The organism is Flavobacterium xueshanense (assembly GCF_900112975.1).
GTDB lineage: Bacteria > Bacteroidota > Bacteroidia > Flavobacteriales > Flavobacteriaceae > Flavobacterium > Flavobacterium xueshanense.
Window position 1 is genome coordinate 1 of the sequence record NZ_FONQ01000003.1, and the last position, 57671, is coordinate 57671.

A 57671-nucleotide genomic window follows, 5' to 3' on the forward strand; every position below is an offset into this window, starting at 1 on the left:
ACTTTTTCTTTTTCCTTAGAAAGTAGTGATTCTAGCTCTTTTATTCGTTGTTCTGGAGTATTCTTTTGTGACATAGATGGTAATTCTTTCCAATCTAAGATACTATGTTTTCGCATCCAAACCAAAACAGTGCTTCTACCTTGAATTCCATACTTTTTTTGAGCTTGTTTATAGGTTAACTCGCCTTTTTCTACTTCGGCAACTACTTGTAATTTAAAAGCTAGGCTGTAATCTCGTTGACTACGTTTTTGTCTTTGCGGGGATTGTGATTCCATAAATTAAGTTGTTTGAGTGACAACCTATTTCAGGACGGGACAGTAAAATAACATAAGCCTCAATCAAGAGGCTTATGTTGTTTTTTATATGATGTAGAAATTATTCTTTTCTCCATTTTTTAGTTTCCTCAAAAACATGTTCTAGAATTGCCGCTTCTCTTTCATCAAAATCTACGTTTCGGCGGCTCATCACCAACCGAGCAGTTTCGAACGCTTTTTTTGTGATATAAGTCGTGAATCCTGAAGCACCGCCCCAAGAAAAACTTGGCACAAAATTACGTGGAAATCCACTGCCAAAAATATTTGCGCTCACTCCCACTACTGTTCCTGTATTGAACATCGTGTTAATGCCGCATTTGCTGTGGTCACCCATCATCAAACCGCAAAACTGAAGACCTGTTTTAGCAAAACCTTCCGATTCATAACTCCACAATTTTACTTCTTCGTAATTGTTTTTTAGATTCGAATTGTTACTGTCGGCTCCAATATTACACCATTCACCAAGAACAGAATTCCCTAAAAATCCATCATGTCCTTTATTAGAATAACCAAATAAAACGGAATTATTGACTTCACCTCCAATTCTTGAATACGGACCTACAGTTGTTGCTCCGTAGACTTTCGCAGCCATTTTTACAGTTGCATTTTCGCACAAGGCAAAAGGACCTCTGATTACCGAACCTTCCATTATTTCTGAATCTTTACCTATGTATATTGGACCTGTAGAAGCATTTAAAGTAACGAACTCTAATTTTGCACCTTCTTCTATAAATATATTTTCGGGAGCGATGACGTTGACACTTTTGGGAATAGGATGCGATCTTCTGTCTTCAGTCAAGTATTCAAAATCTTCTCGTATTGCCGCATCATTTTTAGAAAAAATGTCCCAAGTATTATGTACCGTCAAACATTCCTCGTTGTACTCTAAAATTTCATAGGAATCAAAATCTACTTCTTCCTGTTCTTCCGAAGTGTAAAAAGCAATCACTTCATCGCCTTTAAAAATTGCCTGATTGGGTTCCAGATTACTAACCATCTCCGCTAATACATCATTAGGTAGAAACGAAGCATTTATCATTACATTTACCTCTAACTCTACCATTGGAAATTTCTCTGATAAATATTCCTCTGTCAATGTGGTGGTGGTAGAACCCAGACGCATTTCCCATTTTTGACGAATCGTCATGATACCAATAAGAATATCTGCAACAGGACGTGTGAAAGTAAAAGGCAATAAGGCATTTCTAGCAGGTCCGTCGAAAAGTATGTAATTCATAAAATTGTTTATTTGTTGATTCCGTTATTTGTTGATTAGAAATTAGTTCAAACAACTTCCTTTTTATTATATCGTCTTCAAAGTTACAAAGTTTTAAAATAAATAAAATAAAAAAAGCCTTCCGAAAAGAAAGGCTTTACTATAATTATGAACAAGTTAAAATTATCTAACGTGTTTAGCGTATTTAGTTTTGAATTTATCAATACGTCCTGCAGTATCAATAAGTTTAGATTTACCTGTGTAAAAAGGGTGAGAAGTTCTAGAGATCTCCATTTTTACAACTGGGTATTCAACACCATCAACTGTTAATGTTTCTCTTGTATCTGCAGTAGATTTAGTAATAAAAACTTCGTCATTTGACATGTCTTTAAATGCAACTAATCTGTAATTTTCTGGGTGAATTCCTTTTTTCATCTTGTTAATCTTTTTTATTTGTTAATTATAATTTGTCTTGAAGCTTTTCTTCTAACAGAAAAGGTATAAACCCCTTATAACTTTTTGTTTTACAATATTATTTTGAGTTTGCAAATTTACAATTATTTTCCAATAAACAAATCTTTGTCTCACTTTTTTTATATAATCGTAAAAAGTGATTTTTAGCTCCGAATATATTGGGAATTGCTATATTTGTGGATTAATTCTAAAACCACAATAATGATAAATGAAATTATTAAAAAGAATGGAATAACCTTTGGAGTAACAATTGGAATTGTTTCTGCATTAATTACTTCAACAATTTACGCTATTGATTTAAATTTGTTTACTTCTTGGTGGATTGGAGTCCTAAGTATTTTGGTTTATCTTACATTGGGAATTGTTTTACTTTCGAAAACAAAAAAAGAGCTGAACAATATTTTCTCTTTTAAGGATGCTTTTACGACTTACTTCATAGCTACACTAATAGGTATTTTAATTTCAACTCTTTTTAATGTTCTTTTATTCAATTTCATTGATCCTTCTGCCAAAGAGACTTTAAGTGAATTAATGATTAAATACACTGTCAATATGATGCAAAAATTTGGCACACCGGCATCAGCCATTAATGAAGCTATTGCAAAATTAAAAGAAAATAATCCTTATTCTACATTAGAATTACTAAAAGGATCTGTTTTTAGTATTGTTTTTAGTTCAATTTTCGGATTAATTTTGGCAGCATTCTTTAAAAGCAAAACTACACAAGAATAAAAATTAATGAATTTATCACTACTTATACCGCTTCTTAACGAAGAGGAATCACTTAATGAACTCTATGATTGGATCATCAAAGTGATGCATTCTCATAATTATACGTACGAAATCATTTTTCTGGATGATGGAAGTACCGATAGTTCATGGTCTATTATAGAAGGATTTGCCCAAGAAAACCCTCATGTAAAAGGCGTTCGTTTCATGAAAAATTTTGGAAAATCACAAGCGTTGCATGCTGGTTTTGCAAAAGCGCAGGGTGATGTTATAATTACAATGGATGCTGACTTGCAAGACAGCCCAGAGGAAATTCCGGGATTGTATGATATGATTACCAATGGGAAATATGATTTAGTTTCCGGATGGAAAAAGAAACGCTACGACTCCGTAGTGGCGAAAAACTTGCCTTCTAAATTATTCAATTGGGCGGCGAGAAAAACATCGGGAGTGGAATTGAATGATTTTAACTGTGGACTGAAAGCCTACAAAAATATTGTGGTAAAAAACATTGAAGTTTCGGGCGAAATGCACCGATACATTCCGGTTTTGGCAAAAAATGCTGGTTTTGGAAAAATTGGCGAAAAAGTGGTGCAGCACCAAGCCAGAAAATATGGTGAAACTAAATTTGGGATGGAACGTTTTATCAATGGTTTCCTAGATTTAATTACTATTTGGTTTCTTTCAAGATTTGGAAAAAGACCGATGCATTTATTCGGCGCCATGGGATCATTAATGTTTATTATTGGGGTTATGCTTGCCGGATATATTGGTATTTCAAAACTATACCACATGTATAATGACATGCGCTACAGTCTGGTAACGAACAATCCTTGGTTTTATATCGCGCTTACCACAATGGTATTGGGAACACAATTATTTTTGGCTGGATTTCTTGGCGAAATAATTTTGCGAACAAAAAACAATGAAGAGCGTTATAAAGTGTCGAGCGAGGTTAATTTTCTGTAGTTTAAACTAAGACTAAATGTAAAGATAATAGTTCTCGTTTGCACAATGCCTAGCCCTGATAATAGCGGCATCCTTTTTCTTTTTTTTTCTTTAAAAAAAGAAAAAGATATAGCGGATAGCAGGATATTGCTCCTAAAAACAAAACAACTGGATTTAAATTTTAATTACAAATTTAGAAACTAAAAAACTATAGCATGGAGATCAAACAAAATATATTGGACGCAGTAAATGAGTGGCTTACGCCAATATTTGACACCGCTACACAGGAAGAGATTAAAGAATTGATGACTACCTCGCCTACAGAACTGGAAGAGCGTTTTTATAAAAATCTTGAATTTGGAACTGGTGGAATGCGAGGAGTTATGGGTGTAGGAAACAATCGCATCAATAAATATACGCTAGGAAAAACTACGCAAGGACTTTCGGATTACTTGCACACTGCATTTCCTAACCAGCCTTTGAAAGCAGTTATTGCTTACGATTGCCGCTACAATAGCGATACGTTGGCCAAAGTAGTGGCAGATGTTTTCTCGGCTAACGGAATTAAAGTGTATTTGTTTTCGGAATTGAGACCTACTCCAGAATTGTCATTTGCAGTGAAACATTTAGGTTGTCAATGCGGAATAGTTCTAACTGCCTCTCACAACCCACCAGAATACAACGGATACAAAGTGTACTGGCAAGATGGTGGACAAATTGTGCCACCAGAAGATGAGGGAATCATCTCTGTTATCGAGAATTTAAATTACAATCAAATCAAGTTTACTGCCAATGAAGATTTGATACATTATATTGATACCGAAGTTGATGAAGCTTTTATCAAATCGACTATCGAGAATGCCAGCTTTGGAACTTCGGCTGACGCCAAAGAAAATCTGAATATTGTTTTCACCTCTTTACATGGGACTTCCATAACCTTAGTGCCTGATACCTTATCGCAAGCGGGTTATCCTAACGTGAATATTGTTGAAGAACAAAGAGTGCCGAATGGTGATTTCCCAACTGTAAAATCTCCAAATCCAGAGGAGCCAGAAGCACTGACAATGGCATTGGCTTTGGCGGACAAAACGAATTCGGATATTGTTATTGGGACTGATCCTGACTGTGACCGTTTAGGAGTTGCCGTTAGAAACAACGAAGGCAAAATGACGTTACTTAATGGAAATCAAACCATGATTTTGATGACTGCATTTTTATTGGAACAATGGAAAAAAGCAGGGAAAATTAATGGAAAACAATTTGTAGGTTCTACAATCGTTTCTACTCCTATGATGATGGAATTAGCAACAAACTACGATGTAGAGTGCAAAGTGGGTTTGACTGGTTTCAAATGGATTGCCAAGATGATTAAAGATTTTCCTGAGTTGGAATTCATAGGTGGCGGTGAAGAAAGTTTTGGTTACATGGTAGGCGATGCCGTACGCGATAAAGATGCTGTTGCGTCTACTTTATTGATTTGCGAACTTGCGGCTCAAGCCAAAGCCAAAGGAAGTACGGTTTACAAAGAATTACTACAACTATATGTTGATAACGGTTTTTATAAAGAATACTTAGTTTCATTGACTAAAAAAGGAATGGATGGTTTGCAGGAAATCAATCAGATGATGATTGACATGAGAGAAAATCCATTGAAAGAAATCAACGGACAACGAGTGATTATGCTGGAAGATTACCAATCATTGATAGCGAAAAATTTGCTTACGGATGAGGAAACCAAAATGGATATTCCAAAATCGAACGTATTGATTTATTATACGGAAGACGGATCAAAAATATGTGCCAGACCAAGCGGAACGGAACCTAAAATAAAATTTTATATTAGTGTAAACACAGAATTGGAATCAGTTGAAGATTTTAACGATGTAGAAAGCATTTTAAACGAAAAGATTAAAAATATTATTATTGCAATGCAATTGAACTAATGGACAGAAATTTAATAAAATTAATTCCTTTTACTAAACCGTATAAAACCCATATTATCTGGAATGTGATATACAACGTTCTTTATGCGTTGTTCAGCACTATTTCTATGTTGACGCTGCTTCCGGTACTTCAAGTACTTTTTGGAAAAATCAAAACAATTGAAAAAGAGCCAATATATACCGGAATTGGAAATATAAAAGATTACGGAACTGATCTTTTGTATTTTAAAATAACCGAATTAACAAAAGATAACAGTCCTCAGTTTGCCCTTTTACTTGTCGTTTCTTTGGTAATCATCACTTTTTTATTCAAAAATTTGTTCAATTATCTTGCTTCTCATCACATCATGCATCTCAAAAATGGCGTTTTACGGGATTTGCGAAAATCAATGTATGACAAAATAATTGAATTACCGATATCCTACTATTCAGAGAAAAGAAAAGGAGATATTATGGCGCGAATGCTGGGTGATGTCAACGAGGTTCAAAATTCCTTTTTTTCGATACTGGAACTGATTGTAAAGGAACCATTAACGATTGTATTTGCAATAGTCTCCATGTTTTTTATAAGTGTAGAACTTACGTTTTTTGTTTTAGTTTTTATTCCAATTTCGGGATTTATCATTTCAAAAATCGCTAAAAATTTGAGAGCACAATCTTTACAGGCACAAAAAGAAAGTGGATTTCTGATTTCAATAGTAGATGAAAGTTTGGGCGGTTTGAAAGTAATTAAAAGCTACAACGCAGAACCTAATTTTAAAAACAGATTCAACGGTTCAGTAACCCGACTGTTGCATTTATCAAATAGCATTGGAGACAAAAATAATTTGGCAACGCCATTAAGTGAATTTTTAGGAATCACAACAATAGCTGCCTTGTTATGGTATGGAGGAAACTTAGTGTTAATTGATAAAACTCTTGAAGGCGCCGCTTTTATTGTTTTTCTTACGTTGGCCTTCAATATTCTAACTCCCGCCAAAGCCATTTCAAAAGCATCTTATGCCGTGAAAAATGGTTTAGCTGCCGCAGAACGGGTTTTTGAAGTTTTAGAAGTCGAAAATGAAATCACTTCAAAAGAAAATGCTATTGAAAAAAACACTTTCGATTCGAACATAACCCTCAAAAACATTAACTTCAAATACGAAAAAGAAAATGTTTTAAAAGACTTTACGCTTGAAGTTAAAAAGGGACAAACGGTGGCTCTTGTCGGGCAATCCGGCAGCGGAAAAAGTACCATTGCTAATTTGCTCACCCGTTTTTATGACACCAGTGAAGGGGAAATCACGATTGATGGGACCAACATAAAAGATTTTAGTTTAAAATCACTTCGAGGGTTGATGGGACTGGTTACACAAGACAGTATTTTATTTAATGATACAATCAAAGCTAATGTCGCATTGGGAAAAATAGACGCTACAGATGAAGAAATTATTGAAGCATTAAAAATTGCCAATGCCTATGAATTTGTCAAAGATTTACCGTCAGGTATTCACACAAACATAGGAGACAGCGGAAACAAACTTTCGGGTGGTCAAAAACAACGCTTATCGATTGCCAGAGCCGTTTTGAAAAACCCTCCGATTATGATTCTTGATGAAGCCACATCAGCATTGGATACCGAAAGCGAAAAATTTGTTCAAGTAGCTTTGGAGAACATGATGCAAAACCGAACTTCAATTGTTATTGCGCACCGTCTTTCCACAATTCAAAAAGCAGATTTGATTGTGGTGATGCAAAAAGGAAAAATAGTGGAACAAGGAAAACACGACGAACTAATTGCATTGAATGGCATGTATAATAAATTAGTGTCTATGCAATCTTTTGAATAACGATGAAGAACACCGTTTTTCGTGACCATTAAAATCTTTAAAGTATATTATTTTAAATCTTTAAGTCTGAAAAATGTACATCACCAATCCAAACATAAAACTTCCTGAAGATCCAAACACGGTTGTTTGGAAGTACCTAGATTTATCGAAATTCTTAGACTTGTTGATGTCAGAAAAGCTATTTATGTCCCGATCCGATAAGTTTGAAGATCAATATGAAGGTACTTTCAGCGAGCCTACTTTTGAGGAAATAAAAAAGCTTTCGATTGACAACCCTGACTTTTTAGATTATTATAAAACACATCGGGAAAAAGTAGCCATCAGCAGCTGGCACATCAATGAATATGAATCGTTCGCCATGTGGCAAATTTTCACACAAAACAGTGAAGGCTTGGCAATTCAATCTACAATTGGGCGTTTGCAGGAATCGCTTATTCCTGAAATAAATTTGAAACAATATATTGGGGAAGTAAATTATATCGATTACAAAAAAGAACACATTCCGTTTGATGACATGTTTTTTCCTTTTTTGTTCAAGCGAAAAAGTTTTCAATATGAAGGCGAAGTACGTATTATCACTGACATTGGCGAAAGCGATATAAAAATAAATGATGGATTAAAAATTAATGTAGACATCAATCAGTTAATCGAAAAAATTTACATTCATCCCAAATCCGAAAACTGGTATAAAAACCTGGTCATTCGACTAGTTAAGCAACTTGGTTTTGATTTCACGATTGAAAAATCAGACTTGGAAAGTGATATTTTGATTTAAAATCAGCAGTCCTAAACCGGCTCATACCCAATTGTTTTCCATTCCTTTTTTGACAAATCGATGTAATAGTAATTCACAACATCTGTCTTGTCAAATTGTCCGTTTTTATTAGTGTCTTCAACCGTTCTATAATACAGACGATTATTAGACCCAATCAATTTCCAGTCGATTAATTCCTGAAAATCAGAAGATATTTTAGTAAATTTCTCGCCGCTTATTTCGCTTAAATACAATGCTTTAATATCACTTGTATCTAATTTTCCATCTTTATTTGTATCCATATCAACCATCGTGTATACCATAATTTGATTATTAGTATTATCCGCAACCGACTTTAAATATGTAGCTGTTTGAATCAAAACAGGTTTTTCAGTCAATTTTCTGATGGAATCCGAATCAACTTTTTGGAATTTCAAATTCTGCAGGAAACCAGTAATTTCAAATTCGCCATAATTCGATATGGTAAAACTCAAATCATTCACACTCGAAGAACCATATCTCGATTTTATCCCTTTTTCACGAATGCTTAAATCAGCAACAGGATGAATCAAATAATCCGTTCCGTCCATTTGAAGTGGTAAATCGGCAATTTGTATCTGGGTTGAATCAGCTTTGGCAAGTTCTTTTGCTCTATTTGTTCCATCGTAAGTAACTTTTGGTTTTTCAACCTCCTCTTTACAACTCGTTAAAAGCAAAATTGCGATTCCTATTAATGTAATATGTAGTTTTTTCATAATCCTGTACTTTAAAATTCAAATGTAATCATTTTTAAAAATGGTAACGGCATTCAATACTTGATTTAACGAATTAAAACTCGGTTTAACTTTACAAATTCTTTAGGGTTATAACTTCGCAGTCAATTTCACATTAAAAACTCTGGTGGTCATATAATTAGGAATTGCATATTGATTTTTAGAATATACATCGCGAACCCAAGTATTTGTGATGGCATTTTGATTGTCAAAAAGATTAAAAATCTCTAAACCTATCGCCAACTCTTTAAAGTCCTTAAACCAACCCGTATTCTTTTTTACGGTTGTATTATCGATAAAAACTTTAGAGAAGCCTACATCCACACGGCGGTAATCATTCAACCTATTTTGGTACAGATAAGCATCTGCATACGATGGCGAACCACCAGGCAATCCAGTATTGTAAATTAAATTCAGGTACAATTTTAAGCTTGGAATATTAGGCATGTAATCTTGAAACAAAAGCCCAAATTTCAACCTTTGATCTGTAGGTCGGGCAATATATCCTCTATCATTACTGTTTTCTTCTGTTTTCAAATAACCAAAACTAAACCACGATTCTGTCCCGGGTACAAACTCTCCGTTCAATCGAATATCCAATCCTTGCGCGTACGCTGTAGCATTATTGTTGGCAGCGTAACGAATGCGAACATTGTCAATCGTATAGGTATTTACATCCGTTAGCGATTTATAATACAACTCCGAAACCAATTTAAAAGGACGTTCCCACATTTTGAAACTATAATCGTTCCCAAAAACAACATGAACAGATTGTTGCGCCTTCGTATTGGGTTGCACGATTCCCTCAGCATCCCTCAATTCCCTGTAAAATGGAGGCTGATGGTATAATCCTCCCGAAAGTCTAAAAACCATATCTTTCTCCCAATCTGGTTTTATGGCAAATTGACCTCTGGGGCTAAAAGTAATTTGGGATTTTCCTGCTGTAGTAGAGCATGTAACTTCCCAATTGTGCAAACGCACGCCAGCATTATACCAAACTTCACTCGAACCAATATTCAATTTTAAACTCCATTGACCATAACCCGAAAATCTATTGATGTCGTTCAAATTAGTCGCCCGGATATTTTGATACGGAACAAGCGGTCCAGTGTAAGGCGAATACGGTTGATCATTTTTAGCCAAATCAATAATTGGTGGATTCAATGAAAAACCAGCCGAATCAATTACCTCCCACTCTATTATTCTGTCACGAATGGATTCTCGTGTATATTTAATTCCCCATTCAAATTGGTTTTCTTTCCAATCGTGAAATCCTTTTATCTCTGTATTTACAATTAAGGCATCCAAATCATTTCTGGCATGACTCAACTGAGAATTAATTCCTCTTGTAAAAGCAACTTCTCCAAACGTTTCTGATCCAATACTGGAATCCACTTCGCCTAAACGATATTGGGCGAAAATATCAAAATATTCTTGTTCTAAAGTCTGAAAAACTGAACCAATAAATTTCAAAGTAAAGTTATCCGAAAGATTAAAAGTTGTCTTTAAAGCTCCAAAATAAGTATCGTATTTATCTTTTTCCTGACCTTCATAGAAAACAGTCAGTGTCATAGGATTGTTTATCGTTCCAAAATTAGTCTGTCTCGTCAATGGCTGATATTGGTATTTATTTTGAGAAATATTTCCCAGAAAACTCCATTGCCATTTGGCCGACGGCTGATAGTTTATATTGGTTTGAATATCCGCAAAGGATGGCGTAAAATTCGTTTGCGTTTCTTGACTATTTACTAAAAGGCTGTTGTTTCGGTATCGAACTCCCGTTACCGCAGCCCACTTTTTATTTTTGGAAACCGCATCAACCGAAAGGCTTCCGCCAAGAAAACTCGCTTCAACGCTTGCGCCAAATCTAATCGGCTTCCTGTAAGTAATGTCTAAAACAGACGATAATTTATCTCCAAACTTCGCCTGAAAACCACCAGCCGAGAAATCAACATTTTGAACTAAATCCGTATTGATAAAACTCAATCCTTCTTGTTGTCCCGAACGAATTAGAAACGGGCGATAGACTTCAATTTCATTAACATAAACCAAATTCTCATCATAATTTCCACCACGCACGGCATATTGCGTACTCAATTCGTTATTAGAATTTACTCCAGGTAGGGTTTTCAAAATGTTTTCGATACCAGCATTAGCGCCCGGAATTTTTCGGATCATTTCAGGCTCAATTGTAAAGACACCCTGAATTAACTTTCTGTTCTTCGATGTCACAATCACTTCCCCCATTTGTTCTTCCCGATCACTCATCACTGGGTTAAACTCTTTTTGTTCATTGGAATCCAAAGAAAAAATTACCGTTATTTTTTTTAACGAGACATGCGTAAAAACTAGCGTTACTTTTTGGTTCGCAGGGACTTTTATATCGTAAAATCCATTTTTATTGGATTGAGTGCCAATACTGGAATACGAAACATTTACGTTTTCTACCGGTTGATTGTTTTTGTCTAAAATAACTCCTTTTATTCTAGCCGTTTGGGCCAAAAAAGGTAGGCTTGCGAAGCAAAAAAAGAAAACAAAAATTAATTTATTAGTGCTCAAGTTATTTGGTTTTTATTTTTTTAGGCTTATAAAAAAACGCGTTTCGTAGGTTGTCGAATTTCCTACATTATCCATCACCACAACTTTTAAATCATTGGCACCGTCAGCAACAATTCCATCACTGAAATAATGAGTTAATTTTCTGGTTTTATTATCGTATTCGAATAATACCCATTTTCCGTTTAAAAAGCCATTGTATGATTTTATACCTGACAATTCATCGTAAATGGAAAGCTGAATTGTTTTTTGCTCGCTAATCCATTTTCCTTGTACGGGAACGGCCATGCTTATTTTTGGTGCAACCATATCCGAAACCAATGCATATTTACCTAAAATTTTAACCTTCGTATTGAAAACGTTGTCCTTTCTATAGGTGGGATTGTAATTTATTTTTTTTCCTTCGATTCTGCCGATAAATATTTTTTCTCTTTGAGCTTCAGTAGATTTTGTGTCTTCAATTGAAACTGTAAAATTCGTATGCGCAGGAACAGTATCATCATGTAAAAATAATGTGTCATTTTTTACATCAAAATTCAAATCAAAATCTTCATAAAAAGTTCCAGCAGGGAAGAAAACCGACATATTTGCTAAAGTGAAATTGCTGTCTTTGTTTGCTCTTACAAAATAATTTGATTGCAATGACTCCTTAAGGATTACGGTAGGCAGAACATCATATTTGATGGGAATTGCTATTATTTTTTTGTTTCCAAAGAAATCCGAAACTTCAATGCGATATTGAGATGCTAAATTAGGACTTACTTGTAAAATCCCTTTATTTTCATCGGCTTGAATGAAACTCAAATTATATGGGTTTTTCATGAATAATTTCTGAACCCGTTGCTTCATTTTCTTGTATCGTGAATAATCAATTAGCGCGTTGATGTAACGCATGTCATCAAATGAATAGGTATTAAATTCATATCCATAATTTGCTTTTCCATTATAAAAAGACTGTACTTTATACACTCCGTTATAATTAAACGAAACGTCGTCTGTGTCATAACCCGAAATGCCAAAACCTATTGAACCATTTGCAATTACTTTATCTGAAATATATGTGCCGTCTTTTTGCAACGAAACATTCAGTAATAAAGGTCGTTTCGATTGATTAACAGTCGTTTTCGAATCTAAAGGATATACATAAACTCCGGAAACAACTGGTTTCTTTGTATCCTTTAAAAATTTATTGAACCCAAAAAGCATCGGATTGATTATGAATTCTGTCTTAGAATCACGAAATTCAAAATGCAAATGCGGTCCTTCTGAAGCTCCTGTATTTCCAGAAAAAGCAATAATTTCTCCTTTTTTTACCACCATTTCATCTGGCTTAAAAAACATTTCGATTTCAAATGATTGTTCTTTGTAATGCGTTTTATTGATGTAGTTTTCTATTTCACCATTGGCCATTTTTAAATGTCCATAAACCGAAGTATATCCATTAAGATGGTTGATGTAAATTGTTTTTCCGTTTCCAAAAGTAGATATCTTTATTCTTGACACATAGCCATCAGCCACTGCGTACACTTTTAATCCTTCTTTTTGTTGTGTTCTTAAATCAAAACCTGCATGAAAATGATTGGGTCTTAACTCGCCAAAATTCCCGGATAATTGCATCGGAATATCTAAAGGTGATCTGAAATAATCTTTTGGATAGTCAACTTGTGCAAAAACAGCAGTACAGAAAAATAAAAAATATACAGAAAATCTCATGGTTTACATTTTTGCTAAGATAAAAAAAGTATTCAAATCATCACTAAAAAAAACAGTTCGTAACCATTTGTACAACTGATATTTAATTAATTTAATGCAAAAAAAATAATAAAATATTGCAAAATTAAAAAGGAATACTAACTTTGTATGATTATGTAATGAATAAGATATATAATGAGTGCGATTGCAGAAATTATTGATACTCTTGAAAATAAAGTCGAAAAACTTTTCAATAAAATGAAAGTTTTAGAGAAAAATAATCAAGATTTGAAAAACGAATTAATAAAAACTGCATCCATAATACAAAGTCAGTCACAAGAGATTGAAGCGCTGAAAACGCAGTATGAAACTCTAAAAGTAGCAAATACATTACTAGGCAGTGACGACAATAAAAGAGATACGAAGCTTAAAATAAATTCATTAATTCGCGAAATTGATTACTGTATAGCGCAGCTATCAGATTAATAAAAGATATGGACGAAAAGCTTAAAATTAAAATATCAATCGCAGATAGAGTTTACCCGTTAACGGTTGATTTCTCGCAGGAAGAAGGTCTTAGAAGCGCTTCGAAAAAGATTGATAAAATGATTAAGCAATTTGAAGAAAATTACGCTGTTCGTGACAAACAAGATGTTTTGGCAATGTGTGCCTTACAATTTGCCTCACAAACAGAACAAAAACAAATTGATAATGCCATTGACGGAGAAGCTACCATTGAAAGAATAAAAAAAATCAATGCGGTTTTAGATCAATATCTCGACAAATAAACGTTCTTTACAAAAACTAAGATACTGCCTACATTAGTTCATATTTGGTAAACTCAACACTAACAATTTAGAATGAGCAAATCATCACTACTAAAGCATGCCACGCTCCGGCGAGGAAACTTGAACAGTGAGTTAGCTCAAAACTTGTCTTTTCGAGTTTATTCAATCACTCTAATGTAGGCTTTTTTATACATAAATTTTAACAAACATGGACAACATATTAACGATTATTATTTCAGGAATTATAGGTATTGCGGGAGGTTTTGCTATCGCCAAATTGATAGAAAAAAGCAATATTTCAAACTTAATTAAAAATTCAAAAAAAGAGGCTGCATCCATTTTGAAAGATGCTAATCTGGAAGCTGAAAACATTAAAAAAGATAAAATTCTACAAGCAAAAGAGAAATTTATTGAATTAAAATCAGAACATGAACAAGTTATTTTATCCCGTGATAAAAAAGTTGCTGAGATAGAAAAAAGAGTTCGTGATAAAGAATCTCAAATATCTAACGAGTTATCAAAAGCTAAAAAAGTAAACGATGATTTCGAAACCAAAACTTTAGAATACGCGACTAAAATTGAAAATCTAGATAAGAAACAATCTGAAGTTGACAAATTACACAAAAGTCAATTGCAACAGTTAGAAGTTATATCTGGTTTATCTGCTGAAGAAGCTAAAGATCAATTGGTAGAAGGACTGAAAGCAGAAGCTAAAAGCAAAGCAATGTCTCACATTCAAGATACTATTGAAGAGGCAAAATTGACAGCACAACAAGAAGCTAAAAAAATCATCATCAATACCATTCAACGAGTAGGAACTGAAGAAGCAGTAGAAAACTGTGTTTCGGTATTCAACATTGAATCAGATGATGTAAAAGGTAGAATTATTGGTCGTGAAGGAAGAAATATTCGCGCACTGGAAGCTGCAACCGGAGTAGAGATTATTGTAGATGACACACCGGAAGCGATTATCCTTTCTTGTTTTGATCCTGTACGTAGAGAAATTGCACGATTGGCATTACATAAATTAGTTACTGACGGTAGAATTCACCCAGCTAGAATTGAAGAAGTAGTAGCAAAAACTGCTAAACAAATTGACGATGAAATTATAGAAGTTGGTAAACGTACCGTTATCGATTTAGGAATTCACGGATTGCATCCTGAATTGATTAAAGTGGTAGGACGCATGAAGTACCGTTCTTCTTACGGACAAAATTTATTACAACACTCCCGTGAAGTTTCTAAGCTTTGTGGAATCATGGCTGCTGAGCTTGGACTTAACGTAAAGCTGGCTAAAAGAGCCGGTTTATTGCACGATATTGGTAAAGTTCCAGATGCCGAAAGCGATTTACCACACGCTTTATTAGGAATGCAGTGGGCAGAGAAATACGGTGAAAAAGAAGAGGTTTGCAACGCTATTGGGGCTCACCACGATGAAATTGAAATGAAATCATTATTATCACCAATCATTCAGGTTTGTGATGCTATTTCTGGAGCTAGACCGGGAGCAAGAAGACAAGTATTGGATTCTTATATTCAACGTTTGAAAGACCTTGAAGAAGTGGCTTACGGATTCAGCGGTGTGAAAAATGCTTATGCTATTCAAGCGGGTAGAGAGCTTCGTGTAATTGTGGAAAGTGAAAAAGTTTCGGATGAAAATGCTGCAAGCTTATCTTTTGATATCTCCCAAAAAATACAAACGGAAATGACTTATCCTGGGCAGGTCAAAGTAACTGTTATTCGTGAAACAAGAGCAGTGAATATTGCTAAATAAAACAAAGTCAATCTTTAAAATAGAAAGACGTATTGATATAAAATCGATGCGTCTTTTTTTATTTTATAATGCAGCAATGTTATTTGTCGTCCAACAATTTCCTTGGATGAAATGAATTCAGAACATTTGCTAGAAACCTTCTGTCAAGGTGCACATATATCTCTGTGGTAGTTATGGATTCATGACCAAGCATCAACTGTATCGAACGCAAATCAGCACCATTTTCAAGAAGATGAGTCGCAAAAGAATGACGTAAAGTATGTGGACTGATTGTTTTATAAAGATCAATTTTTACAGCCAAGTTCTTGATAATCGTAAAAATCATAGCTCGTGTCAATTGTTTTCCTCTTCTATTTAAAAACAATGTGTCTTCAAAACCCTTTTGAATCGTAAGATGTTTTCGAATAGTATTCCTATACATCTGAATGTATTTTTGCGTAAAATCACTGATTGGAACGAAACGTTGTTTATTCCCTTTCCCAGTTATTTTGATAAAACCTTCATCAAAAAATAAATCCGATATTTTTAATGCAATTAGTTCCGAAACCCGAAGTCCGCAACCATAGAGGGTTTCAAGTATGGCGCGATTGCGCTCTCCTTCATTGGTGGTCAAATCAACAGCCGCGATAAGTCTATCAATCTCTTCTACAGATAATGTATCCGGAAGTTTCCGTCCTGTTTTAGGTGTTTCGATTAGTTCTAACGGATTGTCTATTCTATAATCTTCAAAAATCAAATAGCTGAAAAAACTTTTCAGACCGGAAATAATTCTGGCTTGCGAACGTGGATTGACTTCTTTTGAAACGCTATAAATAAACTGCTGGACCGTTTCATCACTAATTTTAATTGGGGAAACATCGATTTCATTTGTCTCTAAAAAAAGGCGCAAACGTTCAATATCAAAAGAATAGTTTTCTATTGTATTCTTCGATAAACCGCGTTCAATTTTCAAATACGATTGATAATTTTTTATATAGCTGTCCCAATTCATGGTTACAAAGTAACTCTTTTTTGAGGATAAAAAAACCTCCCAGATTGGGAGGTTTAGAAATTTACTTCAAGAAATATTAAAATTTATATCCTAAAGATACAGAGAAAACAGAATTCTTAATTTTAGAATCATCTCCAGGCTCAGTTTTAGCGATATTAGATAAACCAAGGTTGTATCTTAAACCAGCAGATAATTTTTCTGTGAAATCGTATCCTGCACCTACATTAACACCAAAATCTACCGACTCAAATTGATCTTTTGCATCCTCTTCAGCAGAAATACCATCTACGGTTGCTTTTACTTTAGCAGCAGTTAAAAACCCTACTTGTGGACCAAATTCAATATTAAATTTCTCAGCGGCATAGTACTTTAGCATTAATGGTACGTTTAAATAGGATAAATTAAAATCTACATCGGCAGTATAAACCGTTCCGTTTACATCTTGTTGAATATTATCTACTTTTGCTCCTTGAGTTGAAAACAGTACTTCCGGCTGAAGGGTAACTTTATCTGATAATTTTATAGCAACAAAACCACCCAAATGAAATCCTGTTTTCGATTTCAAATCTAAGCCTTCAATGTCACCTTCAAAATTTGCGATATTTAATCCGCCTTTAAAACCGAATTTTGCTTCTTGCGCATTAGCTAACCCAAAAGCAAATACTGCCGCAGCTGTTAAAATAATCCTTTTCATTTTTAAATTTTAATTTGTTTATATGATATAAAATTATAATAAATTTAAAGTAATATACTTCTTATAAAAACAAGTTATTAACAATATTCAAAAGATCTTAATAAATAATTCTTCCGATACAAATATTACTTCTCCCATTTGCCACCACCCACATAAAATCCTAAATGGATTCCCACATAGGAATTAGCTACAGTTCCTTTATTATTACCATTAATATCTTGTAAAGTAGATTCAGGTACTAAATTATATTCTAATCCCATTCTGAATTTCCCCCATTCAAAACCACCTCGTACTAATCCTCCCATTTTACCGGCTGCATCTACATTTACACCATTAGAATTATTTGTATCATCAAACGCTACATTTGCGATACTATAGTATCCCGCACCAGCACCTATGTAAGGAACAAAAGACTTCCCAGACGCATTAAAATAATAATCATAAGTGGCAACATAAGAGCCATTAGCTGAGGCTTTTGCACTAGTAGTGGCACCAGAATCATTTACATCACGAACAATCGCAGCTACTCCTATTCTTAAACCAACATTCATATTATCTTTGATGTTGTATTTTGGTTCCAAAGATAACAGTATACCGCCGCCGCCATTGGTAGGTACAATTCCTAAATCCAGACCAACTCTAAAACCACCTTCTTTTTGTGCATAGCCACTTAAACTTAATAAAGCGATAAATACCAATAAAATAATTTTTTTCATTTTTTTTTGATTAGTTATGAATACGGATATAAAAGTATAGCAATTTTAAAGTAATACACTTCCTACCATTACAAGTTATTAACATTTTTATTGCAAATTTATCGTCAACGTGGAGGTACTTTTGACACAATTATTTTTATTTAATTACAGCTATCAGTAAAATAATAGAAAAAAATATTTAAATAATCAAAAAATAGATCTAGAGATAAACTACTGTACTGCATTAATTTAAAACAAAAAAAGTCTAATTTATATTTAAATTTTCATAAATAAGAACTCCAACTAATAATTTATCAATATTTTTGGACTAATATTTGCTTTTAGACTTAACAGATAATTAAGACAATAAATATCCAGCAAAATAGTTTTGATTAAGAGTCCTATTTCAGTAAAAACTAATTAATATTAAAAAACAAATTATGAAAAGAATAATTTTAGTAGCAGTAGTTCTACTCGCAGCGTCAGTAGACATGCAAGCACAATTGGTTAAATTTGGTTTAAAAGGTGGTTTAAATTACGCAAATCAGTCAGGAAGTGGTATTACAATTAACAGTGATAATTATGACAAAGAGGCTATAACTAGTTACCACGCTGGTTTAATTGCAGAAATTAAAGTGACCGATGGTTTTTCTGTACAACCCGAATTATTGTATTCGACTCAGGGAGCAACCTATAAAAATGCTTTTGAAGAATTCAAAAATGAGTTGGGTTATTTATCCATTCCTGTTTTAGCAAAAATAAATTTTAACAAGACCGTGAGTTTAGATCTTGGACCACAAGCTTCATTTTTATTGAGTGAAAGAAATAATGTAAATTTTAAAGACGCTGAAACTTTTGAATTTGGCGTAGCCGGAGGTTTAAGTTTAAATGTTACTAAAAATTTCTTTTTACAAGGTCGTTATGTATTAGGCTTGACTGAAGCTTCACAAGATGCAGAAGTTAAGAACTCAGTAGTGCAAATTTCTGCTGGATTTAAATTCTAGAAATAATAAAATTAAATTTATTAAAACCGTTCTATAAATTGGAACGGTTTTTTTATTTTTACCAAAACAGGAATTATGAAATGAGCATATCGGAGATGTAATGAAAACCAGATAAGTCATATGCGAATTCCATATTCAAATAAAAAACAAATATTAACTACGTATGAAAATCAGTATCATCAACGGACCAAACCTCAATCTTCTTGGCAAACGTGAACCAGAAGTTTACGGAACTCAAACTTTTGAAGAATATTTCACCACCTTACAAATAAAATTTCCTTCCATAGAATTTACTTATTTTCAGAGTAATATTGAAGGCGAATTAATTGATAAAATTCAGGAGTTTGGTTTTTCATTCGACGGCATTATCTTGAATGCCGGAGCATACACGCATACTTCTATCGGAATTGGCGACGCTGTCAAGGCCATTACTACCCCAGTTATTGAAGTCCATATTTCGAATACGTTTTCCCGTGAAAGTTTTAGACATCAATCCTACATTTCAGGATATGCCAATGGTGTTATTCTGGGTTTTGGTTTAAAAAGTTACGAGTTAGCAATACAGTCTTTTTTATAGTTTCAAATTATAATTACCTCCCAAATAAATCTTTAACAAATAATTAATACCCTATTTTTAAACTTCTGCTATTTTTGTGAAAGAAAAAACTTTCATGAAAAAACACTACTTACTACTTCTTTTCTTAGTTTCATTTGTCAGCAATGCACAAATAAAAGGAACTGTCACGGACGAAAAAGGAAACCCCTTGCCTTTTGTCACTATTTTTCAGGAAGACACTTACAATGGGACCACTTCAAATGAACAAGGAAACTATGAATTTAATTTAAAGAAAAAAGAAAAACAAACGGTTGTCTTTCAGTTTTTAGGTTTTAAAACCCAAAAAATAATAATACAAACTGATAAATTGCCTTATTCATTAAATATAAAAATGGAGAAAGAAAGTTTTTCATTGAATGAAGTGATTATCAACAAGAAAAACAATCCGGCTTTGGCGATTATAAAAAATGCTATTGCCAGCAGAAAAGTAAACACTGTAAAAACAAATCGATTCAACGCTGACTTTTATTCCAGAGGTATTTTTAAATTAAAAAATGCCCCTAAAAAAATATTAGGCCAAAAAATTGGTGACTTCAATGGCGCTTTAGATTCTACCGGAACCGGGATTATTTCCTTATCAGAAACCTTTTCGAAAATAGCATTTGAAAAACCCAACAACTTAAAAGAAGTCGTTACTGCCTCAAAAGTAAGTGGCAGAGACAATGGTTACAGCTACAATACTGCCAGATCTTCGTTCTACGACTTTTATGACAATACCATCGATTTTGGTGTCCAAATGATTTCTCCAATAGCAAACAACGCTTTCAATTACTATAATTACAAGTTAGAAAGCACGTTTTTTGATGAGAATAAAAATATGATTAACAAAATAAAAGTGATGGCAAAGCGTGACAGCGAACCCGTTTTTGAAGGATACATTTATTTAGTGGAAGATTCCTGGGCGGTTTACGCAGTTGATCTGGATATAAAAGGCTACCGAATGAAAGAGGAATTTGTCGATGTGATGACCTTAAAACAAAATTTTAGTTACAACAACAGCAATAAAATTTGGGCAAAAAACACTCAAAGTCTCGAAATCACAGCAGGCGCTTTTGGGATAAAATTTACCGGAAAATACAATTACGTGTATAGCAATTATGAATTTATAGATGCTTTTCCTTCCAAAACATTTACAAATGAAATTACGCGCATCGAAATAAATGCCAATAAAAAAGACAGCTTGTTCTGGAATACCAACAGACCCATTCCGTTAACAATTGAAGAAAGCACCGATTATGTTAGAAAAGATAGCATTTACAAGGTCCGGAATTCCCAAAAATACCTGGATTCGATAGATGCAAAAGGAAATAAATTCAAATTATTAAAAGTACTGACCGGTTACACGTATAAGAATAGTACTGAAAAACACAGTTTTAGTTACGAAGGATTATTGAATCTTGGTTCACTAAGTTTCAATACCGTACAAGGATATAATTTTGATTCTGGGTTTCGATACACCAACTGGAAAAATCAGGAAAACAAAGGAATATACACTTCCATAAGTACAAAACTCAATTACGGTTTTGCCGAAGATCGTTTGCGTGTCACCGGACAATTTATCCACCGGTTCAACAATCAGAATTTTGCCACCTTATATATGATGGGAGGAAGTTCCGTAAAGCAATTTAATCCGAATGACCCTATCAGTAAAACTATAAACACGATTAGTTCATTAATTTTTAAGAACAATTTCATGAAGTTGTATAATTTGGAATCAGCGGCAATTGGATACAGCCAAGATATTGCAAATGGAGTGAACCTAAATGGAAAAATAGAGTACCAGCAACGCAAACCATTATTCAATAATACCGATTTTTCTTTGTTCAATAAGGACGATTTATACACGTCGAATAATCCTTTGGCACCAAATGATTTCAACACTCCAGCTTTTGAAAAACACCATTTGACGAAAGTAAATTTGCTTGCAAAAATAAATTTTGGAAACAAGTATTCTTCCCGTCCAGATGGGAAATTTAACATCCGAAATGAAAAATTTCCAACTCTATATTTAGGCTATGAAAAAGTAATTGCGGCCAATGAGAAGAAATATGAGTTTGACCATTTCAACACCCGACTGACGTATGATTTGACATTAGGAAATAAAGGGGTTGTAGGGCTAAATCTAAAAGCGGGAAAGTTTTTGAATGCAGACAATATTGCTTTTATAGATTTCAAGCATTTCAATGGAAACCAAACCCATATTGGACAATCAGCGCGTTATTTGAATGTATTTAACTTGCTCCCATATTATTCTAACAGTACGAATGACAGCTATTTTGAAGCGCATATTGAATACAATGACAAAGGCTACATCATGAATAAAATACCATTGTTGAACAAACTAAAATCAACTTTTATACTGGGTGCTCATGCACTATCTACACCCAATAACAAAACTTATACTGAAATGACAGTCGGCTTAGATAATTTAGGTTTTGGTAAATTTAAAATGCTTCGTGTAGATTATGTCCGTTCGTACCAAAATGGTTTTCAAGGTGACGGAGTTGTTTTTGGGCTTAAGTTTTTGAATATATTGGAGTAAAAAAATAATTTTAATAATTGAGTCCAATTGTCAGTTCGAGCGCAGTCGAGAACCATTATTGTATCTTGAGTGCGTTCGATGTAACAAAATCGCAACAAATTAAAAAAGGCAATAGAAAATAGTTTTGGTACCTTTTTTTATTTTATTTGATTAATAATTAATCATTTGGTTCCACATGAATCAACACATGTCCCAGTTCCGGAATTTCTTCCTGCAAAGTGTCTTTTAGTTTATGAGCCAGATCGTGTCCTTCTTTCACAGTAATATTTGAATCAACTGTAGCATGTAAATCCACGTGATATTGCATACCGGCTTTTCGAATAAAACATTTCTCGGTATCAATAATTCCGTCCACTTGAATTGAAACCATTCGAATTTGTTCTATCAAATCATCGTATAAATGTTCATCCATTATTTCGCCCAAAGCGGGTCTAAAAATAAGGTAACTGTTATAAAGGATGAATCCCGAAGCAAAAAGTGCCGCCCAATCATCAGCAGATTCATAACCATTTCCTAAAATCAAAGCAATCGAAATCCCAAGAAATGCCGCCACAGAGGTTATTGCATCACTGCGATGGTGCCAAGCATCAGCTTTTAGTGACGAACTATTTGTTTCAATACTGCGTTTCATTACTATTCTAAAAGAATACTCTTTCCAAACAATGATTGCCCCAAGAACTAATAATGTCCACGGTTTTGGCAATTGATGTGGCGTTCCAATATTGATGATACTTTCATAAGCAATAATCGTTGCCGAAGTAATCAAAAAACCTACAACCAAAAAAGTAATCAATGGTTCTGCCCTACCGTGTCCGTAAGGATGGTTTTTATCCGCTGGTCTATTGGAATATTTAATTCCGAACAGGACTAAGAATGAAGAAAAAATATCAGTAGTTGATTCAATTGCATCTGCAATTAATGCATACGAATTTCCAAAAAAACCTGCCAGACCTTTTATAATGGCCAAAGATGTATTTCCAATTATACTAAAATAAGTGGCTTTTATCGCTGTTCGTTCGCTTGACATGTATTTTATTTATAAATGAATGTAAACTAAAATCGTTTAAGTAAACTGAATTGAATTTTAAATTTAAATCCTTTCTAGCTTACTTAAACGATATTTTTTTTATGATTTATGTTATTTATGCTCTAACAATATTAGCACCAATGGCTCTCAATCGTTCATCAATACGCTCGTACCCTCTATCGATTTGTTCAATATTTTGAATAGTACTGGTTCCTTTTGCGGAAAGCGCTGCAATCAATAATGAGATTCCGGCACGAATATCTGGTGATGACATTGTGGTTGCTTTGAGTTGAGATTTAAAATCGTGCCCCATAACAACAGCACGGTGCGGATCACACAACATAATTTTTGCTCCCATATCAATCAGTTTATCAACAAAAAAAAGTCTGCTTTCAAACATTTTTTGGTGAATCAAAATATCACCTCTTGCTTGGGTGGCAACTACTAAAACGATGCTTAATAAATCCGGAGTAAATCCGGGCCAAGGCGCATCAGCAATTGTCAAAATAGAACCGTCAATATCTGTTTTCACTTCATACCCATCTACGTGAGCAGGAATGTAAATATCATCTCCACGACGTTCCAATGTAATTCCAAGTTTTCGAAACGTATTAGGGATTACTCCAAGATTATCCCAACTTACATCTTTTATCGTAATCTCCGATTTTGTCATTGCAGCCAAACCAATCCAACTTCCAATTTCAATCATATCCGGAAGAATTCTGTGCTCGCAACCGCCTAAATTTTCAACCCCTTCAATCGCCAATAAGTTAGATCCAACACCAGTAATTTTAGCTCCCATGCAATTTAGCATCTTGCACAATTGTTGCAAGTAAGGCTCGCAAGCAGCATTATAAACGGTTGTTTTACCTTTGGCCAAAACTGCAGCCATAACAATATTAGCGGTTCCGGTTACGGATGCTTCGTCTAATAACATATCGGCACCTTTCAATCCTTTTGGTGCTTCTACGCCATAAAAATGATCTTCTCTGTTATAACGGAATTTAGCACCAAGATTGATGAATCCTTCAAAGTGAGTATCCAATCTTCTGCGACCTATTTTATCACCACCTGGTTTCGGGATATATCCTTTTCCAAATCGTGCCAAAAGAGGCCCAACAATCATAATAGAACCTCTTAGAGACCCGCCTTCTTTCTTAAATGCTTCGGTTTCTAGGTAGTTTATGTTAACTTCATCAGCTTGAAAAGTATACGATCCTGATCCTGTTTTTTGGATTTTAACACCTAAATTTCCTAAAAGCGTAATTAGTTTGTTGATATCTATAATATCGGGAATATTATTGATAATCACTTTTTCCGGTGTTAAAAGAACGGCACATAAAATTTGTAGCGCTTCATTTTTAGCTCCTTGTGGCGTGATATCTCCTTTTAGACTAATGCCTCCTTCTATTTTGAAAATTCCCATTTTTTACAATTATGAGTTATAAATTATTTAGATGTAAGTTAAAAGATTACGAGGTAAAGGTTATTTCTGAAAAAATTAATAACCTAAATACTCTTAATTTATAACTGATTTACAAAGGCTTTCTGTTTTGATTTTTGTGCACTGGATTTGGTTTTCCAGTTTTCGTATTCTTGTTACTCAGAATTTTTGGCTGGCCAACCGGTAAAATTTTATTCGAAACCCGTTTGTTGGTTCGTAATAAATCGGTGGTATTTAATAATTCCTCTGTACTTTGAATCAAATTCAATTTGCCATCGGACAGTTCATATAAATGTTCGAAAATCACATCATCTTTCACCGTGTCTTTATTCCAACTCAAATACGATTTTTTCATGTGATTGGCAATCACTTTCACTAAAGCACTTTTCATCTCGCCATCTTCCCATTTATTGGCCACATCAATCATATATTTGATGTTGTTGCCGTAAAATCTGTATTTTGGGAAATTCTGTGGGTATTTTAAAACATCCGGTTTCAACTGTAAAACTTCACGCGATGGAATTGGATACGGTGAATCAGCCACTAATTTAAAATCAGACATTATAAAGATCTGATCCCACAATTTGTGCTGAAAATCAGGAACATCACGCAAATGTGGATTCAAACTTCCCATTACCTGAATAATGTATTTTGCCGCTTTGTTGCGTTCTACATCATCTTCAATTTTAGTTGCCTGATCAATCAATTTCTGCAAATGACGGCCGTACTCCGGAATAATCAAATGCGATCTCTCGGCATTGTATTCCAAATGATGCACGACATCGTTTGAGTTTTCTTTAATATATTTTGAATTCATATTCGAATGTATCTATTTTGATTCCCATGCTTTATTTCGAAAATTAGATCCATTCGAACGCAGCAAATCAAAAATTTTATGTTGTAATTAAAGGGAAATAATACCTTCTATTGTAGAAACTTCCAGGTATTTATCTACTATTTCTTGCGAATTTTTCATAGTAACATCAACAGATATGCTAGTGAATTTTCCTGTTTTGGATTTTGTAGTTTTAATAACCGCGCCCATACAATCAAAAGCCAACTCCACTCGTACTACGTTATCATTTTCTGTTGGTACAATAAATTTAAATAAGTATTCTGCTGGCCATGTATTGCTCATATCCAACTCCACTTTTAATCTATCATAAAATTCTTCAGTCTTCTTATCCATTTTTTTATTTGAAAATAAAGGCAAATATACGGTTTCAAACGTAAATTATGAATTTTGAATTATGATTTTTTGTCTAATCGCATTTTAACCGCAATGATTTTTTCAAATCCCAATAAGTTTAAGTAAATTTGCCCCTTATTTTTTAAAAGTGCAAAAAGAAATTATAGTTATCATTGGCGGTCCAGGAACAGGTAAAACTACTATCATCGACGGATTGGTCGCTAAAGGACATTGTTGTTATCCCGAAATTTCCCGTGAGGTGACTTTGGAAGCAAAAAAGCAAGGAATCGAGCAATTGTTCCTTGAAAAACCATTGTTATTCAGCGAATTACTTCTTGAAGGAAGAAAAAAACAGTTTCAAAATGCTACAAAAGAGTCTCATGAAGTTGTCTTTATCGACAGAGGAATTCCGGATGTTTTAGCCTATATGCATTATATTGGCGATAGTTATCCTGCTACTTTTGATGCCGCTTGCCGCGAACATACCTATTCAAAAATCTTCATTCTTCCGCCTTGGGAGGAAATTTACATCAGTGATGACGAACGTTACGAAAACTTCGAACAAGCGAAACTCATCTACAATCACCTTACTGAAACTTACCAGAATTACGGTTACAAACTCATAGAAGTTCCAAAAGACACAATGGATAACAGAATTCTTTTTATCTTAGACGAAATTTCTAAATAGTTTGCAGGTTTAGGATTTATGCTTTGGACTGTTTTTCAATAAAATGAAATCTATACTCTATGCAAGAAGCAGTAGCTATTCTTCAAAAATATTGGAAACACGACAAATTCAGGTCGCTACAATACGAAATCATCGATTCTGTTTTAAGCGGTCATGATACTTTTGCTTTGATGCCAACCGGCGGCGGAAAATCAGTTTGTTTTCAGATTCCAGCTATAATGAATGAAGGCATTTGCTTAGTCATTTCGCCTTTGGTAGCACTGATGAAAGATCAAGTAGCCAATTTGCAAAAGCGAAACATCAAAGCCATAGCATTGACAGGCGGAATACGATCCGAGGAAATGATTGATTTACTGGACAATTGCCAATTCGGAAATTACAAATTCCTTTATTTATCACCGGAACGTCTACAATCCGACTGGATTTTGGAACGAATAAAAAATCTTCCCATTAATTTAATTACCATAGATGAAGCGCATTGCGTCTCACAATGGGGACATGATTTCCGACCTGCTTATTTAAAAATTTCGGAACTAAAAAAGCATTTTCCAAAAGTGCCCTTTTTAGCATTGACTGCCACTGCTACGACAAGGGTCAAAGAAGATATTATCATTGAGTTGGGATTACATAAACCACAGATTTTCGAGAAATCATTTGCCAGGGAAAATATTGCTTACATGATTTTTGAGGTCGAGGATAAACTGTTCCGAATAGAGCAAATTCTGAAAAAAAATCCACAACCGTCTATAATATATGTACGAAACAGAAAATCGTGCCTAGATATTTCCTCGCAATTGAATTCATTAGGATTTAAAGCTACGTATTATCACGGCGGACTTTCGTCCAAAGAAAAAGACAAAAACATGCAATCCTGGATGAACGAAGAAGTGCAGGTAATTGTGGCTACCAATGCCTTTGGAATGGGAATTGACAAAGCCAATGTAAAAACGGTAATCCACATTCAGCTTCCGGAAAACATGGAAAATTATTATCAGGAAGCGGGACGTGCGGGACGAAATGGAGAAAGAGCCTTTGCTGTTTTATTGACCAGTCCTTCCGATAGTATTCAGGCTCAAAGCCAATTTATAAATATTCTTCCCGATAAAAAGTTCTTGAATTTAATGTATGTCAAGCTCTGCAACTATTTTCAAATTGCTTACGGAGAGGGGATCAACGAACAGTTTACTTTCAATTTGCATCATTTTTGTTTAAAATATGAATTCCCAACACTGAAAACGTACAATGCAATGCAATTTCTGGACCGACAAGGAATTATTAGCCTGTCTCAAGAATTTTCAGAAAAAATCACGTTGCAGTTTCTGATTCCTTCCAAAGAAGTGATTCGGTACATGAGTTTAAATCCAAACGACGAGGAAATTATTTTAGCAATATTGCGAACTTATCCCGGAATTTATAAAATGCAAACCGCATTCAACCTGCAACTGATTGCCAAAAAATCAAATCACAAGGAAACTGAAATTCAGGCTGTTTTACATAAATTAAAAGAAAAAAAAATTATAGAATACCATTCGAAAAATAATGACGCCACATTAATTTTCAATGAAGTTCGGGAAGATGACAGAACCATCAATCGGGTTTCGAAACATTTAGAGAATCAAAATCAGTTAAAAAAAGAGCAACTTCAATCTGTTATTCAGTACGTCAGTGAGAAAAAAGTATGCAAGAACAGGTTGATTCTAAATTATTTTGGCGAAAAAACAACTGTTGATTGTGGGATTTGCTCGTTTTGCATTACAAAGAATATAAAGAAAAAAGATGTCTCGCTGCTTTCAAGAGAAATAATTGCTTTATTGCAAGCCGAAGATTTAAACTCGAGAGACATTCAAAACAAAACTAAAAATAGTCCGGACGACGTTATCGGTGTACTTAAGGATTTATTAGAAAACAACACGATTTTGGTTAAACCAAATAACAAATATACTTTAAGATCATAATGGAAAAATTACGAATTGTTTTTATGGGAACTCCCGAATTTGCAGTGGGGATTTTAGATACCATAATCAAGAATAACTACGAGGTTGTAGGCGTTATCACTGCTACAGACAAACCAGCAGGTCGTGGACAAAAATTAAAATATTCAGCAGTAAAAGAATACGCGCTGATTCATAATCTACCTTTATTGCAGCCTTTAAACCTAAAAGACGAGGCTTTTTTAGCTGAATTGAAAACATTGAATGCTAATTTACAAATTGTAGTTGCCTTTAGAATGTTGCCAAAAGTTGTTTGGGAAATGCCATCCTTAGGAACTTTTAATCTTCATGCTTCACTCCTGCCGAATTATCGCGGCGCCGCACCCATAAATTGGGCAATCATAAATGGAGAAACTAAAACGGGTGTCACCACTTTTTTTATCGATGATAAAATTGATACTGGGGCGATGATCTTAAGTTCGGAAATCCCAATAAATGAAAATGAAAATGCGGGAAACTTGCACGATCGATTAATGGAATTAGGAAGCAAGACTGTTATTGACACTTTGGAAATGATTGAAAAAGGAAATGTGTCTACAGTTATTCAAAAAGATACGGCCGATATAAAAACAGCCTACAAACTTAACAAAGAGAATTGCAAAATAGATTGGACAAAATCAGCTCAGGAGATAAACAATCTGATTCGAGGCTTGAGTCCGTATCCTGCGGCTTGGTGCTTCTTTGGGGACAAGAACGAGGAATGGAATGTAAAAATATACAACGCTACTATAATTTCTGAGGAGCATAATTATGCGGTTGGCAGTTTGATTTGTAGCAAAAAAGAAATGAAAATTGCAGTAAAAAACGGATTTATTCAAATACTCAGTTTACAGTTTCCGGGTAAAAAGAAAATGAATACACCGGAATTATTGAATGGAGTTGCTTTTTCAGCCGATGCAAAAGTCTATTAACACCAATAAAAACGGGTGTTTCTATACTTTAATCAGAAATTATCATTGATTTATCAACAAAAAAAATAAGTTATCAACAAAATAAACTAAATTAACATAAAACGCTTGCAAGGAACGTATTTCCTACTAAATTTGTGTATTAACAATTTTTTTTAACCAACAATTAATAACTATTCATTATGAACAAATCAGAATTAATCGATGCTATCGCTGCAGATGCAGGAATTACAAAAGCTGCTGCAAAATTAGCTTTAGAGTCATTTTTAGGAAACGTAGGGGGTACTTTGAAAAAAGGTGGAAGAGTATCTTTAGTAGGTTTCGGATCATGGTCTGTTTCTGCTAGAGCTGCTAGAGACGGTAGAAATCCTCAAACAGGAAAAACTATCCAAATCGCTGCGAAAAATGTAGTGAAATTTAAGGCAGGTGCAGAATTAGAAGGTGCGGTAAACTAATTTTTGTCTCCCTTATATAATCAAAACCTTCCATCTGGAAGGTTTTTTTATACGTTTCAACGATTTTATTTGGCACTCTTATAATAAAAAACTTAAATTTAATAAAAAATCCAATCCAATGATTACAGACAAATTAAAAAAAGGATATTTGCTTATCGCAGAGCCTACGATAATTGGGGATTTATCATTCAATAGATCAGTAATTTTATTAGCTGACTATAACGAAGAAGGATCCGTTGGTTTTATTATTAATAAACCATTGAAGTACACCATCCACGATTTGATTCCTGATGTGGACGCACGATTTAAGATTTATAACGGTGGCCCGGTGGAACAAGACAACCTATATTTTATACATAATATTCCAGAACTAATTCCTAACAGTATTGAAATATCGAATGGAATTTATTGGGGTGGCGATTTTGAATCGACGAAAGAACTCATCAATAAAGGAGAAATAAGCAAAGACAATATCCGATTCTTTTTAGGATATACTGGTTGGGATGAAAAACAATTAGAATCCGAGATGGAAAACAATTCCTGGATTATCACTGCAAATAGCTACGAAAATAAAATAATTGGAAAATCAGCTACTCATTTCTGGAAAGAACAAATAATGGAATTAGGTGGAGAATACCTCATCTGGTCGAACGCCCCGGAAAATCCATATTTAAACTAAGTACTACTTATCATTTCGTTGAGTTTCTCCAACAGTTGAAGAGATATTTTCTTGGCGAAAGTTTTTTTACGATATTGTGTTATTGGTTGTATTCCTTTTATAACATTAGTTACAAATAATTCATCTGCTTTTTGAAGATCAAATGGAGAGATTACCTCTTCTACAACGTCTAAATTTTCTATCTTCTTTGCTAAACTTAGGATCTGCTTTCTCATAATCCCATTTAAGCAGCCTTCAGAAACCGGTGGCGTAATCAATTTATTACCCATCAACATAAAGATATTTCCTTGAAGTGCTTCAATTATATTCTTACTGTCATTAAGCAATAAACAATTATCTAACCCATTTTCATTTGCAAAAATACTTCCCGTTATATTGATGATTTTATTAGTCGTTTTGATAGACGACAGCAATTGTTTTGTGATGTAAAAATCTTTGTATAAATCTACTTCATATTCCTTTTTTTCGAATGAATATAGCGTGTTTTCAAGTGCTACAGCGTGAATTAAAAAAGAAATCGTATTATTTTGTGGTAAATAATATCCTCCATCGTTTCTATACACTGTAATTCTGGCACGAGAAGAAGACGTCAGTCCATTTTTATTAACTAAAGTAAGGATTTGTTCTTCCAGAAACTCCATTGTAAAATTCATGGGAATTTCCATTCGAACAACTCGCATAGAAGACATTAGCCTAAAATAATGATCCTCTAGAAAAAGAATTTTATTGTTTATTATTTTAACTGTTTCAAAAACTCCGTCGCCATATAGAAAAGCACGGTTGTGTGTCAAAATATTGGCATCCTGAGACACGATATTTCCATTAAAATTAATCATAAAAAAGCCCTAAATTTTATTCAGGGCAAATATAAGTTATAAATATGATTTTTACACAGAACCTATTAGATGTTTCAAATCAGAAATTTGATTTTCCCACAACAGTGTTGCTTCATCGACTTCATCTTTAAGAGCAAAATCGACTACCATTAAAGATACGTCTTTGGTCAGCTCATCTACTAAGATATGCAATTCAAAAAAGTACTCGGTATCTTTACTATTTTCATCTACCCACTTAAATTTCACTTTTTCACCTGTTTTTTTTGAGGCTAGTCTTGCTTTTTCTTCGGAGTCATTCCAAATAAAAGTAAAAAATTCACCACGAGAATTCACATTATCGGCAAACCACTCAGACAAACCGGATGGAGTCGATATATATTGATACAACAACTGAGGCGAGGAATTTATAGGGAACTCGATTTCATAACGTACTTTTTGATCCATGAGCTACATTTAATTTTTCGGAAATATATAGAATATAACTACATAAAAAAAGTGTTTTGAAAAATATTTTTTTTTATTAAAAATATGCTTGCAAGCTCTAATATTATTTTTATATTTGCACCCGCATTCAGGGCTGGCTTACCACCCTAATAATGGCGAGATAGCTCAGTTGGTTAGAGCGCAGGATTCATAACCCTGAGGTCCCGAGTTCAAATCTCGGTCTCGCTACCAAGGTAATTTTCTTTAAACAAGCGGTTTAGTGTACACTAAACCGCTTTTTTTATGTCTAGTATTTTATTACTTTTACAAAGAGTACACCAAAACGTACACCAAACAGTACACACTTTGACCCCAAAAAAATATTCAGAGCCTAGAATTTATACCGGAGGAGTTGACATCACTTTGTGGAATCAACTATCAAAAGAAGAGCAAAACACTGCGCTTTCGAAGGATTGGTACATCTATTATAAATTTATTGATGGGACAACTGGCAAACTAAAACGTATGCCAAACATAAAAGGCGGTGCTAATCGTTTTAAAACCAAAAAAGAAAGACTCATTATATTCAATCAATTAAGAGACTCTTTGAAATATCTTTTAGAAAAAGGCTTAAATCCTTATACAGATCCCGATTTAACCTTGCTTGAAGACGACAAACCCGCTAACAATGCAACACCTGTAATAGTTGTCCCAGAACCTGTCGCCGAAGTGGTGACGATTATTGAACCTGAAGTCAATGCACCAGAAGAACCTGTTTTGTCAATAAAGGAGGCTTTTGAATATGCATTAAAAATCAAGAAAAAATCACTCAATGATGTCTCTTATATAAATTATGAGGGAAGAATCAATCGATTTAAAAAATCTTTGGATGAAAATGAACCAGTAACATCGATTACTAGAAAAATTACGAACCAATACCTAAACGGCATTTTAGAAAATTCGAGTCCAAGAAATCGAAATAATTCAAGAATTGATTTAAGTTCCTTATTTGAAGTTTTAACTAACGATGAAATAATCCCCGAAAATTTCATTAAGAAAATAAATATTCTGAAGGCTAAACCCGAAAGAAACAAGACGTATACTCCAGAAATGCAAATGAATATTTATTCCTATCTGGAAACAAATGACCCCATTTTGTTATTATTCGTTAAATTCATTTGTTATAATTTCCTCCGACCAGTAGAGGTTTGCCGATTGAAAGTTGGTGACCTAGATGTAAAAGACAAAAAACTTTACGTTAGAGCAAAAAACAAAGCCGTAAAAATCAAAATCATACCTGAAATCCTTATTAATGACTTACCTGATTTGTCTAAATTAAATAAAGATCATTTTTTATTCACGCCTCATGAAATTGGAGCGGAATGGATCGCTACTGAAAACAATCGAAGAGACAATTTTTCAAAAAAATTTAAAACAGTCGTTAAAGATCATTTCAAATTAGGTGCCGATTATGGTATGTATAGCTTTAGACATACTTTCATCACTAAGTTGTACCGAGAACTACGCAAGAACTACTCCCCTTTCGAAACCAAGAGCAGACTGATGCTTATAACAGGCCATTCTACTATGACGGCACTAGAACAATATTTAAGAGATATTGATGCCGAATTACCTGAAGACTATTCTCATATGTTAGTATAAATCCGGATACCTATATTTTTAAAGAATGAATCCTTATTCCCGTTAACGGTAAACAAATCTCCGTTAGCGGGTTTCTTGGTTACTGAGAAATAACTACTCTTCTATAAGAAAATTACACGGCAAAACCGTCAATCTCCGTCAACGGTAGAAAAAAAGTACGTTAACGGACTGAAAATCCCCCGTTGACGGAACCGTTAACGGGTTTTCTCCAAACTTAACTTTTTACATATTTATTTTAAGCAATACCACTAAAATTGGGTGTAGTAAATCTCATATAATTAGTAAGATTTATTGTAAACTAGATAATTAATAAGTAATAAATAATTTTTTTTCATCAAATGAGGAAAACCGTAAAGAAACAATTTTTATTGAAAGTAAGTTTGACACATTAATTTAAATCTAGTGATGATAATGACTTGAGTTAAGAATTTTACTAAAAACGTACATTATTAAATTTTGTTAATAAAATCTTACGCACTGCAACTTGATTGCAGTAGATTCCTCTAAAATTGTTGAAATATGGATATCAGAATTATAAAAAGACTGCATGACTTTGTAATAACTGAACGAACAGGAACACCAAAGGAACTTGCTTTAAAGTTAGGACTCTCTGAAAGAAGCGTTTACAACTATATTTCATACATGAAAAACGAAATGAATGCTCCAATAACTTATGATAATCAAAAAGGAAATTATTTTTATAAAAGAGTGTGTGAATTGAATTTTGAAGGATAATCCCTGAAAATATTCTTAAAGAATCGGAGAAAGGTAAAATCTATAAATCTTAAAATTTTAATACATGGCAATAAATTTACAGAAAGGACAAAAAATTGATATTGGATTATCAAAAATAACTGTTGGATTAGGTTGGGATCCAAATGAAGGTACTGGTCACGACTTTGACTTAGACGCTTCCGCTATCATGATTAACGGAAATAGAAAACTAATTTCAGAAAATCATTTTATTTTTTATAATAATCTAAAATCTCCAGATGGTTCGTTAGAACATACAGGCGATGACCCTACCGGAGGCAGTACTGATGGAGATGATGATGAAGCTATAAAAGTTGATTTATCAAAAATTGACATAGAAGTTAGTGAAATTCTATTTGTCGTAACCATTGAAGATTTTGCGACTAGAAAACAAAATTTCGGACAAGTTAGAGGATCATACATTCGAATTGTAGATGATGCAAGTGGTGAAGAAATTGCCAAATATGAGTTGGATGAAGATTTTTCAATTGAAACTGGAGTTGAATTTGGAAGATTATATAAAAGAAATGGACAATGGAAATTTGAAGCTTCTGGAATTGGATATAAGGCGAATTTAAGTTTCTTTTTAGAAAAATATTACTCGGGACAAATTATAAAATAAAAAATGGCAATAAATCTTCAAAAAGGTCAAACAATTGACCTGCGTAAAAATGATAAAGGGGAAACTTTTGATTTAGCAACTGTTACTATAGGTCTGGGCTGGGATGTTAAACAAAAAGATAGTGGTTTTTTAACTAAACTTTTTGGCGGAGCCAAAGAAGAAGAATATGATCTGGATGCAATTGCTTTCTTACTAGACAGTAATGGAAAAGTTGCAAATATAGGAAGAACAGCTAATGTAAATAACCGTCAGATAGGCCTTTATGAAGGTGATATTATTTATTTCAATTCTTTAAAACATCCGTCAGGCCATATTTGGTTAACTGGTGATAACAGAACTGGTGAAGGCGATGGTGATGATGAACAAATAATTGTGAAATTGGATTCTTTAGATCAACGTTACCAAAAAATCTTGTTTCTAGTAACCATTTACCAAGGGAAACAAAATAATCAACATTTTGGTTTGGTTGAGAATGCATTTATTAGAGCTGTTGATGCTAGAGGAAAAGAAATTGCAAAATTTAATCTATCAGGAGATGCATCAATGAATGGAATGTGTTCAATGGTATTTGCAGAGGCATATAGAAAAGAGAAAGAATGGAAATTTAGAGCAATTGGAGAACCTAAACATACAGACAATTTTGTCGATATTTTAAAATCATATACTTGAAAATAGATCATAAAAATTTCAGTCATTTTTCCTATGATTTATGGTTAACACTGATAAAGTCAAATCCTCAATTTAAGAGTAAAAGAAATCTATTATTTAAAGATTTTTTTGATGTTGAATGTAGCATTGAAAAAGTTACTGAGGTAGTAAGATATTATGATGTTTTATGCAATAATATCAACGAGAATAACGGACTTAACATTGACACTTATGAAATTTATTACTTTATTCTTAATGCATTAAATGTCAAAGTAAATGATATTGACACAAAACAACTCAATCTGTTTTATAAAGAAACAGAGCTGCTATTTATGGAATACAAACCGCAGTTGGTTTTTCCTAAAATCGACTCTCTTTTTGAAGAGATAAAAGCGCAGGGTAAGACAATGAATATTTTAAGTAATACTGGATTTATAAAGGGCTACACCTTAAGAAAAATAATTGCGGATTATGGATTGGAGCAGTATTTCAGTTTTCAAATATATTCTGATGAAGTAGGATTTTCGAAACCTAATCATAAGATTTTTCAATTAGTCTATGATCAAATAAATAGTTCTAATGAAATAACCAAAAAAGAAGTTTTGCATATCGGAGATAATAGTATTGCAGACTACGATGGCGCAATAAAATTTGGATTTGCAGCACACCTACTAAAAATATAAAAAGTGAATAAAAGCTATAGCCTACATAAAATAATTGAAGAAGAAAACTATCCATTTCCGGCTGAAGAATACAGCTGGTTTAAATTTGGCGACAAATATTTTGCAGAAAAATTTGCTAAAGAATTATTTAATGGATTTGTTGAAAAACACCATGATCTGCTTTTATCGAATATTGAAATTATTATTTTGCCAAGTCCATATCTATCGATACCAACGGCATCGAATTTTTTATGTTACTACTTCAAAAAAGAACTTAATAGTTTTTTATTTAAGAACAGTAAAAAAGCAAGTATTGAATCTAAAATTTATAGAAATCAAACTTATGTAACAGATTATGGTAATCTAGATTTTGAAGAAAGAGTGAAATTAATCTCTAATGATACCTACTACATTGATAGAAATTTTATCGAAGGTAAATTATGCATTTTTGTTGATGACATCAAGATTACAGGAAGTCATGAACATACAGTGAATAAAATTTTGAATCAATACAACATTAATGGAGACTTTGTTTTTGTTTATTTCGCTGAATTAACAAATAAAAAAATTCATCCTAAAATTGAAAACCACTACAACTATTATGCAGTCAAGAGTGTAAAAGATATTGTCAATATAATAAACAGAGCACATTTTCAATATAATACACGAATAGTAAAATTCATTTTAAGCCTTAATGAAGATGAGTTTTCTTATCTAATAAACAATATTAGTACTAAAAAAAGCAGTGATTTATTTCATTTAGCAATTAGTAATAATTATCACCAAATAACGGAATACCAAAACAATATTAATACAATCAAAACAGTCTAAAGGATATGTTTAAATCTAAAATAGAGAATCATTTAATATTGAAAAAAAACATAATATTTATTTTTCTTTTTATTCTTGCATTTAACGGTATCATTTATTCCCAGCAATACGCAATAACGGTTGAAAAGTTAAATGTAAGGGAAAATCCCGATAAGAATTCAAATGTCATCGGGAGCTATTATGTAAATGATACAGTTACCGTTTTTTCTAAGGAAGGAAGCTGGTTGAAAATTAAACTAAATAATAAAGATGGATTTATAAATGCAAAATATGTAACGAAAATTATAGGAAAAGAAGATCAAAATATTGAAAAAGGATTTAAATCAGGCTTTAAAAAAGTATTTTTTAATTCATTTATCATTCTATGCATAATTTTTTTCGTGTACAATACTTACAAAAAGAGAATAGCCGATTCGAGGTATAAATCAGGTTATAGAGAAGGTAAAATTTCCTTTCGAGAGTATCTTACATATGGGACATATTCCTTAATCATAAGCTTAGTAATAGGATTAACGAGCGGAATTATTACCTGGATATCAACATTTTAATTATGACATTAGTTAAATCCAAATCTTCTATTGTAGCATTATTCGTAAACGGATATTTACCTCATATTATTAACCCATGGATAATAATAATTGATTTTGAAAATGAGATAATAACTGTAGAAAAAAGAAACTGGTATTTTATTGGAAGTGATAAAAATGAAATTGCCTTTAGGTTTATTAGAAACATTAGAACTAACGAACATCTTTTTGGTGCAAATATTAGCATAAGAGCTACAGGGGGGTGGGTTTCTGCATATTATCTACCAAAATCAGATGTTAAAAATATTAAGGATTTATTATTTGCATACAATAAAACTAAAAAAAGCTCAATGATTTTTTCATAAAAAATAGAATATTTAACTAATAACAAAACTATAATATTATGGCAATTAATTTACAGAAAGGACAGCGTGAAAACATTAACGCTCCAAAATTCACAATTGGTTTGGGATGGGACACAAACAGCAGTTCAACCGGATCTAGTTTTGATTTAGATGCTTCTGTTTTCATTTTAGGAGAGAATAAAAAAGTTCTTTCGGATGCTCATTTTGTTTATTACAATAACCTAAAATCTCCAGGTGAATCAGTTACTCATAAAGGTGATAATTTAGATGGCGATGGTGATGGTGATGATGAACAAATACAAATTGATCTGACAAAAATTGACTCAACGGCTAAAGAGATTTGCATAGTGGTTACTATCCATGATGCAGAAAGCAGAAAACAAAACTTCGGTCAGGTTCGAAATTCATTTATTAGAATTGTAGATGATAGCAACAATACTGAGTTAGTAAAGTATGAATTAGAAGAAGATTTCTCAATAGAAACAGCGGTTGAATTTGGCAGAATTTACAATAAAGATGGTCAGTGGAAATTCGAAGCAATCGGAATGGGACAAAAAGGAGGGCTTGAAGATTTTTTAAATAAATATAACTAAATAAAAAATGGCAATAAATCTTCAAAAAGGACAGCGCATAAACCTTGAAAAAACTAATGGTTCTAAACTCCAAAATATCTGTGTTGGTATTAACTGGGGAGCAATTGAGAAAAAAGGATGGCTAGGAGGAATATCCAAAGAAGCAGTCGATTTAGACGCATCTTGCGCTTTGTACGATGACAATAAAAATTTATTGGAAATCATTTACTTCGGGAATCTTAGATCAAAAGATGGTGCAATAGCGCATAGCGGTGATGATTTAACCGGAGATTTGGGTGGTGACGATGGATTGGATAATGAAATTATCACCCTTGATTTTTCAAGACTAAATCCATCAGTTAGTTCTGTTGCATTTGTTTTAAATAGTTTTCAAGGACATGATTTTGGAACAATTCCATTTGCTTCAATCCGTATTTATGAAGGAACCCCAAAAAGAGTGAACGAAGTTTTTGCAAAATTTGATATTGCAAATGGTTCTGGTTTTGCAGGACATGTTTCTATGGTTATGGGTGTTTTCTACAAGAAAAATGGCGAATGGAAATTCAATGCTATTGGGGAACCTACAAAAGATAAAAAATTAGAACAAACAGTAAGAACAGTAACAGATCAATATTTATAAAATGAGAAGACTACCCGTATATTTATTATTAGACACTTCTGGATCGATGTCAGGTGAACCAATTGAAGCCGTTAAAAACGGGGTTCAAATAATGATTAGTTCATTACGCCAAAATCCACAAGCGATCGAAACTGCTTTTTTAAGTGTAATTACTTTTGATAGCACAGCACAACAAATCATTCCTTTAACTGATTTAGCCTCTTTTCAAATGGTGGACATAAAAGCTACAGGGGTAACGGCTCTTGGAGAAGCTTTAAAATTGGTTGCAAATAAAATTGAAAATGAAGTCCAAAAAACAACTACCGAGCAAAAAGGTGACTGGAAACCGTTAGTATTTATCATGACCGATGGTATCCCTACTGATGATTGGCAAAGTGGTTTGAATGAATTCAAAAAATCTAAAGTTGCTTTTACTGTAGCATGTGCAGCTGGTAGTGGAGCAGACACAGATATTTTAAAGCAAATCACAGAAAATGTAGTGAGTTTAGATACTGCAGATAGCGCTAGTATTGGTAAATTCTTTCAATGGGTAACTGCCTCTATTGGTGTTAGTTCAACAAAAGTAGAAGATTCTGGAAAAGAGGTTACAGGTTTAAGTGAGCTTCCTCCTCCTCCATCTGAATTAAATATTGTTGTTTAAATTTTAATACCATGAGCAAATTTGGATTTTCATTTTCATGGAGCAGACTTTTAGGTATTTCTGGCGCCAAGCAAAGTTTTGCTAGGCGCACAGGAGTTCCTACTTCAAGAGGAGGAATAGAGCGAAAATTGGGAAATATGATAATTAAATCATTATTTGGAAAAAAGTAAAATGAGAAGACTACCAGTATATTTTTTATTAGACACTTCGGGGTCCATGCATGGAGAACCAATACAAGCATTAAATAATGCTTTAAGCGGTATGATAAACACATTACGTTCAGATGCCCAAGCGTTGGACTCTCTTTGGATAAGTATTATAACCTTTGACAGGGAAGTAAAAGAAATCGTTCCATTAACAGAGCTAGTTAGCTTTCAGCTTCCAGAAATAACTTGTCCTCAATCAGGACCAACAAATACTGGAGCCGGTTTAGATTTTGTAATTCAAAAAGTAAAGAAAGATGTTGTAAAAGGTTCTCCAACTCAAAAAGGAGATTGGAAACCCTTGCTATTTGTTTTTACTGATGGAAAACCATCCGACATACAACTATACAGAGAAAAAACACCCGAAATTAAAAATTTAAATTTTGGTGCTATAGTAGGTTGTGCTGCTGGCCATATGGCCAATGATGAAATACTAAAAGAACTAACAGATAATGTAGTTCATTTAGATTCTGCAGATAGCTCAACCTTAAAACAGTTTTTTAAATGGGTTTCAGAAACCATTGAACAAGGCAATAAAAGTCAAGGCACAGGAGAAAGTGTAACACTACCTCCTCCTCCAAGCGAAATAACTGTAGTAATATGATGAGAATCATTCCGATTTTTATAAATATTTTAATTGTTGGGTTGTTTTTGTATTCAAAATTATTACCCCATAAAGACAAATTAAATCCTCAATATAAAAAGATATTTGAATTTTTCAATGGTCTTTTCTCACCTCTTTTTAATTTTTCAAAAAAGAGAATAAAGCCTTTTCAGGTTGGTGTAGGGCTGTCTGTTGATATGACACAAATTGTTCTTTTAATTATTTTTTTAATCTTTTTAAATTTCTTTTAATATGAGGATTGAATTACACTTTGGAGATATTACAGAGTATAATGCTGATTGCATAGTAAACGCTGCTAGACCTTCACTGTTAGGCGGAGGCGGTGTAGATGGTGCAATTCATAAAAAAGCAGGAGTTGAACTTTCAGAATTTTGCAAAAATCTTGGAGGGTGCTCCGTTGGAGAAGCAAAAATTTCCCCTGCATTTCATTTGCCTTGCAATAATGTAATTCACACAGTTGGACCAAGATATTTATTTAAAAATGAATCCGAAATTCAAGATTTAAAAAATTGTTATCTGAATTCATTAGAAATTGCTAAAAAGAATGAAATTAAAACATTAGTGTTTTCAAACATTTCAACTGGAGCTTATGGATTTCCAAAAGATTTAGCTTCAACTGTTTCTTTTGAAACAGTAACATCCTTTTTATTGGAAAATGAATTTCCTGAAAAAGTTATTTTTTGTTGTTATGATATAGAAAATTTAGAATTGTATATGAATTTAATAAAACTAAATAGATGAGAAGACTACCCATATATTTCTTAATTGACATTTCTGAATCAATGGTTGGAGAACCTATTCAGCAAGTTGAGGAAGGATTGGCTACTATTATTCAAGCTTTAAAAACAGACCCACACGCTCTGGAAACTGTTTTCGTTTCTATTCTCGTATTTGCTGGACAAGCAAAAACGCTAGTCCCTTTGCAAGAAATAGTTAGTTTCTATCCTCCCAAATTCCCTATTGGAAGTGGCACCTCTTTAAGTAAAGGTCTAGGCCATTTAATGCACGAATTAAGATCGAATATAGTTAAGACAACTTATGAAATTAAAGGCGATTGGAAACCAATTGTATTTCTTTTTACAGATGGTGTTCCAACAGACGACAGCAAAGTAGCCATTAATGAATGGAAACAAAATTGGCAGAAAACAGCCAATATGATAGCCGTTTCCTTTGGTAACGAAACAGACATAAAATTATTAGGACAACTAACCGATAATGTTTTACAATTCAAAAACACTAATGTTCAGTCCTATAAAGAATTTTTCAAATGGGTTACAGACTCTATAAAAACTAGTAGCATCAGCGTTGAAAATAATGCAACAGGATTTGAGCTCGCAAAATTAGATGGCGAAACATTATCCAAAATAGATTTAACAAAATCAGAAAACAAACAACAATTTGTAGATGATAATTATGTGGTCCTTAACGGGAAATGTCAAAATACCAAAAGACCCTATCTAATGAAATACCGCAAGTCACTTGTACCATCTAGTTTTGCAGGAATTGAGTTAGCATCTAAAAGCTATAGATTAGTTGGAGCTTATCAAGTGGATAACTCGTATTTTGAATTAGCAGACAATACCAATTTTAGTAATAAAGTTAATACTGATGAATTAATTGGTGGACCAACCTGTCCGTGTTGTGGTAATCAAATTGCCTTTGCGGTTTGCAGTTGTGGAAAAATTCATTGCATAGGAGAAGAAGAATTAAGTACCTGTCCTTGGTGTGAAACCCAAGCAACTTATGGTAGTGGTGGCGGTGGGTTTGATGTTAACAGAACACAAGGATAATTTATGGAAGAATCAAAAAAATATATTCAGGCACTTTTATTCCAAAACAAAATAGAAATTCCTTCAAGTAAGCTTACTCTTTTTGATGATTTTATTAGTAATGAAACGAATATAAATTCAGTAAAAATAATTCAAGAAAATCAAAAAATGATTATGGCAAATTGGACATTAAAAACACGAATTGAAGATATTATTCTACAATCAGTAACATTACCAAATGGGACCGTAAATAAAAAATATGAAACTAAATTTGACTTTATTCACTTAGGTTGGAAAGATATTATTTTTTCAGAAATTAAAGGCTTAGAGGATACTGGACTTGAGTTTAATAATGATGAAGATTTACTTTTTGGGAACCCTTTGATAAGTGGCGATTTAAAAATTAAATTTTTATTTAGAGTAAATGGTGAAACAGAAGATTCCATCCTGAATGAAAAAACAATAACTATTATTATAAATCCTGATCCCAAATCATTGTGGAAAAATATAGAAAGCGACAAAAATGCTCCTTTTTGGAAAGAGGACAATGTTGAAGTTTCAAGTGATTTCTTGGACAAAAAGATAGTAATAGCTTCCAAACGAGGCAGAAGCCACGCAAATGTTGGCTCTTTTAGAGACGATCATTTTACTTTCAAAAATATTAACGACACAGGATGGAGTGTTTTATCAGTTTCCGATGGAGCTGGCTCTGCCAGTTTATCAAGAGAAGGTTCAAAAATGTCATGTGATTTAATAGTTAGTTATTTTGAAGAAAACTTCACCTCTGATTTTTTAAAGGAATTTGACGAGACATTATTGGAACATCATAATAAAACAAATGAAGATTCTTCAAAAAAAATAAGTCATTTTGTCTACGATAACCTTTCGAAAGCGGCATGGTTCGTCCACAAAGAATTAGAAAAATTCGCAACAAAATTAGAAAAACCATTAAGAGATTTTCATGCAACGTTGATTTTTACATTAGTAAAAAAGTATGATTTTGGTTATGCTATTTTAACCTTTGGAGTTGGCGACTGTCCAATAGGTTTGATAAGTAAAGATTTGACTGAAATTAAATTGATGAACTGGTTAGACGTAGGAGAATTTGGAGGTGGAACGCGATTTATTACAATGCCCGAAATATTTCAAAGTGATAAATTTCAAACACGATTTGGATTCAAATTAGTGGATGATTTCTCCTATTTAATGTTAATGACCGATGGAATCTATGATCCGAAATTTGTGGTAGAAGCAAATTTAGAAAAAATAGAAAAATGGAATGAATTTCTAGGAGACTTACAAGGCAAAAACGAGGATGGTCTTAAAGTCGATTTCAATAAAGAAAATACTGAAATAGCCAATCAATTATCTAACTGGATGGACTTTTGGAATCCTGGCAATCACGATGATCGAACCCTAGCAATAATCTATTAGACTATGAAGACAATTAATGTAAAATCGATTAATGATTCTTCAAAAACATATCAGTTTGTTGATAATGGAGAGCCGATGCGCGGGGGAGTAAAAGATGTTTTTTTTAGTCCTGATAAAAAATATGTTGTTGCAATTTTTAGAGAGAGACTTGATTTTAATCAAAAAGAAAGGTTGCAAACAATAACAAATCATTATTTACCTCAAATACAAAATAGAGAAGGCGGAGATTACTATTTAAATGAAGTATTTCGCTGGCCCACTGATGTAATAGAGCATAATGGATTGACAGGGATAATTGTCCCTATCTATAATTCTAAATTTTTCTTTAAAAAAGGTTATGAAACTAGTGATTTAATTCAAGGTAAAGAAAAAAATGGAAAATGGTTTGCGGGTGCAAAATTTAGGAATCCTCAATTTCCACTGAAAGTTGCTACATCAGAATTGGGGGATTGGTTAAGCTATTTTCAGGTATGTGTTAATTTAACTCGTGGCGTTAAAAAAATGCATGCTATGGGTTTAGCACATTCTGATTTGTCCTATAATAATGTACTTATTGATCCAATTGAAAAATCAGCTTGTATGATTGATTTGGACGGATTAGTTGTACCGGGATTATTTCAAGCTGAAGTAATTGGTACTGCTGAATTTATAGCTCCGGAAGTACTTTCCAGCAAACATTTAAGCAAAACAGATCCTAATAGGAAATTACCTAATCGATTAACTGATTTACATGCATTACCCGTGCTTATTTACATGTTTTTATTACACAGACATCCATTAAAAGGAGGGAAAGTTCATGATTTGGATACTGAAAAAGATGATCTGCTATCTATGGGTGAAAAAGCGATGTTTATAGAACACCCAACGGATAAAACAAACAGACCTAAACTTGCTCAAGGTTCAAAATGGGATTTACCCTGGGCAGATATAGTTAAACTTCCCTATTCGGTTACTGGACCATATTTGAAAACATTATTTGACAAAGTTTTTATAGATGGATTACACAATCCAATGCAAAGACCAACTGCTGAGGAATGGGAAATTGCTTTACTAAAGACAACAGATTTAATGCAGAAATGTCATAATACTTCTTGTGAACAAAAATGGTATGTCTTTGACAATACAAACACTCCAAAATGCCCATTTTGTGGTACTGCTCACAAAGGTACGTTACCAGTTTTGGACTTATATTATCAATTCAAACCAACGATTTGGAAACCTGAAAATCATAGACTAATGGTTTATAAAGACCAGTACCTTTTTCAATGGCATGTAAATCGAAATATTACTAGAAACGAAAAATTGACAGTTGAACAAAAAGTTCCGGTTGGGTATTTTACTTTTCACAACAATAAGTGGGTGTTAGTAAATCAAAAATTAACATCATTGAAAGATGTCACTGAAGATAAGGAAGTTCCAATTGGAACCATGGTAGAATTAACCGATGGAAAAAAACTTTTGCTATCTAAAGAAGATGGCGGACGAGTAGTCGTAATTACAATGGCTAATAAATAAAACAAAAATTAACTAATAAATTTAAACAAATGAATCAACACCCTATTTTCTCAGAACATCCCGGATTAGTAATCGTTTTTGCAATAGCTGTACTTGTAATGCTATTATTAGATTTAGGTATTTTCAACAAGAAAAGTCATGTTGTTAGTAATAAAGAAGCTATTTCTTGGTCATTAGTATGGATAAGTTTATCTATGATTTTTAGCGGTTTGGTATACAATGTGGCAGGTCCCACAAAATTCTATGAATTTCAATCGGCGTATTGGATAGAAAAAGCACTATCAGTAGACAACCTTTTTGTTTTTATTTTAGTCTTCAAATTCTTCGACGTACAAAATCAAAATAAACATAAAGTTTTATTTTGGGGAATTATTGGAGCATTGGTATTAAGAGCCATTTTCATTTTTTCTGGAGCTTTTTTAATAGAACTAACCTATTTAAATAAAATTTTAAGCCTTATCGGAATACAAGGATTTAAGTATGATATTAATTTAATTATGACTCTATTTGGATTATTTTTAGTCTACGCAGGTATAAAATCATGGTCAGCTGGAAATGAAGATGATGATGAAGATTATAATAATACAAGAGGAGCACGATTAATCAGGAAAATTTTTAACGTAAGTGATCATTATGATGGGGATAAATTTTTCACTTTTGAAAATGGTAAAAAATTAGCAACTCCTTTATTAGTCGTGGTAGCGGTGATTGAGTTCACTGATTTACTTTTTGCTGTGGATTCTATACCAGCAATTTTTGCAATTTCAAATGATCCTTTTATACTTTACACCTCAAACATTTTTGCTATTCTTGGTTTGAGAGCCTTATTTTTCTTATTGGATAATTTCATACATTTATTTAGTAAATTACAATATGGATTAGCGCTTATACTATCTTTTATTGGTATCAAAATGATTATATCACCTTTTTATCATATTGAATCGGTTTACTCATTACTTGTTATTGGAAGCGTTTTATTAATATCTGTGCTAGCTTCAATTATCTTCCCTGAACCAGCAGAAGCATAAATTATCAAATTTACCAAGGCCTCTATAGAATTTGCTAAAAAATTAGACATTATTTAGAGGCCTTTTTGATTACATCATTATGGACAAACTAATAAAAATAATCCTATCCATAGCCCTCCTACTCTGCCTTCTCAATATGCCTTATGGTTATTACCAGTTTGTGCGGTTTGTAGCAATGATTGGTTTTTCTTATCTAGCTTATTCAGCAAATGAACAAAACAGAAAAAACGACATGTTTATCTATATCGCCTTAGCACTTTTATTTCAACCATTTATCAAAATAGCATTAGGAAGAACCATTTGGAATCTAGTGGATTTTATTGTTGGAATAGGAGTAATAATATCCTTATTTAAAAAAAAGCAACAAATAAAAGCTTTTAATGATAAAAAATAACGCGACACAATTTTACAAGCATTATTTTCTTTCAGACAAACTGTAATACAAGAATTGAATACAAATTATCTACAAAAACATATATGTCAAATTTTTATTGCGAATACTGCGGAACAAAAAGTTCCAGTATTTCGGGACTCACAGCAAACTCATGCCATCGTCATGTACTAGGCAGCGGAAAAGGAAAACATAAGTTATATGAAGGAAGTGAAAAGCCTAAATACAGCTGTAAATTTTGTGGGACTGCTGCTTCAACTATTTCTGGATTAACTGCCAATTCTTGCCATAGACATCCAAACGGCACTGGAAAAGGCAAACATTTACCTTCTTTATAACTCCCAATTAATACAAAAAATAAAAATGAGTAACGACGTAAAAAATGATGCCGATAAATTAATAGAATATTCGGATAAAATAGAAATTATACAAGAACAACAACTTCAAATCATTCAGTACAATAATGAAAAATTAGACAAGGTTATTGATTTTGCTGGAAAACTTGTAACTGTGGGTGAATTGATTAATGAAAATAAAAGATTAGATAACGAAAGGATCAATCTTCAAAATCAAACCGCTCAAATTCTTTGTAAGCATCAAAGAAACATGACAATAATCGAAAAAAGATTTGCAGAAAGAGGACTGGTTTTTTCAAAATATTTTGAGGTGATTGATAAAGGACTTGAAACAGGGAATGATAATTTGGTTTTTATGGGATTGTCAGCAGTCAATAATTTAGTCATCTCAGATCCTTTACAAGACATTCAAAACACCTTAAGAGCTTTAGAAAGTAATGATACACTTGAATTAGATTTTTAAAAGATGAAAAAAATATTTTGCTTATTCATATATATTCTGTCCATTTCTTGTACAACAAATTCAAGCAAATTTCAGCAAATTACAGATTCAATAAATGTAGAAAATATCACAACTCTTAATTTTAAAATAGTTGAACCCAATGAGGTAAATACAGCATTAAAAAAAGAAGCATTAGCCAATTGGGATTCGAAGGGCTTTTTTAACAAATATCAATACTGGTTCTTATTTTTAGGAGTATACTTTATCGCTGGGTATATCCTAAATTCAAAAATTTCCGATAATATATATGACAATCGAAAAACCAAAACAGCATACTTATATTTTGTTTTTTCATCATTACTTGGTGGTCATTTTTTATATCTGGGCAAATATTGGAAATATTGGTTGTATTCAATTTTGTTATTAATATTCTTATACATAAACACATTTATTTTTTCAAACTTTTACAATAACTCAAGTCTTTTAATTTATACCATAAATGAAAGTTTAACCAGCAAGGTTATTTTGTGCTTAATTCTAATCATATTAACAATTGATTTTTTAACCCTTTCAATTCAAGTTTTTAAAATAAATAAATCATTTAGAGCTTCTATTTCGCCTGAAATTTCTAAGGAAAGAAAACTGTCCTTTTTAGAAATAAAAAAAACATTAGAAAAAAATAATAATTTGATGTTACAAGAATATAATCAATGGAAAAAATAATTATATGTTAGAAGGTATAATCAATTTCGGAAAAAACGTATTAACTGGTGGTGGTTATGGTAAATTAGAAGATGAGAAAAAAGAATTTGAAACATTAAAAAAGAAATATGCTCACATTAGTTCTTCTTTTTCAGACCTATACAAAAACCGTTTAGAAGCTTACACAAATCTTGAAGACGAAAGACTTGAAGCCCATAGAAATTTTGCAATAGCAAAAAGTTTATTAAAAAAGTTTAAGAATGTAGCTAATAATCAAAATTTGAAAACCAATGATAATTTAACGGCTATTGAAATAAAGAATTATCAACAGGAAAAATTCAATTATGAAGTTAGTTTCAATAGAAACCTAGAAGCAATTACTAATACTCTTTCCGGTTCTGTCGAAAAGTCATTTAAAAGACACAAAGGAAAAAATATAAAAGACATTTCAAAAGATGAATTTTTATTAGAAGCTGGTGTGGTTGCTATAGAAACGATATTTGAAGGTTTTTCTCAAGCTATAAACTATAATGGAGAAATACAAAAACAGCGAAAACAAATTCAACGAGAAAAACAACGTGTAATTAATATAATAAACAAGTTGTTTTCTGACGCTGAAATTGTCTATTCAGAAACACAACGAATCATTGAAGTTGGAAAAGTATTAAATATAAATAATCAAGTCTTTACATCTAAATATTCCGAAATCAATAATTTTGTAACAAGCCAATCCATTTTTAAACAATTCTGGAATGAAATAGCTTCAAAAAAAATCACACCAACAGCTGATGTAAATTTGAAAATTGCGCAACTTATGAACATCTGTGCAGGTTATAATAAGACTGATAAAGGCACTTCAATTTAAAATAACGCAACCTCATTTAAGTCCTTTAAATGAGGTTACTTTTTTGAAACTACAAAATTTCAAGTTTATAAAAACAATATCTTGGTACAAAGCAATATCACTAAAAGTGGGTATAGTAAAATCTCATAAAACATCCTTTATTTACAAAACCATAATCAAAACGAGTTAAATGGTAGGAATTTTATACAAAATAGATAGTCACTTTATGACTTTTCTCATTCATTCTAATTAAAAATTCGATACTTTAGCACACCATATCGGTCAGTTTGAAATAATCTAATTAGCTTTTTGAAAAACGAAAAACATACCCGCAAAGAAATCATTGATAAACGACTGCAAGCTGCAGGTTGGAACGTCTTCGATACAACTCAAGTAATTGAGGAGTTCGATATTATAGTACCATTACCTGATGGAGTAAATGAGCCTCGCAGTAAATATGAGGGACATCAGTTTAGTGATTATGTTTTACTGGGGAAAAACGGGAAACCTTTAGCTGTAGTTGAAGCAAAAAAATCATCCGTTGATGCTAATATCGGAAAAGAACAAGCGAAACAATATTGCCATAACATTCTAAACCAACATGGAGATGAACTTCCTTTTTGTTTCTATACGAATGGTCACGACATTTACTATTGGGATTTAGGAAACTATCCTCCTAAAAAAGTCTATGGTTTCCCAACCCGCGATGATTTGGAGCGATACCAATACATCCGAAAAGGAAAGAAAGCCCTGGCAAGCGAATTAATTAACACCGCTATTGCAGGTCGTGACTATCAAATAGCAGCGATACGTGCTGTGATGGAAGCCATTGAAAAACGCAAAAGCAAATTTTTATTGGTAATGGCTACTGGGACAGGAAAAACCAGAACATGCATAGCCTTAGTCGATGCTTTAATGCGTGCCGGTTGGGCAGAACGAGTTTTGTTTTTGGTGGATCGAATTGCTTTACGGGATCAAACATTAGACGCATTCAAAGAACATTTACCCAACGAGCCAAGATGGCCAAAAATTGGAGAAAAGTCGATTGCAAAAGACAGACGTATTTACGTTTCTACCTATCCTACAATGCTAAACGTAATTCGAGATGAAGATAATTCGCTTAGTCCACATTTCTTTGATTTGATTGTCGTTGATGAAAGTCATCGCAGCATTTACAACACTTATGGAGAAATATTAGACTATTTCAATACAATAACTCTCGGACTTACAGCCACACCAACTGATGTCATAGACCACAATACATTCAAACTCTTTGAGTGCGAAGAAGGCGTTCCCACTTTTGCCTATTCCTACGAAGAAGCAGTAAACAATATACCGCCTTACTTGAGCAATTTTCAAGTAATGAAAATTAAAACCAAATTTCAAGAAGAGGGAATCAGTAAGAGAACTATTTCTTTAGAAGATCAAAAAAACTTGATTTTAGATGGAAAGGAAGTTGCTGAGATCAATTATGAAGGAACCGATTTAGAAAAATCGGTTACCAATAAAGGAACAAACGCATTGATTATTCGGGAGTTTATGGAGGAATGCATCAAAGACCCTAATGGTGTTTTACCAGGTAAAACCATTTTCTTTTGCACGACAATCAAACATGCCCGAAGAATGGAAGAACTGTTCGATGCTTTTTATCCGGAATACCATGGTGAATTAGCCAAAGTACTAGTCAGTGACGATCCTCGCGTCTATGGAAAAAGTGGATTGCTCAATCAATTTACGCATAGTGATATGCCTCGTATTGCCATTAGTGTGGGAATGTTAGACACAGGAGTCGATGTTCGCGAATTAGTGAACTTGGTTTTTGCAAAACCGGTGTATTCCTATACTCGTTTTTGGCAAATGATTGGGAGAGGAACACGTTTATTGGAACCTGCAAAAATGAAACCATGGTGTACCCAAAAAGATAATTTCCTGATTCTGGACTGCTGGGATAATTTCGAGTATTTCAAAATTAATCCTCGGGGTAAAGAAATAAGTACTTCTATCCCACTACCCGTTCGTTTATTTGGAATTCGTTTGGATAAAATAGAAAAAGCGCAAGAAGTAGACAGACCAACTATTGTCACTAATGAAATTATAAAATTGCGCAAGCAAATTGATACATTACCGCATAATTCCATTGTAATTTTAGACGCCAAACACGAATTACAACGTTTGGAAGATGAAAATTTCTGGAATAAATTAACAGACGACAAACTGGAATTCCTTAGAATGGTCGTCAAGCCATTATTTAGGACAGTTTCTGACACTGATTTTAAAGCCATGCGTTTTGAAAAAGACATTTTAGAAGTCTCTTTGGCGCATTTAAGTGAAGAAACTGAAAAATTTGATGCTTTAAAAGAAAGTATTATTACCGAAATTGGTGAATTGCCTTTGACTGTAAATAATGTTGCAAAAGAAACAGAATTAATTCGAAAAAGTCAAACCAATAACTTTTGGGCAACTGCTTCTGAAGAAAAATTTGAGGAATTAATTGTCAAACTTTCTCCTTTAATGAAATTCAGAGAAGCGGTAGTTCCTCTTGGAATTTCCAAATACAACTTCAAAGATGAAGTATTTGCCAAAGAATATGTGGAATTTGGACCGCAACACGAAGCTTTAAGTATTGCAAAATACCGGGAGCTGGTAGAACAAACCGTAAACCAATTGGTTTCTGAAAACCCTATATTGCAAAAACTAAAACAAGGACAGGAAATTACTGCCGATGAAGCAGCAACTCTTGCCGAAGTTTTACATGACGAACATCCGCACATTACGGTTGATTTACTGCGTAGAGTGTATTCGCATAGAAAGGCACAATTAGTCCAATTCATCAAGCACATTTTAGGTATTCAAATCTTGGAATCGTTTCCGGAAACGGTTTCCAATGCGTTTGCTGAATTTGTAAAAGCACACACCTATCTCACGGCGAGACAATTACAATTTTTAGATTTGCTTAAAAAATTCATCACAGACAAAGGCGAACTCAACAAACGCAATTTGATTGAATCTCCCTTTACGATGCTGCATCCTGAGGGCATTCGTGGGATATTTAAACCCCATGAAATAGAAGAAATATTGAAGTTGACCGAAAAATTAGTTGCAGCATAAAAAAGGGATCTTTATTTATAAAACTGAAAATGGCAAAAAGTAAAACAATCAATGTAAAAGGAGCTTCAATAACTATTTTACAAAATGAAACTAGTGAATTTATATCGCTTACCGATATGCTTAAAGCCAAAGATGGTGACTTTTTTATTTCAGATTGGTTAAGAAACAGAAATACTATTGAATATTTAGGAATTTGGGAAAGTGTTTATAATCCAGATTTTAATTATGGCGAATTCGCCATAATTAAAAGTCAAGCCGGTTTGAATAGCTATAAGTTGAGTGTAAAAGATTGGGTAGCAAAAACAAATGCCATTGGACTTAAAGCCACCACAGGAAGATACGGAGGTACTTATGCACATTCTGACATAGCTTTTGAATTTGGAATGTGGATTAGTCCCGAATTTAAAATTTATTTAATCAAAGAATTTCAACGACTCAAAGCGGTTGAAAACGACCGCTTGCAACTCGAATGGAATTTACAACGCACCTTATCCAAAATAAATTACAAAATACACACCGATGCCATTAAAGAAAATTTAATTCCGAAGGAACTTCATAAAAACCAAATTACCTTTGTCTACGCCAATGAAGCCGATTTGCTCAATGCAGCCTTGTTTGGGATCACCGCAAAAGAATGGCGTGACACCAACCCAAATGCCGAAGGAAATATTAGGGATCAGGCCTCGATTGAACAACTGGTAGTGCTTTCTAATATGGAAAGTATCAATTCCGTTTTAATCCATCAGGGCTTGGACCAAAAGGAACGTTTGCTGCAATTGAACAAAATGGCCATTACCCAAATGAATTCATTGGTGGGAAATAAAAATATCAAAAAACTTAAATAATACCATGTTACAAAACAATTCCGCTTTAAAATCCCTCATTGACCGTCTTTGGAACAACTTCTGGAGTGGTGGTATCAGTAATCCGCTTACCGCCATCGAACAAATTACCTATTTGCTTTTTATGAAACAAATGGACGATTTAGAAGCCAAACGCGAACGCGATGCCGAATTTACCGGAGAAGCCTATACTTCTAAATTTGTAGGAATGTACATGCTTCCAGGAAGTAATGCAGAAGTCGACAAACAAGATTTGCGTTGGAGAACTTTTAGAAGGATGCCTGCGGACGACATGCTTTATCATGTACAAACTAGAGTCTTTCCTTTCTTAAAATCATTTGATGGAGGTTCCAAGTTTACGCAAGCCATGGCGAATGCGGTTTTCATCATGCCTAAATCTTCATTATTGGTAGAGGCAATCAATATCATAGAATTAATTTTCGTAGAAATTGAAAGAGATGCGGTTGAAGGAGGACATGCATTTCAGGACATTCAAGGGGATGTTTATGAAATGCTATTGGGTGAAATTGCCAGCGCAGGTAAAAACGGACAGTTTAGAACACCACGCCACATCATTAAATTGATGAATGATTTAGTAAAACCACAATTAGGACAGCGTATTGCGGATCCGGCTTGTGGAACAGCAGGTTTCTTATTGGGTGCTTACCAATACATCTTAACCGATTTGGTTAAAAACGAAAACAGTGATGCTATAGCTCCAGATGAAGACGGGTTTTTACGTGCCACAGTTTCGGCAACCTTAAATGAAAATTTAAAACATATTGTAGAAGAATCTTTGTTTGGTTATGATATTGACACCACCATGGTGCGATTGGGATTAATGAACCTGATGATGCACGGGATTGACCAGCCCAATATTGACTACAAAGATACCTTGAGCAAATCGTATAATGAAGACGCACAATTTGACATTATCCTTGCCAACCCACCCTTTACGGGAAATATTGACAAAGGCGACATAAATGAAAGTTTAAAACTAGGCACGACCAAAACCGAATTGCTTTTTATTGAGCGCATTTATAGCATGCTAAAAATGGGAGGAACTGCAGCAGTAGTTGTGCCACAAGGCGTTTTGTTTGGTAGCGGAAAAGCTTTTGTAGAAGCCCGAAAGATAATGGTAGAAAAGAGCGAACTAAAAGCCGTAATTACTATGCCAAGTGGTGTTTTTAAACCCTATGCCGGGGTGGCTACGGCAATATTGCTTTTCACCAAAGGAAGTGAAACTAACGAGGTTTGGTTTTATGAAATGAAAAATGATGGTTATGCACTAGACGATAAAAGAAAAAAAATTACTGGTAGTGATTTACAAGACATCATTCTACAATTTCATTCTCGAAATCAAAACAATGTCAATAATAGAGAAGCACAATCCTTTACAATTCCAAAACAAGAAATAGTTGATAATGACTACGATTTAAGTTTAAATAAATATAAAGTAGAAGTTTATGAGGATGAGGTTTTTGAAAAACCCGAAGAAATTTTTGCTAAATTACAAGGAATAGAAACTCTAATTCAAATTGGACTAGTTGAACTTAAAGAATTAATCTAATGAAGTTAGAATCGTTCAGTGCTATTTTAAGTGATTGTACTTCAAAATACAATAAAATAAAAAAAGAAGATTATCTGCCCGAAGGCCAATTTCCTATTATTGACCAAGGACAAAAATTTATTGGAGGTTATACTGATAATGGTGGTTTAATTACAGATATTGAAAAAGAACTAATCATTTTTGGAGACCACACTAAAATTTTAAAGTTTATTGATTTCCCAATAGCAATTGGAGCTGATGGCGTTAAGGTTTTGCATGTCAATAAAGAAAAAGCTGACCCAAGATATATTTATTATTTTTTAAAGTCCGTAAAATTAACCGATGCTGGCTATAGTCGTCATTTTAAGTTTCTGAAAGAAATTAAAATACCAGTTCCTGAAAATATGGACGACCAAATCAAAATTGCAAGATTATTAAATCATGTAGAAACTTTAATTGCCCAACGAAAAAAAAGTATTGCACTTTTAGATGAATTAATAAAAAGTGCTTTTTTTGAAATGTTTGGAGATGTATTAACTAATTCAAAGAATTTACCTTTAATTAATTTTGAGGAATTAGTAAGACTTAAAAGAGGATATGATTTGCCCAAACAATTAAGAACATTTGGTAATTATCCCGTTTATGCTTCAAATTCAATAATTGATTATCATAATGATTTTAAAGTAAAAGGACCAGGAGTTGTTACAGGTAGATCTGGCACAATTGGAACTGTAAATTACAGCAAATCAGAGTTTTGGCCGTTAAACACAACATTATATTCTGAAAATTTCAATGGTAATATAATCTATATTAAACATTTTTTAGAATATTTTAGATTAGAAAGATTTTCAAATGGTGCTGGAGTACCAACTCTTAATAGAAATCTTTTACATAATGAAAAAATAATAGATGCTCCCAAAGATTTACAAAATCAATTTGCTACTCTAGTTGAAAAAGTAGAAAATATAAAAATTGATTATAACTTAAGTTTAATTGAGTTAGAAAATATCTTTGGTGTTTTAAGTCAAAAAGCATTTAATACTGAATTTATTCTCAATCAAGAAAATGATGAAGTTAAAAAAAAAAATGAAGAAGTAATGGAACAAGATGATTTAGAACAATATTCTAAAAGTATTGATTTAGAAAAAGAAAAAGTAGATATAACAAATATGTCTTTTGATGAATACTATGAAATTCCGGGAGAGGTTACTTTTAAAAATGAAAAGTGGATTACATATTTCTTACATGATGATTTATTATATCAGTTTTTGTTAAAAGATAAATTTAAAGATATTTCATTTACTCTTGGCGATATTGAAATGCAATTTCATAATTTTTTCTATCATACTTGTGATATGGATTTTGATAACGAAAGATGGAAACAAATCATATTTAAATTTTTAGAAGCAAATCCACCATTAATAGAGCAAATATTTGACCAAGACGATAAAATTATTAAACTAAAACTAACAGATGAAGCTTTTAAGGCTTAAAATAAATGACGAAAAAGGTTTCAGGTCTTTAAACAAAGATTTCGAAATTAAATTTCAGAATGGTTTTAACGATTCTCAACCTAATGATTTTTACCCTTATGTTTTGGCAGGTCAAAACGGAAGCGGTAAGTCTAATGTTTTAGAAGCATTGGCTGAAATATTTTATCATTTAGATTGCATTTACGTTCGTTATAAACCTGAAAACTTTGACCAAAGTGATGAAAACCCTGATGGTTTCAATCCTTCAATTTCTAGAATAAATGAATATGAATTAGAATATTATACATTTTTAGATAAAGACATATTTCTTAATGAAGATAAAACCAAGAAAGCACATATTTCAATAATAAAAACAAAACATAGTAGACCAGAAATTAAATGGATTAACGAAAATGAGTTTAGAGATATTTCTCAATTATCACAACAGCAAGCTAAAAGTCTATTACCAAAATATGTGGTGGGTTATGCTTCTGGAAATAATGAAACATTAAGTTTTCCATTTATTAAAAGTCGTTTTTTGCAGTTTGATGAATATTTAAGCACATTAGCATCAAAAGAGTTTGTAAGCCCAGCAGCCGAAACTTCTTTGGTTTATTTAGATGAAGTATACAGTCAAGCTATTTTACTTACCAATCTGTTAATGCTTGATGGTATTAATGACAATGACGAAAATGATTTATTAGCACCTTTTAAAGATAATGTAGGAGTAGAAGATGTGGATACATTTAGGCTAATAATTCGCTCTGATATTAGAATTTTTCCACCAAAAAACTCAAACTCGACTGAAGACGAGAAAGACATTCGATTAATTCAGAATTTAGATCTGAAAATACCAGAACAAAGACCTAATTTAACATCTTACATTGAAAAATTAAAAAGCTGTGCCACTACTTGGTATACTGATTATCTTTCAGAATTTGATGATATATTACTAAACAATGAAGCTAATTATTTGTATTTAGATTTTAAAGTAAACAAAGCTACCAAAGAAGCATTTCAATTTCATTTTGAAAAAGATCCTTTAAAACTGTTTGAATTATTTCAGTTGTTAATGTTACAAGATGCATACAAAGTATCATCTGAAAGAAAAAACAACATATATACAACTCAAAATATATTTTTAAATCAAGACATAAACTTTATTCCTGAAGAACAAGAAAGAATCTTGCGTTTTAAAGATTTTAAAATAAAAAAGGAAGGAATTGATAAAGGCATATTCACAAAAGAACTTTCTGACGGTGAACATCAGTTGCTACATACATTAGGCTTGTGTCTTCTATACAAAGAGCAAAGATGCTTGTTCCTTTTTGATGAACCAGAAACCCATTTTAATCCTGATTGGAAAGCTAAATTCATTACCAGTATCAGAAATTGTTTTAAAGACAATACTCCAAAATGTGAAATGTTAATTACAACACATTCACCATATCTAATTTCAGATTCTGATAAAAAACATGTTCGTATGTTTAAAAAGAA

General features: G+C 33.0%; 60 protein-coding genes and 1 tRNA gene (1 of these 61 running past the window's edge). 46 read left to right on the forward strand and 15 right to left on the reverse strand.

Annotated features, from left to right (window positions below):
• From BMZ76_RS16050 to BMZ76_RS04435, 3 genes are all read right to left on the reverse strand, one after another.
• Positions 1-275: helix-turn-helix domain-containing protein (locus BMZ76_RS16050; protein ID WP_396230385.1), on the reverse strand; the 275-nt coding region annotated here is incomplete at its 3' end.
• Positions 276-375: 100 nt separating this feature from the next.
• Complete coding sequence (locus BMZ76_RS04430; protein WP_091203527.1) at positions 376-1551, reverse strand: GlmU family protein; 1176 nt, start codon at positions 1549-1551, stop codon at positions 376-378.
• 162 nt (positions 1552-1713) lie between these two features.
• Positions 1714-1965 carry a type B 50S ribosomal protein L31 gene (locus tag BMZ76_RS04435; protein ID WP_091203528.1) on the reverse strand — a complete coding sequence of 84 codons (252 nt, stop codon included), beginning with the start codon at positions 1963-1965 and terminating at the stop codon, positions 1714-1716.
• Between the two features lie 240 nt (positions 1966-2205).
• Between BMZ76_RS04435 and BMZ76_RS04440 the strand changes: the two genes are divergently transcribed.
• The 5 genes from BMZ76_RS04440 to BMZ76_RS04460 all read left to right on the forward strand — a co-directional run bounded on the left by BMZ76_RS04440 (position 2206) and on the right by BMZ76_RS04460 (position 8228).
• Positions 2206-2736, forward strand: coding sequence for a DUF4199 domain-containing protein (locus BMZ76_RS04440; protein ID WP_091203529.1), 531 nt, complete (start codon positions 2206-2208; stop codon positions 2734-2736).
• A gap of 6 nt (positions 2737-2742) precedes the next feature.
• A complete protein-coding gene (locus BMZ76_RS04445; RefSeq protein WP_091203530.1) occupies positions 2743-3702 on the forward strand; it encodes a glycosyltransferase family 2 protein in 960 nt (319 codons plus the stop codon).
• Positions 3703-3896: 194 nt separating this feature from the next.
• The gene (locus BMZ76_RS04450; protein WP_091203531.1) at positions 3897-5624 is read left to right on the forward strand and encodes a phospho-sugar mutase; all 1728 of its coding nucleotides are present in this window, start codon (positions 3897-3899) and stop codon (positions 5622-5624) included.
• Entirely contained in the window at positions 5624-7453 is a 1830-nt protein-coding gene (locus BMZ76_RS04455; protein ID WP_091203532.1) for an ABC transporter ATP-binding protein, read from the forward strand. The genes BMZ76_RS04450 and BMZ76_RS04455 overlap by 1 nt, the downstream gene beginning before the upstream one ends.
• 73 nt (positions 7454-7526) lie before the next feature.
• On the forward strand, positions 7527-8228 hold the full coding sequence (locus BMZ76_RS04460) for a hypothetical protein (RefSeq protein ID WP_091203533.1): 702 nt from the start codon (positions 7527-7529) through the stop codon (positions 8226-8228).
• Positions 8229-8239: 11 nt separating this feature from the next.
• On the opposite strand, the gene BMZ76_RS04465 is transcribed toward BMZ76_RS04460, so the two are convergent.
• The 3 genes from BMZ76_RS04465 to BMZ76_RS04475 form a co-directional block, all read right to left on the reverse strand.
• Complete coding sequence (locus BMZ76_RS04465; protein WP_091203534.1) at positions 8240-8962, reverse strand: hypothetical protein; 723 nt, start codon at positions 8960-8962, stop codon at positions 8240-8242.
• A gap of 108 nt (positions 8963-9070) precedes the next feature.
• Positions 9071-11539 carry a TonB-dependent receptor gene (locus BMZ76_RS04470; protein ID WP_091203535.1) on the reverse strand — a complete coding sequence of 823 codons (2469 nt, stop codon included), beginning with the start codon at positions 11537-11539 and terminating at the stop codon, positions 9071-9073.
• 12 nt (positions 11540-11551) lie between these two features.
• Positions 11552-13249 carry a M23 family metallopeptidase gene (locus BMZ76_RS04475; protein WP_091203536.1) on the reverse strand — a complete coding sequence of 566 codons (1698 nt, stop codon included), beginning with the start codon at positions 13247-13249 and terminating at the stop codon, positions 11552-11554.
• Positions 13250-13423: 174 nt separating this feature from the next.
• On the opposite strand from BMZ76_RS04475, the gene BMZ76_RS04480 reads away from it, so the two are divergent.
• The 3 genes from BMZ76_RS04480 to rny all read left to right on the forward strand — a co-directional run bounded on the left by BMZ76_RS04480 (position 13424) and on the right by rny (position 15790).
• Positions 13424-13714 carry a hypothetical protein gene (locus BMZ76_RS04480; RefSeq protein WP_091203537.1) on the forward strand — a complete coding sequence of 97 codons (291 nt, stop codon included), beginning with the start codon at positions 13424-13426 and terminating at the stop codon, positions 13712-13714.
• 8 nt (positions 13715-13722) lie between these two features.
• Positions 13723-14016: a cell division protein ZapA gene (locus tag BMZ76_RS04485; RefSeq protein ID WP_091203538.1), complete on the forward strand. Its 294-nt coding sequence runs from the start codon at positions 13723-13725 to the stop codon at positions 14014-14016.
• 208 nt (positions 14017-14224) lie between these two features.
• Entirely contained in the window at positions 14225-15790 is a 1566-nt protein-coding gene (gene rny / locus BMZ76_RS04490) for a ribonuclease Y (RefSeq protein ID WP_091203539.1), read from the forward strand.
• A 79-nt stretch (positions 15791-15869) separates the two neighbouring features.
• Here the strand turns inward: rny and xerD are convergent, their stop codons facing one another.
• The 3 genes from xerD to BMZ76_RS04505 form a co-directional block, all read right to left on the reverse strand.
• Positions 15870-16781: a site-specific tyrosine recombinase XerD gene (gene xerD, locus BMZ76_RS04495; protein ID WP_091203540.1), complete on the reverse strand. Its 912-nt coding sequence runs from the start codon at positions 16779-16781 to the stop codon at positions 15870-15872.
• Positions 16782-16857: 76 nt separating this feature from the next.
• Positions 16858-17475: a porin family protein gene (locus BMZ76_RS04500; RefSeq protein ID WP_091203541.1), complete on the reverse strand. Its 618-nt coding sequence runs from the start codon at positions 17473-17475 to the stop codon at positions 16858-16860.
• 125 nt (positions 17476-17600) lie between these two features.
• Entirely contained in the window at positions 17601-18191 is a 591-nt protein-coding gene (locus BMZ76_RS04505) for an outer membrane beta-barrel protein (RefSeq protein ID WP_091203542.1), read from the reverse strand.
• A gap of 419 nt (positions 18192-18610) precedes the next feature.
• Here BMZ76_RS04505 and BMZ76_RS04510 point away from each other — a divergent pair, with 419 nt between their 5' ends.
• From BMZ76_RS04510 to BMZ76_RS04520, 3 genes are all read left to right on the forward strand, one after another.
• Positions 18611-19174: a porin family protein gene (locus tag BMZ76_RS04510; RefSeq protein ID WP_091203543.1), complete on the forward strand. Its 564-nt coding sequence runs from the start codon at positions 18611-18613 to the stop codon at positions 19172-19174.
• A 163-nt stretch (positions 19175-19337) separates the two neighbouring features.
• Positions 19338-19751 (forward strand): type II 3-dehydroquinate dehydratase, encoded by a 414-nt coding sequence (gene aroQ, locus BMZ76_RS04515; RefSeq protein WP_091203544.1) that lies wholly within the window; start codon positions 19338-19340, stop codon positions 19749-19751.
• A gap of 94 nt (positions 19752-19845) precedes the next feature.
• Positions 19846-22332: a DUF5686 and carboxypeptidase regulatory-like domain-containing protein gene (locus BMZ76_RS04520; protein ID WP_091203545.1), complete on the forward strand. Its 2487-nt coding sequence runs from the start codon at positions 19846-19848 to the stop codon at positions 22330-22332.
• 157 nt (positions 22333-22489) lie between these two features.
• Here the strand turns inward: BMZ76_RS04520 and BMZ76_RS04525 are convergent, their stop codons facing one another.
• The 4 genes from BMZ76_RS04525 to BMZ76_RS04540 all read right to left on the reverse strand — a co-directional run bounded on the left by BMZ76_RS04525 (position 22490) and on the right by BMZ76_RS04540 (position 25992).
• The gene (locus BMZ76_RS04525; RefSeq protein ID WP_091203546.1) at positions 22490-23359 is read right to left on the reverse strand and encodes a cation diffusion facilitator family transporter; all 870 of its coding nucleotides are present in this window, start codon (positions 23357-23359) and stop codon (positions 22490-22492) included.
• Positions 23360-23474: 115 nt separating this feature from the next.
• Positions 23475-24785, reverse strand: coding sequence for a UDP-N-acetylglucosamine 1-carboxyvinyltransferase (gene murA, locus BMZ76_RS04530; RefSeq protein ID WP_091203547.1), 1311 nt, complete (start codon positions 24783-24785; stop codon positions 23475-23477).
• 109 nt (positions 24786-24894) lie between these two features.
• Positions 24895-25620 carry a DUF4290 domain-containing protein gene (locus BMZ76_RS04535; RefSeq protein WP_091203548.1) on the reverse strand — a complete coding sequence of 242 codons (726 nt, stop codon included), beginning with the start codon at positions 25618-25620 and terminating at the stop codon, positions 24895-24897.
• Positions 25621-25707: 87 nt separating this feature from the next.
• Complete coding sequence (locus BMZ76_RS04540; RefSeq protein ID WP_091203549.1) at positions 25708-25992, reverse strand: DUF493 family protein; 285 nt, start codon at positions 25990-25992, stop codon at positions 25708-25710.
• Between the two features lie 148 nt (positions 25993-26140).
• Here BMZ76_RS04540 and BMZ76_RS04545 point away from each other — a divergent pair, with 148 nt between their 5' ends.
• The 5 genes from BMZ76_RS04545 (at position 26141) to BMZ76_RS04565 (ending at position 30713) form a co-directional block, all read left to right on the forward strand.
• Entirely contained in the window at positions 26141-26680 is a 540-nt protein-coding gene (locus tag BMZ76_RS04545; RefSeq protein WP_091203550.1) for an AAA family ATPase, read from the forward strand.
• Between the two features lie 59 nt (positions 26681-26739).
• Entirely contained in the window at positions 26740-28635 is a 1896-nt protein-coding gene (locus tag BMZ76_RS04550; RefSeq protein ID WP_091203551.1) for a RecQ family ATP-dependent DNA helicase, read from the forward strand.
• Entirely contained in the window at positions 28635-29582 is a 948-nt protein-coding gene (gene fmt, locus BMZ76_RS04555) for a methionyl-tRNA formyltransferase (RefSeq protein WP_091203552.1), read from the forward strand. The genes BMZ76_RS04550 and fmt overlap by 1 nt, the downstream gene beginning before the upstream one ends.
• Positions 29583-29761: 179 nt before the next feature.
• The gene (locus BMZ76_RS04560) at positions 29762-30034 is read left to right on the forward strand and encodes an HU family DNA-binding protein (protein ID WP_073017033.1); all 273 of its coding nucleotides are present in this window, start codon (positions 29762-29764) and stop codon (positions 30032-30034) included.
• 118 nt (positions 30035-30152) lie between these two features.
• Entirely contained in the window at positions 30153-30713 is a 561-nt protein-coding gene (locus BMZ76_RS04565) for a YqgE/AlgH family protein (RefSeq protein WP_091203553.1), read from the forward strand.
• Here the strand turns inward: BMZ76_RS04565 and BMZ76_RS04570 are convergent.
• Together BMZ76_RS04570 and BMZ76_RS04575 are read right to left on the reverse strand one after the other, a co-directional pair.
• Complete coding sequence (locus BMZ76_RS04570) at positions 30710-31549, reverse strand: aminotransferase class IV (RefSeq protein WP_091203554.1); 840 nt, start codon at positions 31547-31549, stop codon at positions 30710-30712. The two genes, BMZ76_RS04565 and BMZ76_RS04570, sit on opposite strands and share 4 nt — an antisense overlap.
• A gap of 51 nt (positions 31550-31600) precedes the next feature.
• Positions 31601-31993 (reverse strand): START-like domain-containing protein, encoded by a 393-nt coding sequence (locus BMZ76_RS04575; RefSeq protein ID WP_091203555.1) that lies wholly within the window; start codon positions 31991-31993, stop codon positions 31601-31603.
• A 154-nt stretch (positions 31994-32147) separates the two neighbouring features.
• On the opposite strand from BMZ76_RS04575, the gene BMZ76_RS04580 reads away from it, so the two are divergent.
• From BMZ76_RS04580 to BMZ76_RS04720, 30 genes are all read left to right on the forward strand, one after another.
• A tRNA-Met gene (locus tag BMZ76_RS04580) sits at positions 32148-32224 on the forward strand.
• Between the two features lie 51 nt (positions 32225-32275).
• Positions 32276-33634: a tyrosine-type recombinase/integrase gene (locus tag BMZ76_RS04585; RefSeq protein WP_091203556.1), complete on the forward strand. Its 1359-nt coding sequence runs from the start codon at positions 32276-32278 to the stop codon at positions 33632-33634.
• Between the two features lie 519 nt (positions 33635-34153).
• Positions 34154-34369 (forward strand): HTH domain-containing protein, encoded by a 216-nt coding sequence (locus tag BMZ76_RS04590; RefSeq protein WP_091203557.1) that lies wholly within the window; start codon positions 34154-34156, stop codon positions 34367-34369.
• 64 nt (positions 34370-34433) lie between these two features.
• Positions 34434-35009 carry a TerD family protein gene (locus BMZ76_RS04595; protein ID WP_091203558.1) on the forward strand — a complete coding sequence of 192 codons (576 nt, stop codon included), beginning with the start codon at positions 34434-34436 and terminating at the stop codon, positions 35007-35009.
• A gap of 3 nt (positions 35010-35012) precedes the next feature.
• The gene (locus tag BMZ76_RS04600) at positions 35013-35678 is read left to right on the forward strand and encodes a TerD family protein (protein ID WP_091203559.1); all 666 of its coding nucleotides are present in this window, start codon (positions 35013-35015) and stop codon (positions 35676-35678) included.
• Positions 35675-36340, forward strand: coding sequence for an HAD family hydrolase (locus BMZ76_RS04605; protein ID WP_091203560.1), 666 nt, complete (start codon positions 35675-35677; stop codon positions 36338-36340). The genes BMZ76_RS04600 and BMZ76_RS04605 overlap by 4 nt, the downstream gene beginning before the upstream one ends.
• Before the next feature lie 3 nt (positions 36341-36343).
• Positions 36344-37150: a phosphoribosyltransferase family protein gene (locus tag BMZ76_RS04610; protein WP_091203561.1), complete on the forward strand. Its 807-nt coding sequence runs from the start codon at positions 36344-36346 to the stop codon at positions 37148-37150.
• Between the two features lie 38 nt (positions 37151-37188).
• Positions 37189-37698, forward strand: a complete 510-nt coding sequence (locus BMZ76_RS04615; RefSeq protein ID WP_167547416.1) for an SH3 domain-containing protein — start codon at positions 37189-37191, stop codon at positions 37696-37698.
• Positions 37699-37700: 2 nt separating this feature from the next.
• Positions 37701-38042: a hypothetical protein gene (locus tag BMZ76_RS04620; protein WP_244281746.1), complete on the forward strand. Its 342-nt coding sequence runs from the start codon at positions 37701-37703 to the stop codon at positions 38040-38042.
• A gap of 38 nt (positions 38043-38080) precedes the next feature.
• Positions 38081-38635: a TerD family protein gene (locus BMZ76_RS04625; protein ID WP_091203563.1), complete on the forward strand. Its 555-nt coding sequence runs from the start codon at positions 38081-38083 to the stop codon at positions 38633-38635.
• A gap of 7 nt (positions 38636-38642) precedes the next feature.
• A complete protein-coding gene (locus BMZ76_RS04630; RefSeq protein ID WP_091203564.1) occupies positions 38643-39254 on the forward strand; it encodes a TerD family protein in 612 nt (203 codons plus the stop codon).
• A 1-nt stretch (position 39255) separates the two neighbouring features.
• On the forward strand, positions 39256-39894 hold the full coding sequence (locus BMZ76_RS04635; RefSeq protein ID WP_091203565.1) for a vWA domain-containing protein: 639 nt from the start codon (positions 39256-39258) through the stop codon (positions 39892-39894).
• An 11-nt stretch (positions 39895-39905) separates the two neighbouring features.
• Positions 39906-40064: a hypothetical protein gene (locus tag BMZ76_RS15865; RefSeq protein ID WP_167547417.1), complete on the forward strand. Its 159-nt coding sequence runs from the start codon at positions 39906-39908 to the stop codon at positions 40062-40064.
• A gap of 1 nt (position 40065) precedes the next feature.
• Positions 40066-40701 (forward strand): vWA domain-containing protein, encoded by a 636-nt coding sequence (locus tag BMZ76_RS04640; protein WP_091203566.1) that lies wholly within the window; start codon positions 40066-40068, stop codon positions 40699-40701.
• Entirely contained in the window at positions 40698-40952 is a 255-nt protein-coding gene (locus BMZ76_RS04645; RefSeq protein WP_091203567.1) for a hypothetical protein, read from the forward strand. Before BMZ76_RS04640 ends, BMZ76_RS04645 begins: the two co-directional genes overlap by 4 nt.
• Before the next feature lies 1 nt (position 40953).
• The gene (locus tag BMZ76_RS04650; RefSeq protein ID WP_208857635.1) at positions 40954-41463 is read left to right on the forward strand and encodes a macro domain-containing protein; all 510 of its coding nucleotides are present in this window, start codon (positions 40954-40956) and stop codon (positions 41461-41463) included.
• Positions 41460-42512 carry a TerY-C metal binding domain-containing protein gene (locus BMZ76_RS04655; RefSeq protein ID WP_091203569.1) on the forward strand — a complete coding sequence of 351 codons (1053 nt, stop codon included), beginning with the start codon at positions 41460-41462 and terminating at the stop codon, positions 42510-42512. The genes BMZ76_RS04650 and BMZ76_RS04655 overlap by 4 nt, the downstream gene beginning before the upstream one ends.
• A 3-nt stretch (positions 42513-42515) precedes the next feature.
• Positions 42516-43925, forward strand: a complete 1410-nt coding sequence (locus tag BMZ76_RS04660; protein ID WP_091203570.1) for a PP2C family serine/threonine-protein phosphatase — start codon at positions 42516-42518, stop codon at positions 43923-43925.
• A gap of 3 nt (positions 43926-43928) precedes the next feature.
• Complete coding sequence (locus BMZ76_RS04665) at positions 43929-45440, forward strand: helix-hairpin-helix domain-containing protein (RefSeq protein ID WP_091203571.1); 1512 nt, start codon at positions 43929-43931, stop codon at positions 45438-45440.
• Between the two features lie 29 nt (positions 45441-45469).
• Positions 45470-46468: a TerC/Alx family metal homeostasis membrane protein gene (locus tag BMZ76_RS04670; RefSeq protein WP_091203572.1), complete on the forward strand. Its 999-nt coding sequence runs from the start codon at positions 45470-45472 to the stop codon at positions 46466-46468.
• 79 nt (positions 46469-46547) lie between these two features.
• Positions 46548-46862, forward strand: coding sequence for a DUF6804 family protein (locus tag BMZ76_RS04675; RefSeq protein WP_091203573.1), 315 nt, complete (start codon positions 46548-46550; stop codon positions 46860-46862).
• A gap of 83 nt (positions 46863-46945) precedes the next feature.
• Positions 46946-47197 (forward strand): hypothetical protein, encoded by a 252-nt coding sequence (locus BMZ76_RS04680; protein WP_091203574.1) that lies wholly within the window; start codon positions 46946-46948, stop codon positions 47195-47197.
• Positions 47198-47222: 25 nt separating this feature from the next.
• A complete protein-coding gene (locus BMZ76_RS04685; protein WP_091203575.1) occupies positions 47223-47678 on the forward strand; it encodes a hypothetical protein in 456 nt (151 codons plus the stop codon).
• A 3-nt stretch (positions 47679-47681) separates the two neighbouring features.
• Positions 47682-48380: a hypothetical protein gene (locus tag BMZ76_RS04690; protein WP_091203576.1), complete on the forward strand. Its 699-nt coding sequence runs from the start codon at positions 47682-47684 to the stop codon at positions 48378-48380.
• A 4-nt stretch (positions 48381-48384) separates the two neighbouring features.
• Complete coding sequence (locus tag BMZ76_RS04695; RefSeq protein ID WP_091203577.1) at positions 48385-49224, forward strand: hypothetical protein; 840 nt, start codon at positions 48385-48387, stop codon at positions 49222-49224.
• Positions 49225-49512: 288 nt separating this feature from the next.
• Positions 49513-52311: a type I restriction endonuclease subunit R gene (locus tag BMZ76_RS04700; protein WP_091203578.1), complete on the forward strand. Its 2799-nt coding sequence runs from the start codon at positions 49513-49515 to the stop codon at positions 52309-52311.
• Positions 52312-52340: 29 nt separating this feature from the next.
• The gene (locus BMZ76_RS04705; RefSeq protein ID WP_091203579.1) at positions 52341-53156 is read left to right on the forward strand and encodes a KilA-N domain-containing protein; all 816 of its coding nucleotides are present in this window, start codon (positions 52341-52343) and stop codon (positions 53154-53156) included.
• Positions 53157-53160: 4 nt separating this feature from the next.
• Positions 53161-54723 (forward strand): type I restriction-modification system subunit M, encoded by a 1563-nt coding sequence (locus BMZ76_RS04710; RefSeq protein ID WP_091203580.1) that lies wholly within the window; start codon positions 53161-53163, stop codon positions 54721-54723.
• The gene (locus tag BMZ76_RS04715; protein WP_091203581.1) at positions 54723-56195 is read left to right on the forward strand and encodes a restriction endonuclease subunit S; all 1473 of its coding nucleotides are present in this window, start codon (positions 54723-54725) and stop codon (positions 56193-56195) included. Before BMZ76_RS04710 ends, BMZ76_RS04715 begins: the two co-directional genes overlap by 1 nt.
• Positions 56176-57671: the 5' portion of a restriction system-associated AAA family ATPase gene (locus tag BMZ76_RS04720; RefSeq protein WP_091203582.1), read on the forward strand. 250 nt of this gene lie beyond the right edge of the window; 1496 of the gene's 1746 nt are visible here — the first part of the coding sequence; it begins with the start codon at positions 56176-56178; its stop codon lies off the right edge, out of view. The genes BMZ76_RS04715 and BMZ76_RS04720 overlap by 20 nt, the downstream gene beginning before the upstream one ends.

What these genes read in the sequence shown, in the direction of transcription:
- BMZ76_RS04625 (WP_091203563.1), top strand. Translation starts at nt 38,081, where the DNA reads ATGGCAATTAATTTACAGAAAGGACAGCGTGAAAACATTAACGCTCCA.
- BMZ76_RS04590 (WP_091203557.1), top strand. Translation starts at nt 34,154, where the DNA reads ATGGATATCAGAATTATAAAAAGACTGCATGACTTTGTAATAACTGAA.
- BMZ76_RS04540 (WP_091203549.1), bottom strand. Translation starts at nt 25,992, where the DNA reads ATGGATAAGAAGACTGAAGAATTTTATGATAGATTAAAAGTGGAGTTG.
- BMZ76_RS04640 (WP_091203566.1), top strand. Translation starts at nt 40,066, where the DNA reads ATGAGAAGACTACCAGTATATTTTTTATTAGACACTTCGGGGTCCATG.
- BMZ76_RS04635 (WP_091203565.1), top strand. Translation starts at nt 39,256, where the DNA reads ATGAGAAGACTACCCGTATATTTATTATTAGACACTTCTGGATCGATG.
- BMZ76_RS04430 (WP_091203527.1), bottom strand. Translation starts at nt 1,551, where the DNA reads ATGAATTACATACTTTTCGACGGACCTGCTAGAAATGCCTTATTGCCT.
- BMZ76_RS04675 (WP_091203573.1), top strand. Translation starts at nt 46,548, where the DNA reads ATGGACAAACTAATAAAAATAATCCTATCCATAGCCCTCCTACTCTGC.
- murA (WP_091203547.1), bottom strand. Translation starts at nt 24,785, where the DNA reads ATGGGAATTTTCAAAATAGAAGGAGGCATTAGTCTAAAAGGAGATATC.
- rny (WP_091203539.1), top strand. Translation starts at nt 14,225, where the DNA reads ATGGACAACATATTAACGATTATTATTTCAGGAATTATAGGTATTGCG.
- BMZ76_RS04435 (WP_091203528.1), bottom strand. Translation starts at nt 1,965, where the DNA reads ATGAAAAAAGGAATTCACCCAGAAAATTACAGATTAGTTGCATTTAAA.
- BMZ76_RS04595 (WP_091203558.1), top strand. Translation starts at nt 34,434, where the DNA reads ATGGCAATAAATTTACAGAAAGGACAAAAAATTGATATTGGATTATCA.
- BMZ76_RS04505 (WP_091203542.1), bottom strand. Translation starts at nt 18,191, where the DNA reads ATGAAAAAAATTATTTTATTGGTATTTATCGCTTTATTAAGTTTAAGT.
- BMZ76_RS04710 (WP_091203580.1), top strand. Translation starts at nt 53,161, where the DNA reads ATGTTACAAAACAATTCCGCTTTAAAATCCCTCATTGACCGTCTTTGG.
- BMZ76_RS04570 (WP_091203554.1), bottom strand. Translation starts at nt 31,549, where the DNA reads ATGATTAATTTTAATGGAAATATCGTGTCTCAGGATGCCAATATTTTG.
- BMZ76_RS04440 (WP_091203529.1), top strand. Translation starts at nt 2,206, where the DNA reads ATGATAAATGAAATTATTAAAAAGAATGGAATAACCTTTGGAGTAACA.
- BMZ76_RS04695 (WP_091203577.1), top strand. Translation starts at nt 48,385, where the DNA reads ATGTTAGAAGGTATAATCAATTTCGGAAAAAACGTATTAACTGGTGGT.
- BMZ76_RS04665 (WP_091203571.1), top strand. Translation starts at nt 43,929, where the DNA reads ATGAAGACAATTAATGTAAAATCGATTAATGATTCTTCAAAAACATAT.
- BMZ76_RS15865 (WP_167547417.1), top strand. Translation starts at nt 39,906, where the DNA reads ATGAGCAAATTTGGATTTTCATTTTCATGGAGCAGACTTTTAGGTATT.
- xerD (WP_091203540.1), bottom strand. Translation starts at nt 16,781, where the DNA reads ATGAATTGGGACAGCTATATAAAAAATTATCAATCGTATTTGAAAATT.
- BMZ76_RS04465 (WP_091203534.1), bottom strand. Translation starts at nt 8,962, where the DNA reads ATGAAAAAACTACATATTACATTAATAGGAATCGCAATTTTGCTTTTA.
- fmt (WP_091203552.1), top strand. Translation starts at nt 28,635, where the DNA reads ATGGAAAAATTACGAATTGTTTTTATGGGAACTCCCGAATTTGCAGTG.
- BMZ76_RS04670 (WP_091203572.1), top strand. Translation starts at nt 45,470, where the DNA reads ATGAATCAACACCCTATTTTCTCAGAACATCCCGGATTAGTAATCGTT.
- BMZ76_RS04685 (WP_091203575.1), top strand. Translation starts at nt 47,223, where the DNA reads ATGAGTAACGACGTAAAAAATGATGCCGATAAATTAATAGAATATTCG.
- BMZ76_RS04485 (WP_091203538.1), top strand. Translation starts at nt 13,723, where the DNA reads ATGGACGAAAAGCTTAAAATTAAAATATCAATCGCAGATAGAGTTTAC.
- BMZ76_RS04565 (WP_091203553.1), top strand. Translation starts at nt 30,153, where the DNA reads ATGATTACAGACAAATTAAAAAAAGGATATTTGCTTATCGCAGAGCCT.
- BMZ76_RS04450 (WP_091203531.1), top strand. Translation starts at nt 3,897, where the DNA reads ATGGAGATCAAACAAAATATATTGGACGCAGTAAATGAGTGGCTTACG.
- BMZ76_RS04510 (WP_091203543.1), top strand. Translation starts at nt 18,611, where the DNA reads ATGAAAAGAATAATTTTAGTAGCAGTAGTTCTACTCGCAGCGTCAGTA.
- BMZ76_RS04585 (WP_091203556.1), top strand. Translation starts at nt 32,276, where the DNA reads ATGTCTAGTATTTTATTACTTTTACAAAGAGTACACCAAAACGTACAC.
- BMZ76_RS04575 (WP_091203555.1), bottom strand. Translation starts at nt 31,993, where the DNA reads ATGGATCAAAAAGTACGTTATGAAATCGAGTTCCCTATAAATTCCTCG.
- BMZ76_RS04660 (WP_091203570.1), top strand. Translation starts at nt 42,516, where the DNA reads ATGGAAGAATCAAAAAAATATATTCAGGCACTTTTATTCCAAAACAAA.
- BMZ76_RS04550 (WP_091203551.1), top strand. Translation starts at nt 26,740, where the DNA reads ATGCAAGAAGCAGTAGCTATTCTTCAAAAATATTGGAAACACGACAAA.
- BMZ76_RS04475 (WP_091203536.1), bottom strand. Translation starts at nt 13,249, where the DNA reads ATGAGATTTTCTGTATATTTTTTATTTTTCTGTACTGCTGTTTTTGCA.
- BMZ76_RS04645 (WP_091203567.1), top strand. Translation starts at nt 40,698, where the DNA reads ATGATGAGAATCATTCCGATTTTTATAAATATTTTAATTGTTGGGTTG.
- BMZ76_RS04500 (WP_091203541.1), bottom strand. Translation starts at nt 17,475, where the DNA reads ATGAAAAGGATTATTTTAACAGCTGCGGCAGTATTTGCTTTTGGGTTA.
- BMZ76_RS04520 (WP_091203545.1), top strand. Translation starts at nt 19,846, where the DNA reads ATGAAAAAACACTACTTACTACTTCTTTTCTTAGTTTCATTTGTCAGC.
- BMZ76_RS04525 (WP_091203546.1), bottom strand. Translation starts at nt 23,359, where the DNA reads ATGTCAAGCGAACGAACAGCGATAAAAGCCACTTATTTTAGTATAATT.
- BMZ76_RS04560 (WP_073017033.1), top strand. Translation starts at nt 29,762, where the DNA reads ATGAACAAATCAGAATTAATCGATGCTATCGCTGCAGATGCAGGAATT.
- BMZ76_RS04460 (WP_091203533.1), top strand. Translation starts at nt 7,527, where the DNA reads ATGTACATCACCAATCCAAACATAAAACTTCCTGAAGATCCAAACACG.
- BMZ76_RS04715 (WP_091203581.1), top strand. Translation starts at nt 54,723, where the DNA reads ATGAAGTTAGAATCGTTCAGTGCTATTTTAAGTGATTGTACTTCAAAA.
- BMZ76_RS04480 (WP_091203537.1), top strand. Translation starts at nt 13,424, where the DNA reads ATGAGTGCGATTGCAGAAATTATTGATACTCTTGAAAATAAAGTCGAA.
- aroQ (WP_091203544.1), top strand. Translation starts at nt 19,338, where the DNA reads ATGAAAATCAGTATCATCAACGGACCAAACCTCAATCTTCTTGGCAAA.
- BMZ76_RS04600 (WP_091203559.1), top strand. Translation starts at nt 35,013, where the DNA reads ATGGCAATAAATCTTCAAAAAGGTCAAACAATTGACCTGCGTAAAAAT.
- BMZ76_RS04445 (WP_091203530.1), top strand. Translation starts at nt 2,743, where the DNA reads ATGAATTTATCACTACTTATACCGCTTCTTAACGAAGAGGAATCACTT.
- BMZ76_RS04655 (WP_091203569.1), top strand. Translation starts at nt 41,460, where the DNA reads ATGAGAAGACTACCCATATATTTCTTAATTGACATTTCTGAATCAATG.
- BMZ76_RS04705 (WP_091203579.1), top strand. Translation starts at nt 52,341, where the DNA reads ATGGCAAAAAGTAAAACAATCAATGTAAAAGGAGCTTCAATAACTATT.
- BMZ76_RS04455 (WP_091203532.1), top strand. Translation starts at nt 5,624, where the DNA reads ATGGACAGAAATTTAATAAAATTAATTCCTTTTACTAAACCGTATAAA.
- BMZ76_RS04620 (WP_244281746.1), top strand. Translation starts at nt 37,701, where the DNA reads ATGACATTAGTTAAATCCAAATCTTCTATTGTAGCATTATTCGTAAAC.
- BMZ76_RS04630 (WP_091203564.1), top strand. Translation starts at nt 38,643, where the DNA reads ATGGCAATAAATCTTCAAAAAGGACAGCGCATAAACCTTGAAAAAACT.
- BMZ76_RS04690 (WP_091203576.1), top strand. Translation starts at nt 47,682, where the DNA reads ATGAAAAAAATATTTTGCTTATTCATATATATTCTGTCCATTTCTTGT.
- BMZ76_RS04650 (WP_208857635.1), top strand. Translation starts at nt 40,954, where the DNA reads ATGAGGATTGAATTACACTTTGGAGATATTACAGAGTATAATGCTGAT.
- BMZ76_RS04535 (WP_091203548.1), bottom strand. Translation starts at nt 25,620, where the DNA reads ATGAATTCAAAATATATTAAAGAAAACTCAAACGATGTCGTGCATCAT.
- BMZ76_RS04680 (WP_091203574.1), top strand. Translation starts at nt 46,946, where the DNA reads ATGTCAAATTTTTATTGCGAATACTGCGGAACAAAAAGTTCCAGTATT.